Annotated in this window: 55 protein-coding genes and 1 pseudogene (2 of these 56 only partly in view); 14 read left to right on the forward strand and 42 right to left on the reverse strand. The window is 41.2% G+C overall.

Annotated elements, in window-relative coordinates:
- Window positions 1-40: the 5' portion of an NAD(P)/FAD-dependent oxidoreductase gene (locus ADP71_RS01155; RefSeq protein WP_104931299.1), read on the reverse strand. 1,283 nt of this gene lie to the left of the window's left edge; only the first 40 of its 1,323 coding nucleotides appear in the window; it begins with the start codon at window positions 38-40; the stop codon falls past the left edge of the window.
- A 368-nt stretch (window positions 41-408) separates the two neighbouring features.
- Window positions 409-1,008 (reverse strand): OmpA family protein, encoded by a 600-nt coding sequence (locus tag ADP71_RS12930; protein ID WP_019957534.1) that lies wholly within the window; start codon window positions 1,006-1,008, stop codon window positions 409-411.
- Between the two features lie 188 nt (window positions 1,009-1,196).
- Between ADP71_RS12930 and glyQ the strand changes: the two genes are divergently transcribed.
- Together glyQ and glyS are read left to right on the forward strand one after the other, a co-directional pair.
- The gene (gene glyQ, locus ADP71_RS01165; RefSeq protein WP_104931300.1) at window positions 1,197-2,102 is read left to right on the forward strand and encodes a glycine--tRNA ligase subunit alpha; all 906 of its coding nucleotides are present in this window, start codon (window positions 1,197-1,199) and stop codon (window positions 2,100-2,102) included.
- Between the two features lie 75 nt (window positions 2,103-2,177).
- Complete coding sequence (gene glyS, locus ADP71_RS01170) at window positions 2,178-4,241, forward strand: glycine--tRNA ligase subunit beta (protein WP_019957532.1); 2,064 nt, start codon at window positions 2,178-2,180, stop codon at window positions 4,239-4,241.
- Window positions 4,242-4,320: 79 nt separating this feature from the next.
- Here glyS and ADP71_RS01175 read toward each other — a convergent pair whose 3' ends face one another.
- Complete coding sequence (locus ADP71_RS01175; protein ID WP_171460824.1) at window positions 4,321-6,120, reverse strand: DUF262 domain-containing protein; 1,800 nt, start codon at window positions 6,118-6,120, stop codon at window positions 4,321-4,323.
- Window positions 6,121-6,344: 224 nt separating this feature from the next.
- On the opposite strand from ADP71_RS01175, the gene ADP71_RS01180 reads away from it, so the two are divergent.
- A complete protein-coding gene (locus tag ADP71_RS01180; protein ID WP_104931213.1) occupies window positions 6,345-7,598 on the forward strand; it encodes an IS256 family transposase in 1,254 nt (417 codons plus the stop codon).
- Between the two features lie 96 nt (window positions 7,599-7,694).
- Here the strand turns inward: ADP71_RS01180 and ADP71_RS01185 are convergent, their stop codons facing one another.
- Genes ADP71_RS01185 through ADP71_RS01195 form a run of 3 tightly spaced genes read right to left on the reverse strand, consistent with a single transcriptional unit; the run spans window position 7,695 to window position 9,407 of the window.
- Entirely contained in the window at window positions 7,695-8,567 is an 873-nt protein-coding gene (locus ADP71_RS01185) for an MBL fold metallo-hydrolase (protein WP_026353416.1), read from the reverse strand.
- Window positions 8,568-8,574: 7 nt separating this feature from the next.
- Complete coding sequence (locus ADP71_RS01190; RefSeq protein ID WP_019957529.1) at window positions 8,575-8,991, reverse strand: YeeE/YedE family protein; 417 nt, start codon at window positions 8,989-8,991, stop codon at window positions 8,575-8,577.
- The gene (locus ADP71_RS01195; RefSeq protein ID WP_019957528.1) at window positions 8,988-9,407 is read right to left on the reverse strand and encodes a YeeE/YedE family protein; all 420 of its coding nucleotides are present in this window, start codon (window positions 9,405-9,407) and stop codon (window positions 8,988-8,990) included. Before ADP71_RS01195 ends, ADP71_RS01190 begins: the two co-directional genes overlap by 4 nt.
- A gap of 92 nt (window positions 9,408-9,499) precedes the next feature.
- On the opposite strand from ADP71_RS01195, the gene ADP71_RS01200 reads away from it, so the two are divergent.
- Window positions 9,500-9,811, forward strand: coding sequence for an ArsR/SmtB family transcription factor (locus tag ADP71_RS01200; RefSeq protein WP_026353415.1), 312 nt, complete (start codon window positions 9,500-9,502; stop codon window positions 9,809-9,811).
- Between the two features lie 25 nt (window positions 9,812-9,836).
- On the opposite strand, the gene ADP71_RS01205 is transcribed toward ADP71_RS01200, so the two are convergent.
- Window positions 9,837-10,199, reverse strand: a complete 363-nt coding sequence (locus tag ADP71_RS01205) for a YidH family protein (RefSeq protein ID WP_104931301.1) — start codon at window positions 10,197-10,199, stop codon at window positions 9,837-9,839.
- 177 nt (window positions 10,200-10,376) lie between these two features.
- On the opposite strand from ADP71_RS01205, the gene ADP71_RS01210 reads away from it, so the two are divergent.
- From ADP71_RS01210 to ADP71_RS01220, 3 genes are all read left to right on the forward strand, one after another.
- Window positions 10,377-11,306 (forward strand): YihY/virulence factor BrkB family protein, encoded by a 930-nt coding sequence (locus tag ADP71_RS01210; protein ID WP_019957525.1) that lies wholly within the window; start codon window positions 10,377-10,379, stop codon window positions 11,304-11,306.
- Window positions 11,307-11,470: 164 nt separating this feature from the next.
- Complete coding sequence (locus ADP71_RS01215) at window positions 11,471-13,963, forward strand: AI-2E family transporter (protein WP_171460825.1); 2,493 nt, start codon at window positions 11,471-11,473, stop codon at window positions 13,961-13,963.
- 115 nt (window positions 13,964-14,078) lie between these two features.
- The gene (locus tag ADP71_RS01220) at window positions 14,079-14,735 is read left to right on the forward strand and encodes a hypothetical protein (protein ID WP_019957523.1); all 657 of its coding nucleotides are present in this window, start codon (window positions 14,079-14,081) and stop codon (window positions 14,733-14,735) included.
- 217 nt (window positions 14,736-14,952) lie between these two features.
- Here ADP71_RS01220 and ADP71_RS01225 read toward each other — a convergent pair whose 3' ends face one another.
- Window positions 14,953-16,206 carry an IS256 family transposase gene (locus ADP71_RS01225; protein WP_104931213.1) on the reverse strand — a complete coding sequence of 418 codons (1,254 nt, stop codon included), beginning with the start codon at window positions 16,204-16,206 and terminating at the stop codon, window positions 14,953-14,955.
- 202 nt (window positions 16,207-16,408) lie between these two features.
- On the opposite strand from ADP71_RS01225, the gene ADP71_RS01230 reads away from it, so the two are divergent.
- A complete protein-coding gene (locus ADP71_RS01230; protein WP_040755620.1) occupies window positions 16,409-17,770 on the forward strand; it encodes an MFS transporter in 1,362 nt (453 codons plus the stop codon).
- 344 nt (window positions 17,771-18,114) lie between these two features.
- Window positions 18,115-18,429: a hypothetical protein gene (locus ADP71_RS01235; protein ID WP_158667041.1), complete on the forward strand. Its 315-nt coding sequence runs from the start codon at window positions 18,115-18,117 to the stop codon at window positions 18,427-18,429.
- Between the two features lie 96 nt (window positions 18,430-18,525).
- On the opposite strand, the gene ADP71_RS01240 is transcribed toward ADP71_RS01235, so the two are convergent.
- The gene (locus ADP71_RS01240) at window positions 18,526-18,927 is read right to left on the reverse strand and encodes a hypothetical protein (RefSeq protein WP_019957520.1); all 402 of its coding nucleotides are present in this window, start codon (window positions 18,925-18,927) and stop codon (window positions 18,526-18,528) included.
- Window positions 18,928-19,034: 107 nt separating this feature from the next.
- On the opposite strand from ADP71_RS01240, the gene ADP71_RS01245 reads away from it, so the two are divergent.
- On the forward strand, window positions 19,035-19,628 hold the full coding sequence (locus tag ADP71_RS01245) for a thermonuclease family protein (protein WP_171460826.1): 594 nt from the start codon (window positions 19,035-19,037) through the stop codon (window positions 19,626-19,628).
- 450 nt (window positions 19,629-20,078) lie between these two features.
- Window positions 20,079-21,182 carry an ABC transporter substrate-binding protein gene (locus ADP71_RS01250; RefSeq protein WP_171460827.1) on the forward strand — a complete coding sequence of 368 codons (1,104 nt, stop codon included), beginning with the start codon at window positions 20,079-20,081 and terminating at the stop codon, window positions 21,180-21,182.
- A gap of 70 nt (window positions 21,183-21,252) precedes the next feature.
- On the opposite strand, the gene ADP71_RS01255 is transcribed toward ADP71_RS01250, so the two are convergent.
- The 3 genes from ADP71_RS01255 to ADP71_RS01265 all read right to left on the reverse strand — a co-directional run bounded on the left by ADP71_RS01255 (window position 21,253) and on the right by ADP71_RS01265 (window position 24,463).
- The gene (locus tag ADP71_RS01255) at window positions 21,253-23,211 is read right to left on the reverse strand and encodes an oxidoreductase (protein WP_019957517.1); all 1,959 of its coding nucleotides are present in this window, start codon (window positions 23,209-23,211) and stop codon (window positions 21,253-21,255) included.
- Between the two features lie 101 nt (window positions 23,212-23,312).
- Window positions 23,313-23,666, reverse strand: a complete 354-nt coding sequence (locus ADP71_RS01260; RefSeq protein WP_104931306.1) for a cupin domain-containing protein — start codon at window positions 23,664-23,666, stop codon at window positions 23,313-23,315.
- Between the two features lie 227 nt (window positions 23,667-23,893).
- Window positions 23,894-24,463 carry a helix-turn-helix domain-containing protein gene (locus ADP71_RS01265; RefSeq protein WP_019957515.1) on the reverse strand — a complete coding sequence of 190 codons (570 nt, stop codon included), beginning with the start codon at window positions 24,461-24,463 and terminating at the stop codon, window positions 23,894-23,896.
- A gap of 312 nt (window positions 24,464-24,775) precedes the next feature.
- On the opposite strand from ADP71_RS01265, the gene ADP71_RS01270 reads away from it, so the two are divergent.
- The gene (locus tag ADP71_RS01270; RefSeq protein ID WP_158667042.1) at window positions 24,776-25,261 is read left to right on the forward strand and encodes a DUF2798 domain-containing protein; all 486 of its coding nucleotides are present in this window, start codon (window positions 24,776-24,778) and stop codon (window positions 25,259-25,261) included.
- A gap of 64 nt (window positions 25,262-25,325) precedes the next feature.
- Here ADP71_RS01270 and ADP71_RS01275 read toward each other — a convergent pair whose 3' ends face one another.
- The 3 genes from ADP71_RS01275 to ADP71_RS01285 all read right to left on the reverse strand — a co-directional run bounded on the left by ADP71_RS01275 (window position 25,326) and on the right by ADP71_RS01285 (window position 28,166).
- On the reverse strand, window positions 25,326-25,928 hold the full coding sequence (locus ADP71_RS01275; RefSeq protein WP_019957513.1) for a hypothetical protein: 603 nt from the start codon (window positions 25,926-25,928) through the stop codon (window positions 25,326-25,328).
- Between the two features lie 110 nt (window positions 25,929-26,038).
- Complete coding sequence (locus tag ADP71_RS01280) at window positions 26,039-26,605, reverse strand: HdeD family acid-resistance protein (RefSeq protein WP_026353411.1); 567 nt, start codon at window positions 26,603-26,605, stop codon at window positions 26,039-26,041.
- Between the two features lie 274 nt (window positions 26,606-26,879).
- Window positions 26,880-28,166: a VWA domain-containing protein gene (locus ADP71_RS01285; RefSeq protein WP_171460828.1), complete on the reverse strand. Its 1,287-nt coding sequence runs from the start codon at window positions 28,164-28,166 to the stop codon at window positions 26,880-26,882.
- Window positions 28,167-28,282: 116 nt separating this feature from the next.
- Here ADP71_RS01285 and ADP71_RS01290 point away from each other — a divergent pair, with 116 nt between their 5' ends.
- Together ADP71_RS01290 and ADP71_RS01295 are read left to right on the forward strand one after the other, a co-directional pair.
- Complete coding sequence (locus tag ADP71_RS01290; protein ID WP_257793075.1) at window positions 28,283-29,491, forward strand: TerD family protein; 1,209 nt, start codon at window positions 28,283-28,285, stop codon at window positions 29,489-29,491.
- 129 nt (window positions 29,492-29,620) lie between these two features.
- Window positions 29,621-31,111, forward strand: a complete 1,491-nt coding sequence (locus ADP71_RS01295) for a KAP family P-loop NTPase fold protein (protein ID WP_171460829.1) — start codon at window positions 29,621-29,623, stop codon at window positions 31,109-31,111.
- A 57-nt stretch (window positions 31,112-31,168) separates the two neighbouring features.
- Here the strand turns inward: ADP71_RS01295 and aspS are convergent, their stop codons facing one another.
- The 27 genes and pseudogenes from aspS to ADP71_RS01430 all read right to left on the reverse strand — a co-directional run.
- Window positions 31,169-32,977: an aspartate--tRNA ligase gene (aspS, locus tag ADP71_RS01300; protein WP_171460830.1), complete on the reverse strand. Its 1,809-nt coding sequence runs from the start codon at window positions 32,975-32,977 to the stop codon at window positions 31,169-31,171.
- A gap of 26 nt (window positions 32,978-33,003) precedes the next feature.
- Window positions 33,004-33,603 (reverse strand): DUF502 domain-containing protein, encoded by a 600-nt coding sequence (locus ADP71_RS01305; protein ID WP_237343028.1) that lies wholly within the window; start codon window positions 33,601-33,603, stop codon window positions 33,004-33,006.
- 16 nt (window positions 33,604-33,619) lie between these two features.
- The gene (locus tag ADP71_RS01310) at window positions 33,620-34,873 is read right to left on the reverse strand and encodes an IS256 family transposase (RefSeq protein WP_104931213.1); all 1,254 of its coding nucleotides are present in this window, start codon (window positions 34,871-34,873) and stop codon (window positions 33,620-33,622) included.
- A 90-nt stretch (window positions 34,874-34,963) separates the two neighbouring features.
- The gene (locus tag ADP71_RS01315) at window positions 34,964-35,494 is read right to left on the reverse strand and encodes a nucleoside-diphosphate sugar epimerase/dehydratase (protein WP_237343029.1); all 531 of its coding nucleotides are present in this window, start codon (window positions 35,492-35,494) and stop codon (window positions 34,964-34,966) included.
- Between the two features lie 3 nt (window positions 35,495-35,497).
- On the reverse strand, window positions 35,498-36,676 hold the full coding sequence (locus ADP71_RS01320) for a DegT/DnrJ/EryC1/StrS family aminotransferase (protein ID WP_019958301.1): 1,179 nt from the start codon (window positions 36,674-36,676) through the stop codon (window positions 35,498-35,500).
- A gap of 5 nt (window positions 36,677-36,681) precedes the next feature.
- Window positions 36,682-37,308, reverse strand: coding sequence for an acetyltransferase (locus ADP71_RS01325; protein WP_171460832.1), 627 nt, complete (start codon window positions 37,306-37,308; stop codon window positions 36,682-36,684).
- A complete protein-coding gene (locus ADP71_RS01330; protein WP_155970465.1) occupies window positions 37,301-37,912 on the reverse strand; it encodes a sugar transferase in 612 nt (203 codons plus the stop codon). Before ADP71_RS01330 ends, ADP71_RS01325 begins: the two co-directional genes overlap by 8 nt.
- Before the next feature lie 10 nt (window positions 37,913-37,922).
- Window positions 37,923-39,056, reverse strand: a complete 1,134-nt coding sequence (locus tag ADP71_RS01335) for a glycosyltransferase family 4 protein (RefSeq protein ID WP_040755745.1) — start codon at window positions 39,054-39,056, stop codon at window positions 37,923-37,925.
- Window positions 39,053-40,201, reverse strand: coding sequence for a glycosyltransferase family 1 protein (locus ADP71_RS01340; RefSeq protein ID WP_171460833.1), 1,149 nt, complete (start codon window positions 40,199-40,201; stop codon window positions 39,053-39,055). The genes ADP71_RS01335 and ADP71_RS01340 overlap by 4 nt, the downstream gene beginning before the upstream one ends.
- 67 nt (window positions 40,202-40,268) lie before the next feature.
- Window positions 40,269-41,657: an O-antigen polysaccharide polymerase Wzy gene (gene wzy / locus ADP71_RS01345; RefSeq protein WP_019958306.1), complete on the reverse strand. Its 1,389-nt coding sequence runs from the start codon at window positions 41,655-41,657 to the stop codon at window positions 40,269-40,271.
- A 154-nt stretch (window positions 41,658-41,811) separates the two neighbouring features.
- Window positions 41,812-42,633, reverse strand: a pseudogene (locus ADP71_RS01350) (integrase core domain-containing protein).
- Between the two features lie 128 nt (window positions 42,634-42,761).
- The gene (locus tag ADP71_RS01355) at window positions 42,762-43,988 is read right to left on the reverse strand and encodes a glycosyltransferase (RefSeq protein WP_019958311.1); all 1,227 of its coding nucleotides are present in this window, start codon (window positions 43,986-43,988) and stop codon (window positions 42,762-42,764) included.
- An 8-nt stretch (window positions 43,989-43,996) separates the two neighbouring features.
- Window positions 43,997-45,259: a lipopolysaccharide biosynthesis protein gene (locus ADP71_RS01360; RefSeq protein WP_019958312.1), complete on the reverse strand. Its 1,263-nt coding sequence runs from the start codon at window positions 45,257-45,259 to the stop codon at window positions 43,997-43,999.
- The gene (locus tag ADP71_RS01365) at window positions 45,256-46,335 is read right to left on the reverse strand and encodes a DegT/DnrJ/EryC1/StrS family aminotransferase (RefSeq protein ID WP_104931315.1); all 1,080 of its coding nucleotides are present in this window, start codon (window positions 46,333-46,335) and stop codon (window positions 45,256-45,258) included. Before ADP71_RS01365 ends, ADP71_RS01360 begins: the two co-directional genes overlap by 4 nt.
- Window positions 46,336-46,354: 19 nt before the next feature.
- Entirely contained in the window at window positions 46,355-46,948 is a 594-nt protein-coding gene (locus ADP71_RS01370; protein WP_019958314.1) for an acyltransferase, read from the reverse strand.
- The gene (locus ADP71_RS01375; protein WP_019958315.1) at window positions 46,936-47,988 is read right to left on the reverse strand and encodes a glycerol-3-phosphate dehydrogenase/oxidase; all 1,053 of its coding nucleotides are present in this window, start codon (window positions 47,986-47,988) and stop codon (window positions 46,936-46,938) included. Before ADP71_RS01375 ends, ADP71_RS01370 begins: the two co-directional genes overlap by 13 nt.
- Before the next feature lie 3 nt (window positions 47,989-47,991).
- On the reverse strand, window positions 47,992-49,041 hold the full coding sequence (locus tag ADP71_RS01380) for a Gfo/Idh/MocA family protein (RefSeq protein ID WP_019958316.1): 1,050 nt from the start codon (window positions 49,039-49,041) through the stop codon (window positions 47,992-47,994).
- A gap of 14 nt (window positions 49,042-49,055) precedes the next feature.
- Window positions 49,056-50,357, reverse strand: coding sequence for a nucleotide sugar dehydrogenase (locus ADP71_RS01385; RefSeq protein ID WP_019958317.1), 1,302 nt, complete (start codon window positions 50,355-50,357; stop codon window positions 49,056-49,058).
- Window positions 50,358-50,382: 25 nt separating this feature from the next.
- On the reverse strand, window positions 50,383-51,246 hold the full coding sequence (gene rfbD, locus ADP71_RS01390; RefSeq protein ID WP_019958318.1) for a dTDP-4-dehydrorhamnose reductase: 864 nt from the start codon (window positions 51,244-51,246) through the stop codon (window positions 50,383-50,385).
- Window positions 51,234-51,788, reverse strand: a complete 555-nt coding sequence (gene rfbC, locus ADP71_RS01395; RefSeq protein WP_019958319.1) for a dTDP-4-dehydrorhamnose 3,5-epimerase — start codon at window positions 51,786-51,788, stop codon at window positions 51,234-51,236. The genes rfbD and rfbC overlap by 13 nt, the downstream gene beginning before the upstream one ends.
- Complete coding sequence (gene rfbA / locus ADP71_RS01400) at window positions 51,785-52,657, reverse strand: glucose-1-phosphate thymidylyltransferase RfbA (RefSeq protein ID WP_019958320.1); 873 nt, start codon at window positions 52,655-52,657, stop codon at window positions 51,785-51,787. The genes rfbC and rfbA overlap by 4 nt, the downstream gene beginning before the upstream one ends.
- A gap of 15 nt (window positions 52,658-52,672) precedes the next feature.
- Window positions 52,673-53,680, reverse strand: a complete 1,008-nt coding sequence (gene rfbB, locus ADP71_RS01405) for a dTDP-glucose 4,6-dehydratase (protein WP_104931316.1) — start codon at window positions 53,678-53,680, stop codon at window positions 52,673-52,675.
- On the reverse strand, window positions 53,677-54,795 hold the full coding sequence (ribD, locus tag ADP71_RS01410; RefSeq protein ID WP_104931317.1) for a bifunctional diaminohydroxyphosphoribosylaminopyrimidine deaminase/5-amino-6-(5-phosphoribosylamino)uracil reductase RibD: 1,119 nt from the start codon (window positions 54,793-54,795) through the stop codon (window positions 53,677-53,679). The genes rfbB and ribD overlap by 4 nt, the downstream gene beginning before the upstream one ends.
- A complete protein-coding gene (locus ADP71_RS01415; RefSeq protein ID WP_104931318.1) occupies window positions 54,795-55,370 on the reverse strand; it encodes a hypothetical protein in 576 nt (191 codons plus the stop codon). The genes ribD and ADP71_RS01415 overlap by 1 nt, the downstream gene beginning before the upstream one ends.
- 21 nt (window positions 55,371-55,391) lie before the next feature.
- Window positions 55,392-55,862 carry a transcriptional regulator NrdR gene (gene nrdR / locus ADP71_RS01420; protein WP_019958324.1) on the reverse strand — a complete coding sequence of 157 codons (471 nt, stop codon included), beginning with the start codon at window positions 55,860-55,862 and terminating at the stop codon, window positions 55,392-55,394.
- A 25-nt stretch (window positions 55,863-55,887) separates the two neighbouring features.
- The gene (locus ADP71_RS01425) at window positions 55,888-56,967 is read right to left on the reverse strand and encodes an endonuclease/exonuclease/phosphatase family protein (RefSeq protein WP_019958325.1); all 1,080 of its coding nucleotides are present in this window, start codon (window positions 56,965-56,967) and stop codon (window positions 55,888-55,890) included.
- A 44-nt stretch (window positions 56,968-57,011) separates the two neighbouring features.
- Window positions 57,012-57,671, reverse strand: partial view of a class II glutamine amidotransferase gene (locus ADP71_RS01430; RefSeq protein WP_104931319.1) — the 3' portion only. 207 nt of this gene lie beyond the right edge of the window; the window shows 660 of its 867 coding nt (coding positions 208-867); its start codon lies off the right edge, out of view — the gene reads right to left on this strand; its stop codon occupies window positions 57,012-57,014.

Below are 57,671 nucleotides of genomic sequence, written 5' to 3' on the forward strand. Positions count from 1 at the left end.
AATCCCCATCCACTTGCGGCAAACACTTGATTACACCCATCACACCTCATCCCAACAACTGCCCGTCAATGTCATTTTGTTGCTGACACATGCCATTGACACGCCAATTCATTTATTTCGAATAACAAACTCTGAGCAATGATGATACAAGTTTAAAATAAGCAATTGGTTGTTATTCATACACATCTAAATAAAATCAGCATAAAATATTTATTAAATGCCAAAAATCCCAATGTTCATACCAAGATTGAGCATTTTTTTGCCATGATTGTGACTTGTTTACATCGAAAACAACGCTTTATGCGCCTCTTATGTAGATTCATAAACAACAAAATATTCTATTTTTGAACATTTAAAAAAGCGTCCTGTAAACATTTACAGGACGCTTTGTATGCCATTTCAATTCATTTATTTCAAAACCACTTCCACGCGACGTGCCTCAGCATTTTCGCCTGTGCCTTCCAATACTTTTGGTTTCACCAATTCAATGTCTTGCTCAGGCACACCCAATTTCACCAATGCATCACGCACCGCCTGCGCTCGTTCCTTAGACACGCGCTCATTCACTTCCAACGAACCCGTACTGTCGTGAAAACCCGACACTTGTGCTTTTTTGCCTTGTTTCACGCCTGCAACTATGGCTTCTAAAGCCTCATCAGCACCGGTTGCCAAAGCAGTTTGACCTGACGCAAAATAAAATTTCACCGTGCCTTGTTCTACCACCACGCGCGCACCGTCACTCTCCACCGCAGCCACAGGCTCACTCGCACTCGCCATCACAGCAGGTTCAACGATGACCAAACCATTGGCTTCTGCAATTTCTTGGCTGTCGGCTGTGGCAGGCTGCTCAGCCACCACATCGCTTGCTGACGGTGCTTGATTTTCTTTGGCATCCACCGCAATGGCATAAAACAACACGATTGCCGTCACCGCACCCACCAACGTACCGAGAAACAAAAACAATTTACGTTGGGTCTTTAAATCTTCATCTTCATTATCGAACGACACCTGACACTCCTTGTTACTTCTATCAATGGGAACAAAATCAAACTGAACTTTTCAATAAAACCAAAGCATTATACTGTTTTTTATTTTCTATGCGTATGTTTTGCCATGCAATCGGCGCCGTTCACTACCCACTGTCCGCTTGATACAGTAGAATAAGCCTATTTACGACTACCTCTAAAGTCCGTTCCATGTTGACCTTTCAAGAAATCATTTTCAAATTACAATCATTCTGGGCAGCCCAAGGCTGTGTGGTTTTACAACCATTTGACTTAGAAGTCGGCGCAGGTACATCCCACCCTGCCACTTGCTTACGTGCTTTGGGCCCTGAACCTTGGTTTGCCGCTTATGTACAACCTTCACGCCGCCCTAAAGACGGTCGTTATGGCGATAATCCAAACCGTTTGCAACACTATTACCAATTTCAGGTCGCTTTGAAACCCGCTCCTGACAACATCCAAGAATTGTACTTACAATCGTTACAAGAATTGGGCTTGTCTCCTTTGGAACACGACATCCGTTTTGTCGAAGACGATTGGGAAAATCCTACTTTGGGCGCTTGGGGCTTGGGTTGGGAAATTTGGTTAAATGGTATGGAAGTGACGCAATTTACCTATTTCCAACAAGTTGGCGGCATTGATTGCTCACCTGTTTTGGGTGAAATCACTTACGGCATCGAACGCTTGGCGATGTATTTGCAAGGCGTAGAAAATGTGTACGATTTGGTGTGGGCAAAAACCTTAGATGGTCAAACCGTCACTTATGGCGATGTGTACCACCAAAACGAAGTGGAACAATCGACGTACAATTTTGAATATTCCGATGCTGAATGGTTATTGGGTCAATTCAACCAATACGAAGCACAAGCGCAACGCATATTGGCAGTGGAAGACGCATCTTTGGCTTTGCCTGCTTACGAATTGGTGTTAAAAGCAGGTCACACTTTCAACTTATTGGATGCGCGCGGCGCCATTTCTGTGACCGAACGCGCCACTTACATTGGTCGTGTGCGTGCGTTGAGCCGCGCTGTGGCACAAAAATACGTCGACAGCCGCGAAGCTTTGGGCTTCCCATTGATTAAAAACGCCGACAAATAATATTAAAGCGTCCTGTAAACCCAATCTGTTTTTACAGGACGCTTGATTTCCAAGATTGCAAAAAAGGTTAGCCAAATGAGCACCGAAACCCTATTGATTGAACTTCGTACCGAAGAATTGCCGCCAAAAGCTTTGAACAACTTAGGTCAAAGCTTTGCCCAAAACATCATCGAACAATTGCAAAAAGACCAATTCATTGGTCAAGATGCCGTTTACAAAGTCTTTGCCTCACCACGTCGTTTGGGTGTGCAAATCCAAAACGTCACCGCCATTCAAGCCGATCAACAAATCGTGAAAAAAGGTCCATCTGTTGCCAATGGCATGAAAGATGGCGAACCAACCAAAGCTTTATTGGGTTTTGCCCGTGGTGCTGGCGCGGACGTGGCGGATTTAAAAGTTGTTTTCGATGGTAAACAAGACGTTTACGCCTACGAATACACCCAAGCGGGTCAAAGCTTGGAAAGCGTGATTTCAGATGTGTTGGCACAAGCGGTAAAAAAATTGCCGATTCCTAAAGTGATGCGTTGGGGCAGCTCAACTTACACTTTTGTGCGTCCTGTACACGGCTTAATCGTGATGTTGGGTGCACAAACTTTGAACGCTTCTGTGTTGGGTTTAGAAAGCCAAAACTGGACTTTGGGTCACCGCTTTTTGTCTAACGACCCTGTGACTTTCAACCATGCTGACGAATACGAAACCAAAATTGCCGAACAAGGCAAAGTGATTGCCAATTTCGCGGCGCGTCGTGCTTTGATTAATTCACATTTGGCACAAGCGGCTGACAAATTAAACGCCACCGTTGCCGCTGATGAAGCTTTGCGTGACGAAGTCACCGCATTGGTAGAATTGCCTGTGGTTTTGGAAGCAGGTTTTGAGGCGCATTTTTTGAATGTGCCACAAGAATGCTTGATTTTGACCATGCAACAAAATCAAAAATACTTCCCATTGCTCGATGCCAATGGCAAGTTGATGAACCGTTTCTTGCTCGTGTCTAACTTGAAAGCCCAAGACCCGATTCACATCGTTCAAGGCAACGAACGTGTGTTGCGTGCGCGTTTGTCTGATGCGGAATTTTTCTACCAAACCGACCGCAAAAATACTTTGGAAAGCCGTTTACCACGTTTGGATACTGTGGTTTACCACAACAAAATTGGCAGCCAAAGCGAACGCATTGGACGTTTGGTGGGCATCGCCTCTCACATCGCAAGTTTGATTGGTGCCGATGTGACCTTAAGCGAACGTGCTGCACGCTTGGCCAAAGCCGATTTGGTCACTGAAATGGTGGGCGAATTCCCGGAATTGCAAGGCACTATGGGCAAATATTATGCCCAACACGATAACGAAAACGCCATTGTTGCCCAAGCCATCGAACAACATTACCAACCACGTTTTGCAGGCGATGCTTTGCCTGACTCAGCCGAAGCCACTGCAGTCGCTTTAGCAGACAAACTCGAAGCGATTGTCGGCATTTGGGGCATTGGCTTGATTCCAACAGGCGACAAAGACCCTTACGCTTTGCGCCGTGCGGCTTTGGGCGTGGTACGCATGTTGATGCAATACAATGTCAACTTACCGAGCTTGGTACAGGCCGCTTACGACAGCTTCCCTGCAGGCATTTTGGCTGATAAAACTGTCTCTGAAGTGGTCGACTTCATGTACGCGCGTTTGGCGGTATTGTTGCAAGGCGATTACGCCCACGACGTGGTCGCAGCAGTCTTGGCACACCGCCCTGAAAGCTTGCACGACATTGGCGCACGTTTGGAAGCGGTCAGCGCATTCAAAGCCTTGCCAGAAGCGGCAGCTTTGGCAGCAGCCAACAAACGTGTGCACAATTTGCTCAAGAAAACCGATGGTGAATTGGGTGCAGTGAATGCCGATGGTTTACAAGAAGACGCGGAAAAAGCTTTGTTTGCAGCCACTGAGAACTTGCAAGCGAGCATCAACACTGCCATTGCAGCGCAAGACTTCACCGCAGCTTTAAGCCAATTGGCGACTTTGCGTGCACCTGTGGATGCGTTCTTTGATGGCGTGATGGTGATGGCAGATGATGCCGCTTTGAAACAAAACCGCTTGAATTTGCTCAATCAATTGAATTTGCAATTGAATGCCGTAGCAGACATTGCCTTGTTAAGCGAATAATCTAAGCTTGAAACCACTTTAAACCATTTAAAAAGCGTCCTGTAAGGTTTACAGGACGCTTGTTTTTAATGCGATACCATTACTGCATAAAAATAAAATCAATCAAACGCTGCGTGGCTTTGTCAGTGGCCGCTTCAATGTCTGACTTTTCCCAAACATCTTTTGGATAATGCTGTAATGCTGCTGCAATGTGGTATTGGCTGTCTTTATAACCCGATTTTTCGGACACGGTCTTTTGTTTTTTGGTTTTAAACCATTGGTTGCCAATGGATTTGTTAATGTTTTCTTCCAACAAAATTTTATTGCCCACTTGGTTCACCAACGCTTTGAACTCTTCTTTGTCCTCAATGCCTGCATCGGTCTGAATGCTGGTGATGTTATTGCCGCTAGATGGCATGATGTGTTCAATATTCACATTGTCTGCAAAATCAAATGGCAAACCTTTTTCTTTGGCATACAAATATTCATTTAAATACACCAACGCATTTTTTTCATATGCCCAAATCGCCTCTGCAACCGCTTCAGAACGCCAATTTTTTTCATTGCCTATATGCTGATTAAAGTCTTGCTCGATTGCATTAAAATCAATTTCAGCATCGACCAATCTGATGTTTTCTTTGAATAAAAAAGCTTTGTATTTCGCGCTAGAATAAGCCGTATCATCAAGCTCTAACAACACAAACAAACGCAACAAACATTCACAAATATCGGTAATAATGGCATCGGTTAATTGCGCAACATCATAACGATATACATAACTGGCCAAAAACAACTTGGCATTTTCATTGAATTTCAACAACAATTTCACCATAGGATGCGTTTTAATGGCATCCCAAGCATCGGCGATTTTCAACAAATCCGCACACAACTGCATCGGCTGATCTAATAATGCACTATTGATTTCAGTGTAATACCGTCTCAATCCCGGTGTGCTGGCATCGACCTCATTGTTTTTAGCACGCTGAATATACATAAATTGTTGCAATACCGAATTCATATCCACCATTTTTTGATGGCTTAATTCATGCACCAAATGGTTGATTTTTTCCCACTCTGTATTAAATTGAGTTTTGTCTTCAGACTTGGAATACATTTGTGCTGAAATGATGTCTGCATCTGACAACGGCATACCTGTTGAATTCAGAGAATTGAACATCGTGATGGCTTGAGCGACTTCCCAACTGCGAATTTCAATGATTTGGCATTTACCTAAAAAATTTTTAGCAAAACCATTTAATTCAGATCCATCTTTTTTCTCCAACTCTTTGTAGAAAAATTTGAAATTTCGAAAATGGTGGGTGTATTTGTTGTCTCTTTGCTTGCGCGGCAATTTGGCCACATGTTTTTCTGCATCCATAAAATCCACAGCAGCAAGAATTTTTGCCACTTCATCTTTGTAAAGTTCATTAATAGAATGATTTTCTAAAATGACAATACCTTGCATACTGCTAGGATTTTTAATCATCGCAGGGATATCTTCTGCTTCTGCTTGATACAAGATACCCATAATTTTCTTGCGATTGTCTTTTAAACCTTCTTTCAAAGGTTCCGATTCCTCATCATTAGAGATTTTGGGAATCACCTCATTCAACCGCACCAATAATGCTTTTAGTAACAATAAAAATGTCGTGGTTCTTTGCTGTCCATCAATCAAACTAAATGTTTTAGAATCTGACACATCCACAATCACCGTACCGAAAAAATAAGGATCATCGGATTCTGATGTCCGAAATGCTTCAATGTCTTGCCATAATTTATCACACTGATCCAAACCCCAAGAATATGCTCTTTGATAGTTAGGAATCACAAACTTAGCAGATTTTTCTAACTGTAAATAAGTACTGATTAATTTCAATGTTGGTTCAATGTTCTTTGCCATACCATTTCCTTACTGACATACAATATTGTGTTTTAAATTCGTTCGGCATATATACCACTGCAAAAAGACAGGTTATGTCTATCTACACGACAATATAATGCTTTGCCTCATAAATTCCAAATAAGGAGCTATAGTCATTTCTGGTGTATGACGAACAAATGAAGAAGGCGTATCCTGTTGATTGATTTCCGACCAAAGATTTCAACCAACAAAAGGAATACGCCATGACTGATTCTAACCCAAATGCATTCGTACAACCACAGCAAACATTCAATGACCCATTGACCGATTTGCTGCGTCAGGGAGCCAGGGAGTTGATTGCCAAAGCAGTTGAAACCGAATTGCAGATTTTGCTGGAGCAACACTCACCCAAGAAACTTCCCGATGGTCGCCAAGCATTGGTCAGAAATGGTTATTTGCCGGAACGAACAGTGCAGACTGGCATTGGTGATGTACAGGTGAAAGTGCCGAAGGTACGAGATCGCAGTGGTGACGGTGTGTGTTTCAACAGTCAATTGTTGCCGCCTTATTTGAAACGTACCAAAAGCATCGAAGAATTGCTGCCATGGCTGTATTTGAAAGGCATTTCCACAGGTGACCACCAACAAGCTTTGGCGGCTGTATTGGGAGAGCAGGCCAAAGGCTTGTCAGCCAATACCATCAGTCGTTTGAAGCAACATTGGACGGACGAACATCGGCAATGGAGCCAGCGGGATTTAAAGGGCAAACGCTATGTGTATTGGTGGGCCGATGGCATTTACAGCAATGTGCGATTGGACGATAGACTGTGTTTGCTGGTCATCATTGGTGTGACTGATCAAGGACATAAAGAGTTGGTGGCGGTTGAAGATGGTTATCGGGAATCTGAAGTCAGTTGGTCAGAAGTGTTGATAGGCTTGCGTTTGAGGGGTTTGGAAACCAGTCCAAAATTGGCGGTCGGCGATGGTGCGTTGGGCTTTTGGAATGCCATGGCCAAGTCTTATCCAGACACCAAACATCAGCGCTGTTGGGTGCACAAAACGGCCAATGTGTTGGCAGCCGTACCCAAATCGGTACAAGGCAAATTGCGAGAGGCTTTGAAAGAAATTTGGATGGCCGAAACCAAAGAAAGTGCAGAACAAGCCTTCAAACAAACAGTGGCTCGCTTTGGTGACAAATACCCCAAAGCCATTAACAAACTGGTGAAGGATGAAGAAGAGTTATTGGCATTCTATGACTTTCCAAATGTGCATTGGACGCACATCCGCACCACCAACCCGATTGAATCCACGTTTGCTACCGTACGATTGCGTAGTAAGCGGGCTAAAAACTGCGGTTCCAGAGAAACCACTTTGGCGATGGTGTACAAATTATTGGAAACGGCCCAAAAGCGTTGGCGCCGGATTCAAGGATTCAACTTATTGACCTTGGTGGTCAACAACGTCATCTTCAAAGATGGCAAGCAGGAAGACGAGCAATCAACAGAGAAAGCGGCCTGAATGCCATACACCAGATTTGACAATAACTCCCAAATAAGTAAAAGCGTCCTGTAAACACTTACAGGACGCTGATTGCATACACGTTGGAAATCAATATTATTTTTTAAAATAATTCAAAGGCAATTTCAAATACGACACACCATTGCTTTCCGGCTCTGGCAATTGACCGCCGTTCATGTTGATTTGAATGGCAGGCAACATCAATTTGGGCATGCTCAAAAATGCATCGCGGCTTTGGCGCAGACTGATAAAATCGGTTTTAGTGGTGTGTTGGTTAATGTGAATATTGTGTTGCTTTTGCGTGCGAATATCGGTCTGATATACATATTCACTTCGGCTTTCAGGCAAATAATCATGGCATAAAAATACCCGTGTGGTTTCAGGCAAAGCATATAATTTTTGCACTGAATCGAACAAATCGGCAGCATTGCCTTTAGGAAAATCACAACGTGCCGTACCATAATCAGGCATGAACAAAGTATCGCCTACAAACACATTATCGCCAATCACATAACTCAAACATGCAGGAGTATGTCCTGGTGTGGGAATATTGTACGCTTGCAAAGTACCGATTTGAAAAGCCTCACCATCGGCAAACAAATGATCAAAAGGCGGCATGTCTCGGTATTTTTGCACATCCAAATGGTAAATTTGACTGAACATTTCTTGCACCAACACGATGTGTGCACTCATCGCTACTTGACCACCCAGCTGCTGTTGCAAATAATGCGCAGCACTCAAATGGTCTGCGTGCACATGGGTTTCCAACAACCATGCCACGGTCAATTTTTGTTCTTGTATATAGGCAATGATGCGGTCTGCATGAGTCGTTGTCGTGGTGGCACTGGCTGTATCATAATCCAATACACTGTCGATAATGGCACACTCACGGGTATTGGCATCACTGACCACATAACTGAAGGTATTGCTTGATTCATCAAAAAAAGCTTGGACTATGGCTTGGGACACGATGTATTCACCTTTTTGAATATTGACGATGCAACCACACACCAACGGCCATCGCAACAATAAAATAACCAGCCTCATAATGACCCAAACCAATTAAGGTCAAGCTCGGTGCTGGACACATGCCTGCAATGCCCCAACCGATACCAAACAACACACTGCCTATTAGCAATGGGCGGTCAATTTGTATGGCTTGTGGCAAATCTATCGGCTCATTGAATACGGTAGTCGGTTTGGCTTGGCGCGCTGCTTTTTGAAATGGCACAAACGCCACCGCAATTGCACCCATCATCACAAAAGCCAAGCTGGCATCCCATTGTCCAAAAACATCCAAAAAGCCCAACACTTTTTCAGGATTGGCCATACCTGAAAACGACAAACCTATGGCAAAGATGCCACCGAATACAAACGCCAAAATATTTTTCATGAAATGACTCCCACCACATGGCGCATTACTGCAACCGTAGCCATGCCTGCTAACATGAATACGGCCGTTGCCACCAACGAACGCTTGGACAAACGACTAATACCACAAATGCCATGCCCACTGGTGCAGCCTGAACCCATACGCGTGCCAAAGCCCACCAACAAACCTGCTAAAATCATCATCCAAGGATTGGCATCCACCCAGATTTCAGGCTGAGAAAACCACGCATATCCAAACGGCACAATCAACAAACCCGCTAAAAACCAAATGGCAGGTGTTTTGAAAGCCGTTTGCGGATTTAAAGTTTGGGCAATCAAGCCGCTGATGCCGGCAATGCGACCGTGGACGTACAAATAGCCCACCGCCGCCAGCCCTAACAAAGCACCACCTAAAAAGGCAGCCAAAAAATCGTGCATGCTCAACACCTCAAAAATAAAATATATTTTTATATTATATAATTTTATATAATATAACAAGCATGATGTTTCAAATACCTATGGATACCCAAATGAATCCCGACACTACTCACACCCATTTCGATTTTTCGCAAGCGGAGCTTGTCAGCCAATGTTTGAAAGTTTTGTCCAATCCTGTGCGATTGAAAATCTTGTGTGTTTTGGCCAATGCTGAATTGAATGTGCAACAAATTGAAGCCATGACCGACATCCATCAACCCACGTTATCACAACAATTGACCATTTTACGCAACCATCACATGGTCACCACGCGCCGTGATGGCAAACAAATTTTTTATCAAATCCATGATGACAAAGTGCTCACACTGATGCAAACCTTGCACCAACTGTATTGCCAAGCATAATCAGTTTACAAGCGTCCTGTAAAACTTAATGTATCCAAAACGAAACCATGAGCAACAAGCCTGTTAACAAAGTAAATAAGTTTAATACCAGCGGATATTGGGTGCGATAATGTGGCAAAAATTCTGCCTCGGTTAAAGAGCGCAAACCTGCTCGGTATTGAAACAAAGAACCGACATTTACCACCATGCCAAACACAATCACCGCCACGCCCAACCAATGGTTGTAAACAATTTTGTCATGGTATTTTATAGGGTCAATTAACTGTACCAACAAGCTGGATTTTTGAATCACAAAACCAAATGCGACCAAGGCCAAAGCACTGCGATTCCAAGCCAAAGCCGTACGCTCTAATGCAAACAAAACTCTCGGATCTTCTAAATTGGACATAGCCACCTCTTAAATAATATTAAAACGTGCATTCTATGATGTCTGTTGCTGAATAGGCCATCTCAAACCTAACGCTACTTTAACCATCAAAAATCACACAAATGGATCAAATAAAAATAAACTTGTTTGACCTTGATTTTATCTATCATTCATTTGGTTTATACAAAAAGGCCACATATGCCTCCATTCATCCAATATATTCAATCATTTGTAGTGAAAAATCCCAATCAAATCGATATTTTGACTCACAAAGGCATGTGGCAAGATTTGATTTGGCGGGTCAAAAACGTGGACTTGTCTGCATTAGGGGCTCAATTGGCCTATTTTTTCTTATTGTCATTTTTTCCGCTGATGATTTTTTTCATCGGTTTGATTCCCTATTTGAATTTAAACCCATCGCATGTGTATGAATTGATGGCGGATGTGATGCCGCCTGATATTTTTAAAATGGTACAACAAATTCTAAGCCCGATTTTGACCCATCAAAACAGCAATATTTTGTCTTTGGGTGCATTAGGTACTTTATGGTCGGCTTCTAAAGGCATGAATGCTTTGATGGCTGCGCTGAACAAAGCTTACAACCTCGAGACCGCCATGACTTTCACAGACCGTTTGTGGTCGGTGATATTTACTTTGCTGTTTTTAGCACTGCTGCTGATGGCGTTGGTATTGCCAATTTTTGGTGGGGCGATTATGACATTTGTACACCAATGGATTGACGTGCCCGATGCCATACGTGGCTTGTGGGAGACTTTGCGTTTGATTATGCCTGCGTTGATGATTTTTGTGTTGTTATTGGCAATGTATTGGATTGTGCCCAAAACCAAACCGCGCTTACATGTCTCACGTGTCTTTGTAGGCACATCGGTCGCAAGCTTAGGTTGGTTGGCGTTGACTTATGGCTTTTCCACTTACATTGCCCATTTTGGCAATTATTCAGCCACTTACGGCAGCATTGGTGGTGTGATTGTGCTGATGTTATGGCTGTATTTCACTGGCATGATTTTGATTTTTGGAGGCATCATCAACGCCACTTTTCAACGCCGCCACGATGCCAAATTGCGTTTAAAAACACCGTTAACACAAACACAATCCCCGACCATTTAAGTCGTCAGCTGCGGCATGCTTAAAACTTTACAGGACGCGTAAAAGATGATTTGCCATATTCATGTTAAACGACAGCCTGAACTTTTACCGTCCGTCATTCATCTGAATTCATACTGATGAATTCAATTTAAATCTTCATGAATCAATACATAAGGATGGTTGCCATGAATCAACCCAATCCCCATCTTCCTCCAAATAAACCCACGCCCTCTGCCGAAAACCCACACGACAATACAACACCGCAACCCTCAGATACCACCTTAGAAAACCAACATTTAATGGCGCAAATAGTCTCATTATTGCCCAATTTGCGCATCTTAATTGGATTGTGTATTGCCGCTTTGGTCATCAGTGGTTTGTATTTTGGACGCTCTTTATTGATTCCCTTAGCTTTGGCAACATTTTTAGGCTTTTTATTGCATCCCATCGTCTTAAAACTCAAACATTGGGGCTTGCCACATTTGGTTTCAGTGATGACGGTGATTACAGTCTGCTTGGCTTTGCTCATCGCTGGCACCACTTATTTGGGCATGCAATTGGTGAATTTGAGCCAACAATTGCCCACTTACCAAGACACCATTCAAGAAAAAGCCCAAAACCTGAAAACCTATACCGAAGGACCAAGCGTGTGGGACGGCGCCATCAGCACATTTTCTATCATTCAACAAACCATCAGCGGCACAGCACCTAACATCAAACACGATGATGACCAAGAACCCAAAAATTCCAATGAAGCGGCCATTACCGAAGTCAAAATTGTTTCAGATGAATCCAATCCCATCAATGCAGTGGCGGTATGGATTCAAGCGGTGGCAGAACCGATTGTCACCGCAGGCATTGCGTTGTTGTTTGTGATTTTAATTTTAATCAATCGCAGCGAATTGCGTGATCGCATTTTATTGATTTTAGGTAGAAATTTGAACGTCGCCACTGACATGCTCAATGAAGCCGCACAACGCATCGGTACTTATTTGCGCATGCAATTGTTGGTCAACGCCAGCTACGGCATTCCTATGGCCATAGGTCTGTGGTTTATTGGTGTGCCTGCTGCATTTTTGTGGGGCACGATTGCCGTTGTCATGCGTTTTATTCCGTATGTCGGTCCTGTGATTTCATCCATTTTTCCATTGGCTTTGGCTTTTGCGGTAGACCCTAGTTGGGACATGGTTTTGTGGACTATTGGTTTGATTGTGGTATTGGAATTGATCAGCAACAATGTCATCGAGCCGTGGCTGTATGGCAGCAGTACGGGTTTGTCCACCTTATCCATCATTTTAGCCGCCACATTTTGGACCGCTATTTGGGGACCTGTGGGCTTGATTTTGTCCACCCCGATGACGGCTTGTTTGTTGGTGTTGTCTCGCTCCATTCCATCTTTGCGTTTTATTGAGGTTATTATTGGCAGCGATCCTGTTTTAGAAACCTCACAACGCTTTTACCAAAGATTGTTAGCACAAAATATTGCCGAAGCGGTAGAGCTGGCCGAAAATTACATCGAAGCCGACTTACCGCACAAAGCCGATACACCACTGCTGGCACGCAAAGTCATTGGTTTTTACGATGATGTTGCCATTGAAGCTTTGCGCTTGTTTTCCTCTTCACACGATGATATCGCCACCGCGCGCCACCGCTTGCGTATGAATTTAGGCATCGCTGAATTCAACCAACATATGTACAAAGATTATCCAGTTAACGACATTGCCTCCGTATGTGATTTGAATATTGTGTGTTTGGGCGCACGCTGGTATGTCGATGTGCAAGCGGCGGCAATGGTGACCCATGCATTGCAATTGAGCGGCTTTCAAGCACAAACTCACAACAATGCTTTTTTGCAAAACCAAAATGGTTTGGAGCAAATTGATTGGGAAAATATGGATGTATTGTGTTTGTCTATTTTCAATGCCGAACCCATGGCACAAATTCGCCTGATTGCCCGCCATTTACGCGCATATGAGCATTTGCATATTATTGTCATTGCATGGAATGGCGATATTCAAACCTTGAACGTCGCCATGCAAGAGCGATTTGAATTGACCGCAATTGTGGACAGCATACACAGTTTAAACTTGCACTTACCTTTATTGCCTAGCCATCATTCCACCACCATTAACCCGACTTTATTGCCCGACAACGAAGCGGAACGTTTACAAGCTTTGGTGCAATGCGATGTCTTCAATGCCGCTTATTTGCCTATTTATCAACATATTATTAAACAAACCTTGCACAGCCTCAATGTGGATTATGCACAAATTGCTTGGGTAGACGAGCATTGGGTACACACCCCTGCCAATACTTTGTTATCAAACACACAAGACACTGGCATTGCACGCGAACAATCCATCGCCACCTATATCGTGTATGAAAATGAAGATTTGATTTTGGAAGACATTCAAAACGATCCTCGTTTTGACAAACATTCTGAATTGGCAGGTCATAAAATCCGTTTTTATGCAGGTGTGCCACTGCGCAATAAAAAAGGTTTGATTTTGGGATGTTTGTCCATTATGAACCATCAAAGTCGCAGCTTGAACGAGCAAGATTTGGAAGTTTTGCACAGTATTGCTGATTATTTGATGCAATTGCTGCGAGAACCCAATCAAATGAATGCTTTAATTGCCGAATTACAAGAAACGGCATCAATCGACTCTACCCATTAATCCAAGCGTCCTGTAAATCTTTACAGGACGCTTTTTACATTCATTTAGAATAAAGCCATTGCCAAACAATCTCTTACTGTTTTAATCTTGCAAGCATATTGAGATTAGGAGAAAAATGTTGAAAACAATACACAAAATCATCGCTATCAGTATGGTTTTAGGCACGGCTCAATGGGCACAAGCACAGGTTTTAGGCGAAGCGCGCGGGGATTTGGATGGTGATGGGCAAGCAGAAATCGTGGTGGTGACCGATACAGGACGCCCAAGCAACAATGATTTAGGCAGCATACGCAAATTGGAAGTATTCAAAATCCAAAATGGTAAACGCAGCTTGTGGCAACAAAGCCAACAAGTGATTTTGCCTTCCCAAGCAGGTGGTATGATGGGCGATCCGTTTCAAGAAATCAGCATCAAAAACGGCTCTTTGTTTGTCAACCACGCCGGTGGCAGCTCATGGAAATGGGACACACGCGACCAATATCGCTATCAAAATGGTCAATTTGAATTAATCGGCTACCAATCTTCCAGTGGGCGTATTTGTGATTCTTGGACAAAAATTGATGTCAATTTTCAAACAGGTAAAATGATTTACAAGCAAGAAGCCGATGGCAATGTCGATGCATGCGATGACAATATTGCAAAAATAAAACCCATCAACGAAACCTTTGTGAATAAAAACGTTAAATTAAACTTCAAAAATCGCCATGCCCAAGAAGTGTATGTCATTGCACCAAAATCTAAAGAAAAAATCTATTTTTCTTCAGGCAATTAGAAAACAATTTATACATGACGCCCATTGATGCATCTGCCACATTAATGGGTATTTTTATACTCAAAATATGACTATTTCATGTCAAAATCAACCAAAAATAAACGAATACATTAATTCAGCTATGCATTTAAAACATATCAATTAGATAAGTTTTTTGCTATTTCCTAGACAAAATTGCGCCTAATATGGAGTTATTGTCAAATCTGGTGTATGGCATTCAGGCCGCTTTCTCTGTTGATTGCTCGTCTTCCTGCTTGCCATCTTTGAAGATGACGTTGTTGACCACCAAGGTCAATAAGTTGAATCCTTGAATCCGGCGCCAACGCTTTTGGGCCGTTTCCAATAATTTGTACACCATCGCCAAAGTGGTTTCTCTGGAACCGCAGTTTTTAGCCCGCTTACTACGCAATCGTACGGTAGCAAACGTGGATTCAATCGGGTTGGTGGTGCGGATGTGCGTCCAATGCACATTTGGAAAGTCATAGAATGCCAATAACTCTTCTTCATCCTTCACCAGTTTGTTAATGGCTTTGGGGTATTTGTCACCAAAGCGAGCCACTGTTTGTTTGAAGGCTTGTTCTGCACTTTCTTTGGTTTCGGCCATCCAAATTTCTTTCAAAGCCTCTCGCAATTTGCCTTGTACCGATTTGGGTACGGCTGCCAACACATTGGCCGTTTTGTGCACCCAACAGCGCTGATGTTTGGTGTCTGGATAAGACTTGGCCATGGCATTCCAAAAGCCCAACGCACCATCGCCGACCGCCAATTTTGGACTGGTTTCCAAACCCCTCAAACGCAAGCCTATCAACACTTCTGACCAACTGACTTCAGATTCCCGATAACCATCTTCAACCGCCACCAACTCTTTATGTCCTTGATCAGTCACACCAATGATGACCAGCAAACACAGTCTATCGTCCAATCGCACATTGCTGTAAATGCCATCGGCCCACCAATACACATAGCGTTTGCCCTTTAAATCCCGCTGGCTCCATTGCCGATGTTCGTCCGTCCAATGTTGCTTCAAACGACTGATGGTATTGGCTGACAAGCCTTTGGCCTGCTCTCCCAATACAGCCGCCAAAGCTTGTTGGTGGTCACCTGTGGAAATGCCTTTCAAATACAGCCATGGCAGCAATTCTTCGATGCTTTTGGTACGTTTCAAATAAGGCGGCAACAATTGACTGTTGAAACACACACCGTCACCACTGCGATCTCGTACCTTCGGCACTTTCACCTGTACATCACCAATGCCAGTCTGCACTGTTCGTTCCGGCAAATAACCATTTCTGACCAATGCTTGGCGACCATCGGGAAGTTTCTTGGGTGAGTGTTGCTCCAGCAAAATCTGCAATTCGGTTTCAACTGCTTTGGCAATCAACTCCCTGGCTCCCTGACGCAGCAAATCGGTCAATGGGTCATTGAATGTTTGCTGTGGTTGTACGAATGCATTTGGGTTAGAATCAGTCATGGCGTATTCCTTTTGTTGGTTGAAATCTTTGGTCGGAAATCAATCAACAGGATACGCCTTCTTCATTTGTTCGTCATACACCAGAAATGACTATAGCTCCCTAATATGCATCTTCGCCTCGTATAACTAAGCATATTAAATATGCATTTTAAACATAATAAACGCGAGGCTTCTCAAACAACTAGTCAGAAGAGAAGACCAAATGAAGATTAACGTGCAGGAATTTTTCAATCAGCATAAGCTGTCATCCTTTCAGTGGATGATTTTCGTATTCACATTTTTAGTGGCATTTTTTGATGGCTTGGATACCGCTGCCATCGGTTACATTGCACCAAGCTTGCTCGCAGAATGGGGCATGGAGAAAAAAGAATTGGCTCCTGTGATGAGTGCTGCCTTGTTTGGCTTGGCATTCGGTGCAGTGGCATTCGGTCCTTTGGCTGACAAAGTCGGTCGCAAATTGATGTTGGTCGTATCGGTATTCATTTTTTCTGCATTCAGCATTGCCTCTGCTTTTGCTACCAACTTGACTCAATTAGAAATTTTACGCTTCATCACAGGCGTGGGCTTGGGTGCAGCGATGCCTAATGCTGTGACCATTTTGTCTGAATTTTGTCCTGAGAAAAAACGCTCATTCTTGGTGAACACCATGTATTGTGGTTTTCCTTTGGGTGCGGCAGCAGGCGGTTTTGTTTCAGCGTGGTTGATTCCTAATTTTGGTTGGCAGTCTGTATTGATTGTGGGTGGCTCGATTCCATTGATCATGAGCATCATCATGTTGTTTATGATTCCTGAATCTGTAAACTACATGGTTTTGAACAAACACCCGTTGGATAAAATCAAACGCACTTTGGCCAAAATCGACCCTTCTGCTAACCAAGCAACCGAATTCGTCTTGACTGAAAAAGCACCTGTGACAACCAATCAACAAAGTGGTATGTCAGTAGTATTGTCTAAACACTACATCGTGGGTTCGGTGATGTTGTGGGCATCTTACTTCTTGGGCTTGATGGTGTTTTATGCCATCATCAACTGGATGCCAACTTTGATTGCCGAAGCCAAAGGTGCAGGTATGGATCCTAAATTAGGTCCTGTGATTTCTGGTTTGTTTGCTTTGGGTGGTTTGGGCGCGATTGCCAATGGTTGGTTGATGGACCGCTTTAACGGTAACTTGTTGATTGCTTTGTTCAGCATTTTAACTGCTGTGTTTGTAGGCATCATTGGTGTGTCTTTGAGCTGGGGCGTATCGGCATTCATTGCTGTGGTGATTTTGGCAGGTATTTTCCAAAACACAGCCCAATCGTCTTTGCCTTCTTTGGCAGCCAACTTCTACCCAACTGCTGGTCGTACTACTGGCGTGTCTTGGATGACTGGCATTGGTCGCTTCGGTGCGATTGCAGGCTCATTCTTGATGGCTGAAATGGTAGCGCGCGAAATGACTTTGGAAAACATGTTCTACGTTTTGGCAATCCCTTCTGTCATCATGATGGTGTGCTTGTTGGTGAAAAATGCTGTGTATCCAGAGAAAAAATCTGCTAGCAATGCCAATCAAGTAGTGGGTCATTAATTGACTTAAGCAGTCACAATATACAGCGTCCTGTAAAGCTTACAGGACGCTTTTTTTATGTGAAATAGCCGTGTCATTCTCTCAATATATACATCATTGGCATATTCATTCATCTTCGCTAACTGACTATCAATAAGCAAAAAAACACCTGACATGGGTCAACAAATTTCGAGGCCATGACTCTATGTCATATGCCTGTTCACCATCATTGATTAAGACCATGCCATGAACACACCCACCACCTTTTCATCGCTGTCGCCTTCAATCTTTGCCTTTTTTCCGCGCATGCCACCCATCTTAAAAAATCAATGCCGCCTATTCCCAGCAGCTTTCAAGGCGATTGGATGAATGTTGCCAATGAAACACGCCGTTTGAAATTATGCCGTCAATTGGCAGAAAACGCTCATATGCCCATTCCCAAAATTTACGCCCTCACCTTCACAGAGCAAACGGTTGAGCATCGCTATATTGCAAACGGTCAACCGATTTTTGTGAATGAATTCAAGCTGCGTTACAGCATTTTTAACGCCAACCACACTATTGGTAAAAGCGAGCAAGAATACCAAAAATGGGGGACAGAGACCGAATTTCCTGTGCGCTTTAATCTGCCTTTTGCTTACACCATTGACAACCATGTCATACACACCTCATTTGCCTAGCAAACGTTTTTATCCTTGTCCCAAAGATTCACCTTATTAATTCCAATAAAAAAGCGGTCTGTAAAGTTTACAGGCTGCTTGATGCATACATATTAACTAATCCGCAGACATCACAATTTCCACTTGTACATTGCCACCTTTAGGTTGCAATAAAACGGTGGTTTCACCGCCTTGATAACCCAAATCCATAACCCAAGCACCATTTTTCAATGAATATGCCGCCTTCACCAAACCCTCATCGTTGTTCTCAGGCAATTCATCGCTCACAGCTTGTTGTGGAAATTGTTCACGCAATAAATCGCCACCATCCAACACGCTGCGCACATGTTGATAAACTTGGCTCAAATTTTGGCTTTCATACACACAAACCATTTTGTCTGCACCCGCACCCAAACTCACAGATTTACACGATTTCGGTGGTGCTGCCCAAGCCAAAGAACTGCCTAAAACCATACTTACTGCTGCCAAAGTCAAACTTTGCCATGTTTTTACTGTCATCGGTTTTCCTTATTTTTTTGTCATAGTACACATTGTAAACAAATCTCATATTAAGGCAAAAAAGCTTTGGCAATGCGTGTATCTATTTTACAATGACTCTCTTTTTAATGTGCAACAGCACGAATGTGGATGTGGTTTTGAAAGCTTGGTTATTAGAATATTGGCAATGGCTGGTCGTTGCAGTGTTAATGTTGTTGCTGATTGTCGTTGTAGTCTACACCTTAAAACAAATACACCGCTTATGGATGATTTGGACTGAACCGTTTAAAAAAGGCCACACTTACCGTTGTAAAATCATCCGTGTCACCGATGGCGATACTGTGGTTTGCCAAAAACGCTTTTTCAGTCGCCAACAAACCACTGTGCGCCTAGCCTATATCGATGCCCCCGAAAGCAAGCAAGTTTACGGCAGTGAATCCACACATGCTTTACAACGCATGGTCTTGAACAAAAACGTCCAAATTTTGATTACCACCGTCGATGGTTATGGTCGCCATGTCGGCGATTTGTACCGCAATGGCAAAAACATCAACGAAACCATGATTACCCAAGGCCATGCGTGGGCTTATCCGACTTATGGTAAAAACAAAGCCCACAAAGAACATTTATTGTCTTTGCAAGCCAAAGCGAAAACCAAGAAAATCGGCTTGTGGAAAAACCGCAAAGTGGAAAATCCCAGCGATTTTCGCAAACGCAAATAACCGCAAATCAACCTATATACTTCTGCTGATGTCGGCAAACGCCCACATGATTTTAATAAAGCGATGGATTGATGAAGGTGATTTTGACATCTTATCGCCTTCTGTATCTTCATACATTTAATCACATCTTAAGAAGCGTCCTGTAAAGATTTACAGGACGCTTCTTCAATAATCCATATAAAACATTCAAATATTCATTAATATTTCAAACATTTAAAAACCATTTTCAATCGAATTTACAACGGCTTAAATTTTATTAAAAGTAAAAAATAATATTGATTTTTTACTTTTAACTAATTATTCTGAATATGAATTTTAAACCATGCTCATGCAATAATTCGCCAAAAGCATGGAATAAAAATCATCTTGATAAAGGCTTTCCCCATTCACATACCACTTATGTTTTTTTACACTTTATAAAAATAAAAAACGTCTCTACAAAGGAAGTTTATGAAATTTGCATCAATCGCCTTATGCCTCAGCAGTTTGTTCGCAGTTGCGGCATGTGGTCAAAGCAATCAAACCACCAGCAATGCGGCAACAGATACTCAAGCAAGTTCTAATACCCATTCCAACCAACGCAGCTTCACCATTGCCGCCACTGGTGGCAATTATCAAGATGCCATACGAACCTTATATTTCAAGCCTTTTTCAGAGAAAATCAAACAACCTGTTTTAGACGAGGTGTTTGATGGTGGCTTTGGCATCATTCAAGCCAAAGTACAAGGCGGCAACGCCAATTGGGATGTGGTACAAATGGAAGCCCAAGACTTGATTCGAGCTTGCGACGATGGCTTGTTAGAGCCTTTGGATTGGGCAAAATTGGGCGGCAAAGAAAGCTTTATCGACAGTGCCACTTTCAGCGAATGCGGCATCGGCTCAATCATGTGGTCAACAGCGATTGTTTACGACGGTAATAAATTGCAAGACGGTCCGAAATCATGGGCAGATTTTTGGGATTTGAAACAATTTCCAGGCAAACGCTCTTTGCGCAAAACGCCTGAATACGCTTTAGAAGCTGCCTTATTGGCAGATGGCGTACAGACCGATCAAGTGTATCCATTGTTGGAAACCGAAGAAGGCATCAACCGAGCTTTCAAAAAGTTGGATGAAATCAAGTCGCAAGTATTGTGGTGGGATAGTGGCGCACAACCATTGCAATTTTTGGCTTCAGGTGAAGTGAGCATGGCAGCGGCTTTCAATGGTCGCGTCACGGGTATGAACCGTACCGAAGGCACCAATTTTAAAATTGTATGGAATGAAAGCTTGTATGGCATAGACAGCTGGACCATCTTAAAAGGCTCGCCTTATAAAGATGTGGGCATGGATTTTATCGCTTATGCAACCTCAGCAGACATTCAATCTAAACTACCTGAAACCCAAGCATATGGCATTACCAATAAAGCGGCTATCAGCAAAGTGTCTCCTCAATTGGCAGCGGATTTGCCCTCTACGCCTGCCAATATGCAAGGTGCGTTTGCTTGGAATGCCACGTATTGGGTCGATCGTTCAGAGGAGTTGACAGCTCGTTTTAATGCTTGGTTAGCCAATTAGTCATACTTTGGTTTTTATCCAATAAAAAAGCGTCCTGTAAACATTTACAGGACGCTTTAAAACATGCCAATCAAATCATGGCAGCATATTTCAAACCTTCATAAATCGCTTCTTCGGCTGTGCGTGGCGTATTGCAATCACCCAAACGGTATAATGGTATGCCCATGTCTTCCAACACCTCACCCAATTCATCTTTAGCCACATGCCCATCACACGTGATGATGCTATCAATACCTTCTAATTCAATGGCTTCAGCACTGGTATTGTGTTGCAAATAGACGGTGCCTGCATCAAAACCATACAAGCGGCTGTTGTGTAACAAACGAATGCCCAAGCGGTGTGCCGTCGCGCTCAAATCGTCACGCACATACAAAGGCAAAGTCTCGCCCAAACACAAACCATTGATAGCAACCGTGACATCAAAACCTTGTTTGACCAATGATTCTGCAATCCCGGGGGCAATCCAATCGCAACGCCAATCGGTAATCAACACCGATTTGCCTTTTAAACTTGCGCCTTGCAAATATTGCCATGCATTCAAACGCTGTACGCTGTCGTCTTGTGCCTCCAAAGCCCGCTCATACGGCACCGCTCCCGTTGCCAATAACACCTCATCAGGTTGCTGCGCTTGAATCAAAGCCGCATCTACGGGCGTATTCAAATGGATGCTGACGTCTTGATGTGACAAAGCCTGTTTCAAATTGGTAATCAAACCACCAAATTCACTGCGCCGCGACAAGTTTTGTGCCAACAACGCTTGTCCGCCCAATTGCGATGCTTGTTCATACAAACTGACTTGATGACCTCGTTGTGCCGCAATCAAAGCCGCTTTCATGCCCGCAGGTCCGCCACCAATAACCATGACTTTTTTGGTTTGCTGCGCCTGCGCCAATTGTCCATATTGTTGCTCACGCCCTGTTTGCGGATGTTGGATGCAAGAAATTGGTTGGCCTTTGTGAAAGTGACCAATACAAGCTTGATTGCAACCGATACAAGCACGAATGTCATCGAATTGGTTGTCAGCTGCTTTTTGTGGCATTTTCGGGTCACAAATCAATGCACGAGTCATACCACACATATCAGCTTGGCCTTTTTCAATGATGACATTGGCGTCTTGTGGCTGATTGATGCGACCTGCAATCAACACAGGAATATTCAAATGATCTTTGAAAATTTTGGTTTGTTCCGCCACATAGCCTGCTTTGAATGCCATCGGTGGCGCAATGTGCATCGCACCGCCTAAGCTTGCCGATGTACCCAAAGTCAAGTTCACATAATCCAAATGAGGCTCTAAAGCTTGGGTGATTTGCAAAACCTCATCTGCCGCCAAACCACTGGCATCTTGTTCATCAGCAGAAATGCGCATTCCAATGATGAAATCATCCGAAGTGGCTTCCCGAATCGCTTGCAAAATGTCCACGCTGAAACGCAAACGGTTTTCCAATGAACCGCCATATTGGTCTTCACGCAAATTCACTTGTGTGTTCATAAATTGTGCTGGCAAATAACCATGACTGGCAACAAACTCCACACCATCCATGCCCGCTTCATGCATATAACGAGCGGCCTGTACATAACCTGCTGATATTTCATCTATCATTTTTTGATTCAAAGGCTTGGGCATCACATGAAAACGCTCGTTGGGCACAGCAGAAGCAGAGTATGCTACTGCCAACAAACCTTCGCCCGCCTCCATAATTTCACGTCCCGGATGGAAAATCTGCCCCACCACCGCACAATCTTGTTCATGACACATCTGCGCCATTTTACGATAGCCTTCAACACAGCCGTCATCGGTTGCCATCAACAAATGCGTGGTATAACGCGCACTTTCGTGAACGCCCGACACTTGCAACACAATCATACCCACGCCACCATCAATACGAGCTTGATGGTAAGCGAGCAAACGCTCATTAATCGTGCCATCGGTTGGCATCGTGGTGTCGTGACCGGTTGAAAAAATACGATTTTTGATGCTCAAATGGCGAATTTTTAGCGGCTCAAACAAATGCGTTAAAGATGATGACATGTTCCAATTCTCTCTATTTTTGTAGATTTTTTATCAATTTTTACATCCAAAACCAACCTATCAAGCAAGGCCATGCTTGCTTGATGTTTCTCATCACAATTTTATTGGGCGCTGTCTTTGAAAATCACATACGTTTTACAAACAGGCTCATCCACTTCCCATACGCCATGCGTATTAGCAGAAAAATACATGCTGTCCCCTGCTTTAAACTCAATCGTCTCTCCACCAACAGGTGTAAAGCGGCCTGCACCTTTTAAGAAATAACTGTATTCAGCTTGCATGATTTCACGCTCAAAACTGCCCACCGTACATTCCCAAAAACCAATGTCTGCTTGTGGCACTTCTTCGTTCAAAGCCAAACGTGCTTGTGCAATTGGCACACCCACTGGCTTACCTAAAGGTTTTGCTTCACCAAATTGCGCATCGCCTTCTAATTTAAAATGTATCGGTTGCATTGTTTTTCCTTTGTGACTGAATCGATTAATCTGTTTTGAGACCATTGTACAACGCCATGACTTCATGCATGTTTCATACCTGTCATCGCAGATTAATCAGATAAAAGTAAAAAATCAATATATTTTTTTACTTTTATAAAAATTTATATCCGTTTTTCAATGCAACCTACCATAAAAAAAACAGCCGTCTTCATCGATAAGACAGCTGCTTTAAAATAATGTATTTATTAATAAGTGGGTGGTGTAATCACCCATAAAATTTTAGCAAGCTCTTTGCCTGTATTGCCATAGCGATGTGGCTGCGTACTTAAAAAGCTAAATGAATCGCCTTCTTTCAATTGAAAATGCCGCTCTCCTACCCAAATCTCAAACTCCCCTTGCATGACCAAACCAGCCTCTTCGCCTTCATGCGCATATTGTTTGTCTGAAAAAGTATTAGGTGGAAAGTGGGAAACCAACATTTCCAATTGTCGATTTTCAGCGAATGCCATAAATTCATCCACAATTCCATTTTCATACTCAACCCGAGTACGACAGTCCGCACGCACCACATAACCTTTGTCAGCAGCATTGACAATTTGTGCAGAGGATGCAAAAAACCACTGCACCGTCACACCCAATTGTTGGGCGATATTGATTAAGGCATTAATTGAAGGTTGCGCCAAACCACGCTCTAACTGACTGATATAGCCAATCGACAAATCACACATTTGAGCCAAATTTGCCAAAGTAATTTTTTTACTTTTTCGCAAAGACCTGATTCTAAATCCTAAAAATTGGTTTTCAGCAACGCCCATGGCTCTCTAACTATGATAACTAAATAAAATATTGGCGTTTATTGTATCTAAATGTTTTGTTGAAAACCACTTAAACACCAAAATACACACAGCATCATAAAATAATTTAGACTTGATATACAACCATCAACGCTCTTGGCTAATGAGTACCAAATCACAAATATCCAAATCATTTCAACGTTTATAAATGCCCGCATTGCTCACAGTTTTAAGACTTTCAATGATGTATAAATCAATCCTGCTCATAAAAAATCCCAACTTACCTCGCATAAAAAATACTGCGTAAAATCGATGGCTTTGTTAGGACAATCCATGCAATTAGATCCTCGTTTGCCACATACACCACGCGAAGGGGCAATTTATGGCGCTATCATTTGTTTTCTAACCAGTTTGTTCATGACGGTTCTCAACGTCTATTGGATAATGGGAGGCTTGCATCAACAAGCTTTATTGGCCATATTCAAATGGTGGCCACTGATGTTTGTCATTGCCATGGTCATTGAACCTATGTTGATTGGTCGCTTAGCAGAAAAAGCCATGCACAAACTCAGCCCTCCCACAGACAGCGGTAATGCAAAAATCATGTTTCGCTTGATTTTCACTGTGTTTGGCATGTCGTTAGCCATGACCAGCATCGGCATTATGTTAAGCAAAGGTTTACATGCAAACTTTGCAGTGACACTGTGGCATCAATGGCCACGCAATTTTTTCATCGTTTTATTGGCAGAAGCCTTGGTCATTCAACCGATTGCCCGCACAGCCATGCTCAAACTACACCAAAAAACAATAGCTGTTTAAACCATCAAAGCGGCCTGTATCTGGCAGGACGCTTTGATTGACATCATCCATCATCTGGCTTCACTCAATTGAATTTTGGCAATAAATTGTCTGTAAAATATTTAAAGTTATTTATACCTGCCTTATGGTCACTGGCAGACTTACCCAACGTCACCATATATTGATGGTCATTGGCGAAACGGGCTTTAATATGCTTGTTGTTTTCAAACAGTTCAATACCAAACTTGCCCAATGCCTCCATGACTTGTGGCGTAGGTCCTTTATAACCGACCAATACCGCTCTTAAATCTTGTAAATCTTGTTCTACTTGTTGCAAAACTTCCATATTCTGCTGTTTTAAATCATCCACCAATTGTGTGTATCGCTTGTGATGCCCATATAATCGGTGGGTTTTCAAAGCTTCAATGATGAAATAACGGATTTCTCCATCATAATATTCACTGACTGCATTCATTTTCAAATACACACCACTTTGTTGCTGCGCTGCCGTTTTGTTTTTTGCCGCCTTAGCCTTACGCAAGTTATTCTCTGTGACTTCTAATTTTTGATTTAACGCATGTATTTCTTGGTTTTTCTGTCGCAATTGCGCTTGTAAATCATCGCGCTCTGCTTCGATTGCTTGCAACATTTCCAAAGCAATATCGTCTTCACTTTCTACATCAAACATATCAACCCCCCTATCGTTAAAGCGTCCTGTAATTGTGATTACAGGACGCTTACCATTACAAAGAAGCTGGCTTGATATGTCAATTGAATTAATAAAAATTAATATTTCGACTAAGTAGGCTTAGGCACTTCGCGTTTGATATAAGAAGACAAAGCCAAATAATTAAATCCTTGAAACAACAAATCCATGGCAAAAAACAAGCCTAAAACCCAAAACGGTGCTGTCGGAGTGAACAACACCATCAAACCTGCCACGGTCGTAATCACACCTGAGAGGAAAGTCCAGCCACGGGCATGCATATTTTTTGCAAAAAACACCCCAACCATGCGTGTAATACCCGCAATGATTAAGAAAATAGCCAATAAGTTGGTCAAAGCAACCGCAGTTTGTGCTGGTGACGTCAACGCATAATAGCCTGCAATAAAATACAAAATGGCAAACAACAACCAAAAAATGCGAAACACGCCATCAAACAGTTTCACTCCCGCAATAATGTGTATCACGCCACCTACCATCATGGCCAAACCAAACCAAAAAATGACTGCAAACGTCGCAAAAGGTAAAAAAGTAAACAGCCCTGTTGCAAACAAAATAAAAACAACCCCAAGCAGCAAATACCATTTCCGATTGGCATGCAACATGGCTCGACTCTCATCATCCAGCGGTATATTGTTCATCTTTGACCTTTCTGTATTTCAAATCATCATTGGCCATTCAAAATGGCTTAGGATAGACCCATGCTTTATTTTATGAGTTCCTAAATCAAATCATTCAAAAATAAAGCAAAATCAATTATTAACCATCAAGTCATTACTTTCATCTCTTCATACTTCCATCTGTTGTATATTCAATCAAACCTATGAAAACAAGCGTCCTGTAAATGCTTACAGGACGCTTGTTGGATGGGAATAATCTGGCTGCAATACTCACTACAGCAAACGCAGCGTATGATTATCTTAAAATATTTTTTTGCTTGGCTTCTGTCAGCCACTGCGGAAACTCTTTTAACAAGCATTCATACAATTGCTCATCCGATATTTGCGTAATATGGTCTAGCGCAAAAAAATTACAATTATCGATAAAACGCCCTGACATCTCATCCAACTTTTCTAAAATGCCATAGCCATGCCCACCAATGCCAATGAATTGCCAAAAAATAGGCAGTCTTGCTGCTTCAGAAATCAAACGGGTAATTCTACGGCTCTCACCAACACCACCATCGGAAATAAAGACAATATAAGTGGGAATGCCATCGTTAAAACGAGAATAATACGCCATGACTTTCTCAATGGCTTCAGGCTCATAATTGACCGCAGGACCGACATCCCAATTGCGCCAACCCCGATTGGAACGGTTGGTATAATCACGCACATTTTTCATAGACACATCGTCTAATTGCACCGTATTGCGACCAAAAGCCCAACATTCAAAACTGCCATCATCATCAAAATTCAGTGCCAAAGGCAATACCCGATCTATCACTTTTTGCACATCGCCTTGCTGGTATTGTTTAAACATCGAACCTGAACGGTCTAACACCAAACCCACACGGGCTTTCAAATTGAGCAAATTCTTTTTTTCTAACGAAATGAGCGATTTTTTGGTTAAATCCAGCAATTGCGGTGCTTGATGGGCGACTTTATCCAACACCAATTTTTTACGCAAATCAATATTGGATGCCACTGGCGCTGGTGTCACAGGAGCAGACTCTTGTGCCACTTCGCCACCAAAATGCTCGACCAAAGCCTTCAAACCACCATTAAAACCTTGTCCAATCATACCCAAACGCCACACACCACTTTTTTGATACACCTCCACAAACATCACCGCTTTTTCAGCTGCAAATTGTTCAGGCTTAAATGTATATACCGCCACCACCTGCCCTTGATTTACCAGCTCAATTTTGCCTTGCGCAACCTGTGATATCACGGCTGTAGGATGGTCTAGCGTGGCAAAAATGACATAACGTTGTGGCGAAGCGGCTTGTATTTTAGTCAAATCGAATTTGAAAGATTCTGCCTGCCCATTTTTTTGATAACACACTTCAGCATGAGGCGATTGTGGCTGATTGAAAAAAGTCATGTAATCATCATGCAGTAATTTGGCTTGTTCATTCAAACCAAAACAAGAATAATCCATTACAAATGGTGCTTGAAATTGCATCCGAATTTCAAACTGCTGCTGCGACCCCAATAAATGGCTCAGCGGCTGTTTTTGGCCATTGCTTAATGATTGCATTGTAGCTGACTCCTCTATTCAATTGACTGGTATGGTTTTTAACTCTTTCTAGGGCAAATTAAGGTAGACTCAAAGTTTGAATACTCCAAAGCAGTGAATCCAAAACTCATCAGATTATTAAGGGAAATAGAATGCAACTTACCGCTGGCGCCAATTTGGCACTTCCAAATTCGGATGTAATGGTCAAAATCAAAACGTCTGTACCTTCTCATCTTGGTTTAGATATTACCGCTTATATTCTAGATGCATCAACATCCAAAGTGCGTGGTGATGCAGACATGATTTTTTATGGTCAAACACACACTGCCAATAAAAGTGTCGAATTACAAGAATCTGCACACAAATCACCGTTTGAAACCACATTGCATGTCAATACCAATTTATTGGACAGCAGCGTGGGCAAAATCGCCTTGTGTGCCACGCTAGATGGTCAAGCCAATATCAGCGCATTGCAAGATATCCAAATCGAGCTTTGCAGTCACAATCAAATTACAGCCACGGCTTTGGTAAACAGTGCGTCTAAAACTGAAAAAGCATTGATTTTGGCAGAAATCTACAACCACAAAGGCACATGGAAATTCCGCTTTGTCGATCAAGGTTTCAATGGTGGCTTACAACCTTTGGCCGAACATTTTGGTGTCGTGATTGCCAATGAGCCAACGCCAAGCGCACCTCCGCCGCCTGTTGAAACACCCAAACCCGCTTCTACCATCAATTTGTCCAAAATCACCTTGGATAAAAGTCGCCCTTCCATCAATTTGTCTAAAAATGACGGGCGTTTTGGTCGCATCGCCATCAATTTAAACTGGAACCGCAACCCTGAAAATGCGAAAAAACCGAGCAGATTCAATCCATTTGCCAAAACCAAAGGCATCGACCTTGATTTGGGTGCCATGATTCAGTTTAAAAATGGTCATATTGATTTGGTACAGGCTTTGGGCAAGCGTTTTGGTCAATACAATGCGCCGCCATTGATGCAATTGCAAGGCGATGACCGCACAGGCGCATCGAGCGATGGCGAATGGTTGTACATCAATGGCAATTGTTGGGATCAAATTGAGCGCATTGTGGTATACACCTTTATTTATGAAGGCGTGCCAAATTGGGCCAGCACCGATGCATTTGTCACCATACAAATCCCCCAACAAGCCCCCATTGAAGTACAACTGACCGAATCTTCGCCGCTAGGAACCTGTGCGATTGTGGCATTAACCAATACCAACAACAGCATTCAAGCCCAACGAGAAGTGAAGTATTTTAAAAACCAAGAATTCCTAGACCAACATTACCACTTTGGCTTTCAATGGAAGGCTGGCTCAAAATAACGGTTCAAAAATGAATATAAGCGTCCTGTAAATGTTTACAGGACGCTTTTTTATATTTATGGCATATAATCAAGCATCTATTTTTGAAAGTTCAAAATGTCTGAAGCTGCTGAAAATACGACCAATCAATTGAATCTACAAAAAGATGCTGATTATGAAAATATAGTCACACCTTTTGGAGATGATTTATTGGGTCGAGAAACTCTAGCCAAACATTTGACTGGCTATATTGACCGCTTAAAAATCGGTGCGGTTTTGGCAATCGATGCCCCATGGGGCGAAGGCAAAACCTATTTTGTCAGACACTGGAAAAAATATTTAGAAAAAGAAGACAATCCGCACAATGTGATTTATTTGAATGCGTTTGCGCAGGATTATTTGGATGACCCGTTCATGGTTTTGGCAGCAGAAATCAGCCATGCTTTTGAACAAGTGGATTCTAGCAATGAATTGGTTAAAACTTTCAAAAAACAGACCATTGATGCTGCCAAAGCCTTATTGCCTGAAATGCCAAAGTTATTATTCAGCCTAGGTATGTTTTTGACAGGTGCAGGCTATTTAGGCAAAAACGTCCAAGATGCCCTGACAGCAGCGCAAGATGTCATTCATGATGATGCCAAAGAAGCCATGGAAGGTATGGGCGAAGCACTGCAAGAAAAATTACAGGACGCTATCAAAGAACGCTTGGAAAATCATGAGACTGAAAAGCAGACTTTGGTTTCATTCAAGCAATCTTTGCAAAAATTGGCAGCCGATAACGACTTAAATCCCAAGCCTTTGGTTTTTATCATTGACGAACTAGACCGCTGCAATCCGCTGTTTTCAGTACGCTTGATTGAACGCATCAAACATTTTTTTGACATTCCCAATATTGTGTTTGTATTGGTGACAGACAAGACCCAATTGCAAGCAACGATTTGCCATCAATTTGGCTATAACGAAGCGGCAGGCGAAGCGTATTTGGATAAGTTTGTGGATTTTTCAATTAAATTAGAGCGTCCAAAAAATGTAGACAGAAAAGATGAGTATTTAAAAATCATTTCTACAATCCTCACAGAGCTTGGCTTTTCAGAAAATGAAATGACACATTACAAGTATTTGGCTTTAATTTTTGCAACTGTTCATAATAAATCTATCAGACAGATTACAAAGACTCTCAACCGCTTTAGTCTGTTGCACATTAACCATAACATTAGTAGAAACTACGTTCTCTTATACAAATTATTCAATCCTCGTATTGACAATCAAACACCTCTTTTTGTGCATATATTTTATGAATTTACACAATATTTTGATAATAACGTACAACATGAAAATGGTAGTTCTATCGAAGCATATATAAAAACATCTTTAGCTGATCGAGATGAGCATGGTCAATTTAGATGGTTAAATCCTATCTTAACTGTAAGCCTTAATATCAGTGAAGATATGTCAAACGAAGTATTAAGCTTCTTTGAATCACTAAGTCTGGTAACTGAAAAGTATATAGAAGCCAGTACTTTCAGGAGAGGAAATTGGGAGTATATTCCCTATAACCAATTTTGCCTTAAAACCACAAAAGATCCATTTGATATTAACAAAGATTGGGATGAATACATTAAAACTGGTTTAAATGAGTAAAAAAGCGTCCTGTAACCATTTACAGGACGCTTTTAAAACACTCAAAACCTTAAAACATTAAGCCTTAGGTTCTTCTGCTTGTTTCACTTTCAAGCGCAAGCCCAATTCTTTCAATTGTTTCTCGTCAACCAAGTTCGGTGCGTCAACCAACAAGTCTTGTGCACGTTGGGTTTTCGGGAAGGCAATCACATCACGAATCGACTCAGCGCCAGTCATCATCGCTACCAAGCGATCCAAACCAAATGCCAAACCACCATGAGGAGGTGCGCCGAATTTCAAGTTATCCAACAAGAAACCGAATTTGTTTTGTTGCTCTTCAGGAGAAATTTTCAACGCCGCAAACACTTTTTCTTGGATGTCGGCTTGGTGAATACGGATAGAACCGCCACCGATTTCCCAACCATTCAACACCATGTCGTAAGCACGTGCCAAGCAGTTTTCAGGATCAGAATCCATCAAATCTTCATGACCTGGTTTTGGTGCGGTAAACGGATGGTGAACCGCAGTCCAACGGTCGTCATCTTCGTCGTATTCAAACATTGGGAAGTCAACCACCCACAATGGACGCCATTCGTCCACGAAGTAGCCGTTGGCCAAACCGTGTTCTTTACCCACGCGGATACGCAATGCGCCAATGGCTTCGTTCACGACTTTGGCTTTGTCTGCGCCAAAGAAAATGATGTCGCCGTTTTGCGCTTCGGTGCGTGCGATGATTTCAGCCAAAGCTTCGTTAGACAAGAATTTCACGATTGGAGACTGCAAGCCGCTGTCTTCACCGTTGCTCAAGTTGGTCACATCGTTGACTTTGATGTATGCCAAGCCTTTGGCACCATAAATACCCACAAATTTGGTGTATTCGTCGATTTCTTTGCGGCTGAATTTCGCGCCATTAGGCACGCGCAAAGCCACAACACGGCCGTTTTTCATATCGGCTGCGCCACGGAAGACTTTGAATTCTTCCGTTTTCATCAAATCGGTCAATTCAGTGAATGCCAAGTTGATACGCATGTCAGGTTTGTCTGAACCGTATTTGAACATCGCTTCAGAGAACGGCATGCGTGGGAAATCGCCCAGTTCTACGTTCAAAACATCTTTGAAGACTTTTTTCGCCATGCCTTCGGTGATGTCCATGATTTCGTTTTCATTTAAGAACGAAGTTTCCAAGTCGATTTGGGTAAATTCAGGCTGACGGTCAGCACGCAAGTCTTCGTCACGGAAACATTTGGTGATTTGGTAGTAACGGTCAAAACCTGCCACCATCAACAATTGTTTGAACAATTGTGGTGATTGTGGCAAAGCGTAAAATTCGCCCGGGCTCACACGGCTAGGCACCAAATAGTCACGCGCGCCTTCTGGCGTTGAGCGAGTCAATACAGGTGTTTCAATGTCGATGAAGCCTTGGTCATCCAAATAACGACGCACACCCATGGCCACTTGGTAGCGCATGCGCATGTTTTTTTGCATCACAGGACGACGCAAGTCAATCACACGATTGGTCAAACGCACGTTTTCAGAAATGTTTTCTTCGTCGATTTGGAATGGAGGCGTTGCCGCTGCATTCAAAATTTCGATTTCTTTGCCCAAAATTTCAATACCGCCTGAAATCATACGTGCGTTTTTAGTGCCTTCAGGACGGCTGCGCACGCGGCCTGTAATGCTCAATACGTATTCGTTACGAGATTGATCAGCCAATGCAAAGGCTTCTGGGGTATCAGGGTCAATCACCACTTGTACCATGCCTTCACGGTCACGCAAGTCGATGAAAATTACACCACCGTGGTCACGACGACGGTGTACCCAACCTTTTACGGTTACAGTTTGGTCTAAATAAGCTTCGTTAATCAAACCACAATAATTGGTACGCATGTTCTTCCTTAATTAATGGCTGTCATTTATTTTGACAGCGGCTCTTCTTGCTGTTCGTTTGGTTCGCGCCCATCAGGACCGACCATACCAATAGAAATGATGTATTTTAACGCATCATCGACACTCATATCGAGTGCTTTGGTATCCGATTTTTTAACAGTGATGTAATAACCACCCGTTGGATTCGGTGTGGTGGGTACATACACATTCAAATATTCATCATCGGCATCAATTTCAGGCAGTGTATCAAGCAAAATTTGCGGCACTGAGCCTGAAACAAATGCCACTGTCCAAACCTGTCCATGAGGAAAATTCACCAACAATGGGGTTTTAAACGATTGGCGGGAATCGGATAACAAGGATTCAGACACTTTTTTGGTGCTCGAATAAATCGATTTAACCACTGGAATGCGCCCCATCATCGCATCCCACATTTCAATGATTTTGCGGCCAATGACATTGGCACCAAACACACCAGTAAAAAACAATACCAATACGGCAATGATTAAGCCAAAACCAGGCACATCATGACCGACTAAAACGCGCGGCTGCCACTCAGCAGGCAATAAAGAAACCAATCCATCTGACAAACCGATGATGTAAGAGATAACCCGAGTTATTGTCAAATCTGGTGTATGGCATTCAGGCCGCTTTCTCTGTTGATTGCTCGTCTTCCTGCTTGCCATCTTTGAAGATGACGTTGTTGACCACCAAGGTCAATAAGTTGAATCCTTGAATCCGGCGCCAACGCTTTTGGGCCGTTTCCAATAATTTGTACACCATCGCCAAAGTGGTTTCTCTGGAACCGCAGTTTTTAGCCCGCTTACTACGCAATCGTACGGTAGCAAACGTGGATTCAATCGGGTTGGTGGTGCGGATGTGCGTCCAATGCACATTTGGAAAGTCATAGAATGCCAATAACTCTTCTTCATCCTTCACCAGTTTGTTAATGGCTTTGGGGTATTTGTCACCAAAGCGAGCCACTGTTTGTTTGAAGGCTTGTTCTGCACTTTCTTTGGTTTCGGCCATCCAAATTTCTTTCAAAGCCTCTCGCAATTTGCCTTGTACCGATTTGGGTACGGCTGCCAACACATTGGCCGTTTTGTGCACCCAACAGCGCTGATGTTTGGTGTCTGGATAAGACTTGGCCATGGCATTCCAAAAGCCCAACGCACCATCGCCGACCGCCAATTTTGGACTGGTTTCCAAACCCCTCAAACGCAAGCCTATCAACACTTCTGACCAACTGACTTCAGATTCCCGATAACCATCTTCAACCGCCACCAACTCTTTATGTCCTTGATCAGTCACACCAATGATGACCAGCAAACACAGTCTATCGTCCAATCGCACATTGCTGTAAATGCCATCGGCCCACCAATACACATAGCGTTTGCCCTTTAAATCCCGCTGGCTCCATTGCCGATGTTCGTCCGTCCAATGTTGCTTCAAACGACTGATGGTATTGGCTGACAAGCCTTTGGCCTGCTCTCCCAATACAGCCGCCAAAGCTTGTTGGTGGTCACCTGTGGAAATGCCTTTCAAATACAGCCATGGCAGCAATTCTTCGATGCTTTTGGTACGTTTCAAATAAGGCGGCAACAATTGACTGTTGAAACACACACCGTCACCACTGCGATCTCGTACCTTCGGCACTTTCACCTGTACATCACCAATGCCAGTCTGCACTGTTCGTTCCGGCAAATAACCATTTCTGACCAATGCTTGGCGACCATCGGGAAGTTTCTTGGGTGAGTGTTGCTCCAGCAAAATCTGCAATTCGGTTTCAACTGCTTTGGCAATCAACTCCCTGGCTCCCTGACGCAGCAAATCGGTCAATGGGTCATTGAATGTTTGCTGTGGTTGTACGAATGCATTTGGGTTAGAATCAGTCATGGCGTATTCCTTTTGTTGGTTGAAATCTTTGGTCGGAAATCAATCAACAGGATACGCCTTCTTCATTTGTTCGTCATACACCAGAAATGACTATAGCTCCACAAAAGCCACTGCATAATAGTGCTCTACTTGGCGTATGGCTTCTAGTAATTGGGTACCAGATTGTCCTGCGCCATAAATGATAACTGGCGTATTTTTATCGAGATAACTCTCCCGAATCCATTCACGGACTATCAAACGAGAACTGATAGTACCTACCAGTAAAACAAAAAAATACAAAATAGGTACACTACGAGGAAGTGGAAAATTGCTAAAAAATCCAATAATGACCAATGCCAAGACTGAAATGCTACTGCCTACAAGGCAGATAAACATCATTTTGGTCCCGACATAGCGAATCACTGCTCGATATAATCCTAATTTAATAAAGGTGGTGATGGTTACAATCAGTGTAACACCTAAAACAATCCAATTAGGCACAGACAAGAGGGGTGCTAATTCAAACGTAAAACGTACCAAATAAGCAAACCAAAAAGCCAAACAAATCATGATAATATCATGAGCAATGAATACGGCTTTTTTAGCTGAGCGCGGTAAAGTTAAAATAGCATTGTAACGCATAAATTAATCTGCACAGGCTTGAGTGATGATAGAGTGAATGATGTCGATATAAGCATCCATTTCCTCATCGGTGATGGATGGGTGAGTCAAGAACATCAAGCTGGTTTCGCCTAATTCAATTGCATTGGGTAATCGTTTTTCAGGACGCCAAGGCGTGTTATCAAAGGCTTTTTCTAGATAAACTTCTGAGCAGCTGCCTTGCATGCAAGGATAACCAGTAGCGGCAATTTCAGATACAATTCGGTCTCGGTTCCAACCTGATTTAAGGTTTTCAGGACGAACAAATGCATAAAACTTGTATTGTGCATGTTCAATATAATCAGCCACTTCGACCAAGCGAATGCATTTGAACGCTTGCAACACTTGAGTGAGACGCGCTGCATTTTGTTGGCGTTGCTGTGTCCATAATGGCATTTGGCGCAATTGAATACGTCCAATGACTGCTTGCATTTCCATCATGCGCCAATTGGTACCAAAACTCTCATGTAACCAGCGGAAACCTGCTGGATGGGTGCGATTGTAAATGGCATCATAACTTTTACCATGGTCTTTATATGACCACATTTTGTTCCATAGACTTTCATCATTGGTTGTGACCATACCACCTTCACCGCCTGTGGTCATGATTTTGTCTTGGCAAAAAGACCAAGCACCGATATGACCAATGGATCCTACAGGATGACCTTTATATACAGCACCATGAGCTTGTGCACAATCTTCAATGACATACAAATTATGTTGTGCAGCCAAAGCCATGATGTCATCCATTTCAGCAGGCATACCTGCCAAGTGAACAACGATAATGGCTTTGGTATTGGGTGTTAAAACAGCTTCAATGCTTTGAGCAGTAATATTTTGACTGTTTAAGTCGATATCAGCAAAAATAGGATTGGCACCAGTGGTAATAATGCTTGAAACTGAAGCTAAAAATGTACGAGAGGTCACAATGACATCATCACCGTTACCAATATTCAATGCCTTCAATGCGACATCTAACGCCAACGTACCATTGCCAAGAGCAACAGCATATTTGGTGTTGATGTATTTAGCAAATTCTTGCTCAAATTGACGACATTCTTGACCAGTCCAATAATTGACTTTATTAGAGAGTAAGACATTTTTAACAGCATCAGCTTCTTCATGACTAAAACTTGGCCATGGTGATAATTTGGTATTTAACATGATTTTTAGCTTTTCAATCGGGCAGGTACGCCCATGACGATAGAGTTATTATAAACATTTTGTATGACCGCTGCACCTGCTCCAACGACACAGTCTTGTCCCACTTCAACTTGTTGTTTTGTAACAGAACCAATTCCTAGCCAACTTCTATCTCCAACGCGACTGGCTCCTGCAAGATGTACACCAGGGCTAATATGGCAGAAATCTCCAATGACACAATCGTGGTCAATACTGGCAGAGGTATTGATAATGCAGGCATTTCCAATTTGGGCATTAATATTGACAACACTATGAGCAAAAAAAACTGAACCTTGACCTAAGGTACTATATTGGCTGATATAGGCTGTTGGATGAATGATGTTTGGAATATCAAAACTCAAAGATATGGCTAACTCAAAAAATTCAGCTCGTATGCTATTGTTGCCAATACCAATAGCAATGGCGTATTCGTTTGAACTAATTTTATTTAAATCTGAAATTGTTCCAAGAATAGGCCAATGCAAGATATTATTGAGACCATCATTAAAACGATCATCTAAAAAAGCAATGGCATCAAAAGCTTTGGTCTGTTCTGCAGTATCTGCTATAACTTTTCCATGACCGCCTGCTCCTAATATCAGTAATTTAGTCATTTTTACTACCAGTGAATTTGCTAATTGTGACTTCACCTTCTGCTGAGATGCCTTCTTTAATAAATACTTTTTTTACAGTTAATAAAAGTATTTTAATATCTAGCCAAAATGATTGATTATTAATATACCAAACATCTAATTTAAATTTCTCTTCCCAGCTTATGGCGTTACGTCCATTGACTTGTGCCCAGCCCGTAATACCAGGACGTACTTCATGACGACGATATTGTTCTTGGTTATATAGTGGTAAATATTCCATTAGTAACGGTCTAGGACCGACTAAGCTCATATCACCCTTAAGTACATTCCATAATCCTGGTAATTCATCCAAACTGGTTGAACGTAACTTTTGACCAAATGGTGTTAAACGCTCTGAATCAGGTAAGGCGTTACCATTACTGTCGGTAGCATTTAACATACTTCTAAACTTATACATTTTAAAAGGTTTACCATTTAAGCCCGGTCGTATTTGAGAAAAAATAACAGGAGACCCTAAATTTCTATAAATGAGCCAATATAAGCATAAAAAAACAGGTGTTAATATAATAAGCCCTATTAAAGCTATTAGGAAATCAACGACCCTTTTGCACATTTTAGTTTCCATAATATTTTGTTTAGTTTTTCATAAAATTTATGATTATATTGTTTGTTATTTTACTATCGTAATTAGATTTTGCATAAAGATGGGCTTGTTTGCCCATATCAATAGTTACGTCTGGATTTTTAATAAAAAATTCTATTGCATTCACTAATTCTGATACTGACCATTTAGGAATAATGAAACCATGTTCCTTGTGGATAATACTTTCTCGACAGCCTGGTGCATCTGTTGTAATGACAGCTCGCCCTATTGACATTGCTTCTTGAGTACTGCGTGGCATACCTTCTCTATATGAAGGGAGTACAAATACATCAGATTGGGAAATGACATCTTGAATATTATTGACTTGGCCTAGAAATTGAATTGTATTTGCTTTTGTTAAAGTATCCAATTGATTTTCTGTAATACTTCCAGGGTTATTAACATCAATACTGCCAGCGATTTTAAAAATAATATTCGGATACTTATTTTTGATTATTTTCGCAGCATCAATAAACTCGTTAATTCCTTTTTCATTTAATAAGCGTCCAATGAATAAAAAGCTTAGTGGTGAGCCAGGAGATGAGAGTGGGTTATATGGGTATTCGCTAGTATTTAGACCAATGCCAGGGATAATTAAAGTTTTAGGTACAGAAATTTTATATGTTTGTAATAAGTCTTTTTCATCATCATGGTTTAAAAAAATAGTACCTTGGCTTAGAGGTAGGCTGATTTTATATAGCATTACCTGTATTTTTTTGATAATTGATGATTTAGTTGAGGAGCCTTGAGGTTGCTCAGTAAAAAAATAGCCGAGGCCTTCAATCATGGCAAATCGTTTAGGCACTTTTGCAAAAAATGCTGAAATAGTTCCATAAATAACAGGCTTTACAAAATAGCTAAGAATAATATCGGCATTAGTTTTTTTAATTATTTTATAAAGATGAAATGTATTAATAACATCTTGAAAGGGATTAAAGCCTGAGCGATTGATTGGATAATGTACTGGAATAGCGCCAATTTCGTTAAGTATATTCATTTGTTCAGCATTAAAGTCATTGGCCAAACAATACACTTCAAAATTGCTAGCGATTAAATCTTTTATAAGTGATAGTCTAAAGTTAGTCATAGAATAACCCGTAGTACCAAGAATAATAATTTTTTTCATTTGTATGTATATGTCGTAATTAAGTTTTGATATAGCTGATTTAATAGTTGAGATTTATCTAAATATGGCAGTGCTGCTTCTTGAATGATAGTGCGTTTCTCTTCTCGCATTTCTATAGCGAAGCCGCATATCTTATCAATTTCAGGAAAACTATTTTTATAGTATGGGAAATTTTCTGGGAAAATATCCTGATGTCCTGTATAAACAGGTACTCCTAGACTTAGGTATTCTCTTACTTTTAGTGTGCATGCTTGTTGCATGTTTTTCCTATATAGTGCAAAAGACCCAAGACCCACATCGCATTGATAGGATAAAGCACTAATTTCTTCTTTTGAAAGCAATCCATGCATAATAACTCTATTATCAGTAGAAGCTACTTTGTAGTCATGTTCAGATAGTTTTCCAACTAAGTGTAGCTTGAAATCTAAATTTGATTTTTTAATATTTGCAAGTAGTAGGTCTAATCCATGCCAAGAGTCAAAATAGCTAGCAATAAAAATTAAATTAATTTGCTGGGGATTTCTATTATCATAAAGAGTTTGATTGTTATTTACGTGATAACCATTAGGATAAAGAAAACTATTTTTATCATGGCGCTCTACTGTATTTAAGCGGTTTAACTCATGTTGTATTATTTCTTCTGTTACTCCAATAATTCCACTAGAAGATTGAAGGCTATATTTACCAATTTGTTTTTCTAGAAAACCACGTAATTTTGCTTGATTGTTATTTGGTAATAACAGTTCAGGTACTTCAAATGAGTGGTGTACTAATAATACTGGTTTTGATGAATTTTTAATAAATTGATATTGCCATATATCATGCACATAATAACGTAATAAATATATGTCGCAAGATTGCATTTTCAGCCAATTGTAATAATTTTTCCTTAATTTATACCAGTTTAATATTTTATTGATTTTAGTTGTTTGGGGCGTGTGATTAATTTCCGAGTCAAAAACACAAATATTTTGATCGGACTTAGAAATAGTATGTTGATTCGACCCCGATGGACAATACATTGCTGTTGTCCAATCAAGTTTGAGTTGATTTGCAGACTTTTGCTCCCAATTCATTTGTTTTAACATACCTGCAGAAGGAGTTAATAGCGCTGCGCTATGAAGTATTTTTAATTTTGGGTTCATATATTTCTTAGAAGATAATTAATAGCTTTTCATCGATTATTAAGGAAGAATATAACTTTTTAGCAGATTACTGTTTCTTCTGTTTTCTCTTAGAAGTGCTAATTAAAGTATAAATTATTGTGGCATAAATAATCAGCGGGATAATAGATGAGATTCCCGCCCTAGGAATAAAAATAACGGAAGGTGCAATGGTAATTAAAATTCTTTTATAAGTTTGATTGTGGTTTGAAAGTACCTCTAACTTATTAATAAAAAATCCCCAAATAAAATTATATAAACTGAAAATGACAATTACGCCCCCAGAAAATACATGAAAATCAGATAATAAGGACCAGCCTGTACCGAAACCTTGATTATATAAGCTAGGATTCAACTGATAGGATAAATATCGGCCAAAGCTAATATAGTAGCTAGGTAGTTCATGACTTATTAAGCCAATCAGAAATGATGATCCAGGAATGAAACTTTGTAGAACTGGGATAGCAGAATAACTTTCAAGTTTTGTTGAGGCATCAAAAATCATTAAACTTGTACCTTGAGAATAGAAAAAATCACTGATTTGGATCAGAAAGCTTTCTTCTTCAGATAGGTGGCGCATACTAAACATAGGTATGATATACGTAACGAAACCAGCAATTAAAATCATAAAAGGTATGATAAATAATAGATTAGGTTTTTTTTTGCCGTAGTCATTCATAACCCAAATTAAAAATAGTAGATAAATTACTAATGCACCGCGGACTCCAATAAAGGCTTGAGTTAAGCAACTTAATCCAAATAGAGTAAGATAAAGTAATTTGATTCTTCGTGTACTATGTACGAGTGTAATGCCTAAAAATACATAAGTAAAAGTTATGAGTAGTGAGCTCCAGCTTGCTTGGATTGCTTCGCTTTGGCTAGCATATAATGCGATATACCCCAGTTTAGATACTAGTTCTAGATTATTTTTTATTTGAAGTAGCGTTAGTAAAAATATTACTGATAGGCAGACAATAATTATATACTTAGAAGGTTTATTTTCTTCGGTGATATGTGATGGATTAATGCTATTCGATTTAGATGTGTAGGCTAAATATGACCCTAGCTCCATTGATATCATTGAAATAAAAATGGTCATCATCAGTTGAGTAATTTCAAAATCATTGAGTCTATATGTGATAAAAAAATCTAAAAAGAATGTATCACTTTGAGGATTAAGTAATGTCGCAATAAATCTGCCACCAATAAATAGTAAAAATGATATAAAGAAAATAGAATATAAATTACTTAAGGGTACTGAGTTAGTAAATCTTAAGATGTAAATTAATACAACAATACTGGTAAAAAAAATTGACCAAGTATAATTGCTTAAGTATAGCTCATCTTTAGATATGTAAATTGATAAAAATAGAATTAACAAAAAGAATAAAATGCTAATTGCAATAGCTTTTTTAGGTTTTATTTTTAACGAGCTCATGATTTTTATACACTACTGATTTAGAAAATGTTGAAAATATAATGACCAAGGTAATTCTCCTATTTTAAATAGATAGAATCAGTAGAATTAAAAAGTCATCAATGATGGTAATCTACGGTAACTCTCCCATTTTTAATGGAGAGGATTAGTAGAATCAAACATTCATCAATGGCGGCTTGCCGCCGTTGGCTTGATGAGGCCTTTCGTGGTTGTAAAACCACAGCCAACGAGTGGCATGTCTTCAACATCGTTCAAGTTATTAAACAGGTATTGCTTTACAATCCATACCGCATGGTACGATTGTAACGTTCAATATAGGCGTTTTGTTGTGGTTTGCCAGGTTGAATGTATTCAATCCTAATACCTTTTTGTGCTGCTCAAGCTTGGAACTCATGGCTGGTAAATTCAGGCCCATCGTCACATCTGATGGCATTGGGTGCCAAAAGATACTCCAAGATTTGGTTCACAGTGCGAATGACTTGACTCATTGGCCATGATAAACCCAACTCCATTGTTAAACCTTCACGCTTGTAATCATCAATGACATTCAATAAACGATAGCTTTGGCAATCAATGCATTATCATTTCCACTTCGATGCTGATAACGATAACACATTTCGTTGATTTGGATGGTGGTACAGGTAAAACGTATGCTGACAGCTTTGTGTTCGATTGCATCAGATGCCATCTTCTTTACGGGAAGGCGGCTTCACCATTTTTTTACTATGGCCTCCTGAATAATTTCAGTTTTGAGTCGCTCTTCGGCATACATCTTTTTTAAGTGAGCGTTCTCTGCTTCCAATTTCTTCATTCTGGCCATCAATGAAGCGCCCATACCTGAATATTTGGATCATCATTTGTAAAAGGTGACTGAGCTGATACTGTGCTCTCGGCGCACTTCAGGTACTGGCATTCCTGACTCAGCTTATTTCAAAATAGCAATGATTTGGCCATCGGTAAATCGTGATTGTTTCATGTAAAATCTCCTACGTATAGATTACGAGAAAATTCTATTTACTGCTTCATTTATTTAAAAGGGTATTACCATTACCTTATGCAATCAGCAATGAGTACATTGCTATTTTATTTATCTTAATATAACAGTTATAAATTTAAATATTGAATTAAATTTAAAATATTTTTATCTTTATTAAAATTCTCTTCCCAATATATATAAGGTGTAAATTTTTGATTCTTCATATTTAGAATATGATTTTTAACTTGATCAGAAGTTACATCTTTAGATACGAGTATCCCAGTATTAAATTCTGAATGGATAATTTCACTCACTCCCCCGACATTGGTTGCTATTACTGGAATATTAAATGAAATTGCTTCCATAATACTTACAGGAATACCTTCTGTTTCACTTAAATTTATAAATAAATCTATATGATTGTTTTTGTAAAATTCAATAATATCGTTATGGTTTGTTTGACCATGTAGATTGATATTGAGCATATCGGGGTTGTAATTGTCAGTTTCTATTAATGACTTTAATTTAGGCATATCGGTACCACCACCAAAATGATGCCAAGTAATTTTTAGTGACTTAGAAACCAGTCTAATTGACTGATAAATTAGATCAACTCTTTTTAAAGGGATAATGCTGGAGCAGCTGACAATAACATAGGAATCAGATTCTTTTTGATTGGATGAGCTGCCATGAAATTCAGTACCTAAATAATTCGTGCTAATTTTATGGTTTAAATTCCAATTTGGATATGTGGAATTGAGATATTCAGCCCCTTGCTTTGATATAGTAATAATATGATGGCTAGATTCAAAAAGACTGAATCTAATAGGAAGATAACCATGTTGCCTATCTAAATACAAATCTCCACCATGTAATCTAATCCAGCTTTTATGTAATTTTGTCTGATCAATCCATGGTAAGGCATAACCACTTCCCATACCCCAAAATAAATACGCATCAAATTGAGTATTAGAATCTTGGTTTTTAAGAAAATGATTTACTTTAGAAGAAAAATATCGTCCAGTTAGAATAGCAAAAATAAGGTGTTTAAAGTGAGCTAATTTCTTGAGATGGGGATATTCTTGCTTAAGGATTTTTATGGTTTTCCATAAAGAGGATGTATTAAAGAGTCCTTTAAGTACAATTTCAAACTTATTATTGAAGCCTGCTTCTATAATATGAAAATTAGCTGGCATTTCTAGAACAGGATACGTTTTACTATTAAAAAATCTAATGATATAAACATTTTCATAAATTTCAGATAAATGCTTTACTTCTGGCTGAATGAAACTACTATCTCCATAATTAAGAGGATAGTTGTTAGTGAATAATAGTAATGATTTGATTTTTCTCATAATGTTATTTATTTTTTTGTTAGCTTAAGAGCCATATATGTAAATATACATAGTAGAAATGACATGGATATAGAAACTAGGGTTAAAGTTTTTATTATATTGTCATTAAAGAGGAAAATGATACTCAGAGGAACCAGCATGTAGAATATAGAAAAAATTAATAGGACTCTTTCTTGTTTTAAGACTACATAAATAGAGGAAATAGGAGAGGTAATAAAGTTAAAAAATAACCATGGTGTTAATACGCTGCATATTTGACCAGCTAACTGCCAAGAAGAGCCGAAGAAAGTTGTAAATAACCATTCTGATAGTAGGAATAATAATACAAAAGGCACAATCCCAATTAAAAAAGATTTTTTTATGCAGCTTAATAAAAATCGATGAAGATCATCTTGTTTTAGCTGAGTAAAATGCTGGTAATAGACTTGAGATAGTGCACCATTAATTAAGGAGATAGGACCTTGTAGGATGCGCCAAGCTAAAGCAAACTGACCTAAAACACTCACAGTAAAAAAGATAGACAGCAGGATATTAATGCCATTTAATCTAAGCGCATCAATCAGGGCTGTAGGAGCATTGTATAGTGGTAAATTTTTAAAGTGAGATAATAATTTCCTATTAAGCATAGGATACTTTTTTTGAATCTTCTGAGGAGTTAACTTCCTGATACTATAAATTAAAGCGATAGCTTGTCCTATTAGATTTCCTAATATAAGACCTGATACACCAAAATTAAGTCCTAACCCTAACGTGATTTGACTGCCATTAGTTGAAATACTTTGTAACATGCGCTGATTGGCAATTGTTGAGTATTGTTTGTGTCGATTAAACCAAAATGTAATAGATTGAGTAATACCTAATATGAGTATATTAATACCAATGAGAGGTAGCCAAATTGCAAGATCTGCATTGCCTAGTAAATGGCTAATTTCATTTTTGAAAGAGCTAAAAAAAACTAAGCATATTATTGAAAATATGAAAATAATTTTAATAGTTAAAGCCATTAAATGCCAAGCAGTTTGATGCTTTTTAGGAAGTATTATTCCATAGTCATATCTTAAGCCTGCAATTGGAATAAGAGATAGAACTATCGATGTGTATAATATAAATATGCCAAATTCATTTGGAGTATAAATTCTGGTTAACAGGGGCATACACAAAATAGGTAAAATTTGTGCAAAAGCCCCACTTTTTAATAAAGTTAAAATATTGGTTGTTAACTCATTTTTTTTTGTGAGAGGCCAGTATTTTTTAAAATATTTATTGCTCACGATGCAGAGAAAACCTTAGCAATATGTTCTTGGTCATGAATAGATAAATAAGGATGCATAGGTAAGCTCATAACCTCTTCTGCCACTTTATCGCCCACAGGTAATACTGCATCGCTGGCTACTGCGGGTTGTTTGTTCAATGGAATAGGGTAATGTACGGCTGTTGGGATACCTGCCTCTTTCAATTTTGCTTGCATGACATCACGATTTTTCACACGAACAGTAAATTGAGCATAAGCACTGATATTGTGCTCTTCAATGAATGGCACAGCGGTAAAGCCAACTTCTGCAAATAGCTTTTGATAGTTTGCAGCGACTTCTTGGCGCAAGCGCATTTCATCGTCCAAAATTGCTAATTTAGGCAATAAAATAGCGGCCTGTAAGGTATCTAAACGACTGTTCACGCCCACGCGAATGTGGTGATAACGGCGATCTTGGCCATGGCGGGCTACTTGGCGAATGATTTTTGCCAATTCTTCATCATTGGTAAAAATTGCACCACCGTCACCATAGCAACCTAAAGGTTTACTTGGGAAAAAGCTGGTGCAGCTAATAGTAGTTAAATTGCCAGATTTGCGACCTTTATAAGATGCACCGAAGCTTTGTGCCCCATCTTCAATCACGGGAATATTGTATTTGGCAGCGATGGCATTGATGGCATCAAAATCCGCACACTGACCGTACAAAGACACAGGAATGATGGCTTTGGTCTTGTCGGTAATGGCCGCTTCCAAAAGCTCGACATTTAAATTATAAGTATTTTCATACACATCAACATAAACTGGTTTGGCACCTAGCAAAGCCACTGTTTCAGCAGTTGCAATGTAAGTGAAACCTGGGGTGATGACTTCATCGCCCACGCTGACACCTAAGGCCATCAATGCAATTTGCAAAGCATCGGTACCATTGGCACAGGTGATACAATATTGGGCACCGGTGTAAGCAGCTAATTTTTCTTCTAATTCGACCACTTCTGGACCTAAAATGTATTTGCCATGGCTTAATACTTTTTGAATGTTGGCATCAATTTCAGATTTGATACGTTGTTGTTGTGCGACTAAATCAATGAATTCCATTTAAAGCGTCCTGTAATTTTTATTGTGCAACCGTCTTGGTTAAAAATTTGCCATTCAATTGGTATTGATCACCAGAATGAATGCAGATACTGGTGGCTTCACCTTCTAATGGTAAATCTAATTGTTCACCATATTCGCTCATCCAACCAATTTGGCGAGCGGGTACGCCTACCATTAAAGCATAGTCTGGTACATCTTTATTCACCACAGCACCTGCACCGATAAAAGCGTAGCGACCAATCGTGCTACCGCAAACAATAGTACAGTTGGCACCAAGCGTTGCGCCTTTTTTGACTAAGGTATCGCGATATTCGCTTTTGCGTTCAATTAAAGAGCGTGGATTGTAGACATTGGTAAAAACCATACTTGGACCACAGAAAACCCCTTCTTCCAATGTTACATTGTCATACACAGAAACATTGTTTTGGACTTTGCAGTTGTCACCAATGATGACTTGATTGCCCACAAAAACATTTTGACCAAATGAACAACCTTTGCCGATGACAGCACCGCTACAAATATGCACAAAGTGCCAAATGCGGCTGCCTGCGCCAATTTGTGCGCCTGCATCCACAATAGCGCTTGGGTGTACGGTGTAATTTAATTCAGACATTTTAATAATTCCTCACAGGCCATTTCGCCTTGTATTTGTGCAGTAGTCCATTTGCCGCCATATACATGTAATACATTGCCAACCGTTTCAAAAGCCCATTCTCTTGTACTGTTACTTGGATTAATCGCATCTTTGAGTAATGGTCTCACACCAGCAAACGTCTTGCAGACATCTTGTGTCGTCAATTGCTGCTGGTGATAATAATTGTAAGACTCAAGCAAATATGCGATTTCCTTATCTGAGGCAGGCTCTGATTCAGGTTGATTTTGACGTATTTCCGTTGTGCCTATCATGGTTTGACCGTGGTAAGGCAAGACAAAGAAAATCCGCTTTTCATTCGGAATCGGCAGCATCAAAGCTTGGTTCAAAGGCTTATCCACCAGAATGTGGCTGCCCCTGACCCAATCCATTTCAATGGCCAATTTTGCTGCTTGTTGCTGACGCAAATGCATGACCCAAGGACCTGTGGCATTGACAATGGCATCAAAATTTGGCAATTGTGACAAGTCTTTTACAGGGCGCTTAGTGTGAATCATCCCACCCAAATTTTGAATTTGTTCAATGACCCACAAGCCCAATTGGTAATCATCCATTTGAGCATCATAAAAAGAATAAGCACCCAAAAGGTTTTGCGAGCTCAAATTTGGATTGCGTAACAGTGTTTCAGACGCACTTAACCAGCGACTTTTGGGAAAGCCGCTGCCTATGGCAAGGACATCATACAATTTGGTGGCCGTACCAATTTGCCAACGTGGACGGCCAATGCCTTGGTAGATGGGAAACAGCAATTCCAATTGGTGACACAAATGCGGCGCTTGTTCTAACCAAAACTGTCTGGCTTGCAAAGCTTTGTGTACCAATTTGAATTGGCCAGTTTCCAAATAGCGCAATCCTCCATGCAGTAATTTAGAGGAGGATTGGCTTGTGTGTGCCATAGGCGCATCTTTGTCAAACAACTCAACCTGATAACCACGTTTGAGTAATGACCAAGCAGTACAGGAACCAATGATTCCTGCACCAACCACAGCGATTTTTTTCATGAATCAATAAATCAGTGGCAAAGACACGGTTTTGTTGTCGCGTGCTGCTAAATAAATAGCAATCAACAATTCTAATGATTTTAAACCTTCACGGCCGTCTGTCATTGGCTCAGCTTCACCACGCAATACATCGATTACATTTTTGTAATAGAGTGGGTGGCCAAAACCATACACAGAAGTGGTTTCGTAATTGGCTTCTTTGACTTGGGCATCATAGTCTTTTTCGTCTGCGAAATCCCAAGTTTGAATGTCATTGACAGCCACGCCACCAACACGCACAGTACCCTTATCACCTAAAATAGTGATAGAGCCTTCGTAGTTTTTAGGATAAGTACACATAGTGACTGCCATAGAGCCTAAGGCACCATGACGCCAGCGAATGTTCACGACACCAGTATCTTCAGTTTCAATGTCACGATGAGTTGAAACCATGGCTTGCACATCTTGTACTGGGCCAATTAACCATTCCATCAAGTCTACATAATGGCTAGCTTGATTCATGAATGCGCCACCATCAAACTCCCAAGTACCACGCCAAGCACCTTGATCGTAATAGTCTTGTGGGCGAGTCCAAAAAACATTCAAATGAACCATATTGATGTTGCCAAAACGTTTTTCTTCAACGGCACGCTTTAACAATTGCATGGTGGCATTCAAACGGTTTTGTTTGACTACAAATAAGCGTTTACCTGCTTTATCTGCGGCCTGAACCATACGTTCGCCATCATGTAAACGTGTTGCCATTGGTTTTTCAGTTAAGACATTAAAACCAGCTTCAAAGCAATCAACTGCTTGTTGAGGATGTTGACCAGAAGGTGTCGTCAAGATAATCAAATCTGCATCTGTTTCAGCCAACAAATCTTTCAATTTGCGATAAGCTTTCGCTTGTGTACGCTCAACGGCACTGGCCAATGCAGCTGCATCTGTATCGCATACTGCGACCAATTCTAAAGAATCCTGATGCGCTTCAATGGAGCCAAAGTGGTTGTTGGCAATGCGACCGCAACCAACCAACGCCACTTTAATTTTTCTGTTTTGGATAATATCGTACATAATTTGAGTGACTCTTAAGCTTTAACAACTTTGTTAGATTGTGCAGAGAATTTACCGCGAGTATCTATAATTAATTGTGCATGGGTTTCTAATAACTCATAGTCGAATTTATCATGCTCAGTAGTTAAAATAACGCAATCATAAGAGGCAATATTTTCAGCAGTTAATTCGATACTGTCTAATTCAAAATTGTGTTCGCGCATTTTTGGGAAGCTAGGAACATGAGGGTCGCTGTAATCGACTTTGACGCCTAAATCGCGTAATTTTTCCATGACAAAAACCGATGGGCTTTCACGCATGTCATCTACGTTTTTCTTGTAGGCAATACCTAATACCAAAACACGACTACCTTTTAATGATTTTTCGCGATCATTCAAAGCCAAGGCTGTTTTATTAACAACATAATCTGGCATGCTAGAGTTGATTTCACCTGCTAACTCAATAAAGCGCGTGTTAACACCAAACTCACGGGCTTTCCAAGTTAAGTAAAATGGATCGATAGGAATGCAGTGACCACCAATACCAGGGCCAGGATAATAGGCTACGAAGCCGAATGGTTTGGTTTTGGCAGCATCAATCACTTCGTAAATGTCTACACCCATTTTATCGGCCACAATCTTCATTTCATTGGCCAAACCAATATTCACTGCACGATGGATGTTTTCTAACAATTTGGTCATTTCAGCGGCTTTGGTCGAGCTCACTGGTACCACTTGGTCGATGGCTGCACTATACAAAGCAATACCCACTTGTAAGCAAGCATCAGTATGACCACCGACTACTTTAGGAATGGTGCGGGTTTCAAAATTAGGATTGCCCGGATCTTCGCGCTCTGGTGAATATACCAAGAAGAAGTTTTCACCCACTTTTAAGCCGCTTGCTTCTACGCGTGGCAATAATTCTTCTTCAGTTGTACCAGGGTAAGTCGTACTTTCCAAAGACAGTAATTGACCTGCACGCAAGTAAGGTTTCACAGCATCGGTCGTATCAATCACATAGCTAATATCAGGTTCACGGTATTGGTTCAGCGGTGTTGGTACACACAGAATGATAGAGTCACATTCAGCAATACGAGAAAAATCGGTAGTGGCCTCAAATAAAGTTTGAGCGTCCTGAATTTTTTTAGAATCAATGTGTTCGATGTAGCTTTTGCCTGAATTTAAGGCAGTCACTTTAGATGCGTCGATGTCAAAGCCAACTACCTTGAAGCCTACTTGAGTATAGCGCAACATTAAAGGTAAGCCGACATAACCTAAACCAACAATACCGATAACAGCTTCTTTGTTTTGGTAGCGTTGAATTGCTTGTTCAAACATATTGAATATTTCCCTAAATTGAATGTTAATTTACTTCATTAATAATAGTTTGGATGATGGAATGAATTTGTTGTTGTAACTGTCTACGTGCTTCTTGCTCAGTTACTGACTGTATTGAGGCTAGGGCGGAATAATTTGGGCGTACCCAATCTCGCGATGTGGCTTCTGTCAGTTGTACTTGGTAAGGAGAGCTAGGCATCGTGTACTGAGACAGTTCTTCTGCAATCATTTGAGCCAGTTGTAATCTTGTAATCACCACATTACCACTGTAATGAATGATTTTTTGAGACAATGGCGATTGAATTTGCTGGAGAATAAACTTGGCTAATTCATATGCATTGGTTGGTGTACCAGTCGTATTTTCGGTAATTTGTACGGTCTGTTCACTTAACAGTTTGTTAATGACAGTAGGAATAAAATTGTTACTGTATTGGCTAAAAACCCAAGAAGTACGAATAATCGTCACATTGTCGCACAGAGAGAGTGCCAGCGTTTCACCTGCTAATTTAGATTGACCATAAGTATTGCTTGGATTAGGTGCATCTAAATGGGTATAGGGCTGGTTGGCCTTGCCATCAAATACATAATCTGTGGATAAATGTATTAAGCGACAACCAATTTTTTGAGCAGCTTGCGCTAAGTTGGCAACACCGACAGCGTTGACTTTAAATGCTAAAGCGGATTCATTCTCTGCTTGATTGACATTGGTATAAGCCGCTGTATTGACAATCACATGAGGTTGAAAGCCTTCTACCATAGCGTTGACTGTAGCTAGATTGGTAATGTCTAAGGTTTTGGAATCGGTAAAAATGACTTCTAAGTTATCCGGTGTGCAATCACGCAAACACTGACCTAATTGTCCTCTTGCTCCTGTAATCAAGACACGCATGTTACAAATTCCTTTAATGACATTCCTAATAAGTCTTTTTCTGACATCACTGGCGCTTGATTGAAGAGTGGCCAATCTATGTCTAAGTCATTATCATCCCATAAAATACTCAATTGGTCATTAGGAGCATAATAATTAGTGCAATGGTACAATATTGTGGTATTTTCTGCCAAGCTTAAAAAGCCATGGGCAAAGCCTGGTGGAATCCATAGTTGTTGGCTTTTTTCTGAATCTAAAACAACGGCTTGCCATTGTTTGAAATGAGCAGACTGAGGGCGAATATCTACAAAAACATCATAAATTTTACCTTGCAAGACTTGAATGAGTTTGCCTTGAGGATGGTTTATTTGAGTATGTAAACCACGTAAAACATTTTGTTTTGATTGAGAAATATTGCTTTGCACAAATACAGGTTCTGGCATATTGAATAAACTTGCATATTGTTGTTGATGTTGTGATTCGCTGAACCAACCACGTTCATCTTGATAACGAGGGATATCTATTAAATGCACACAGCCAAAAAAGGTTTGGGTAATTTTCATGGTAATTGCTCTAAAAACTGTTGTACATATACATCATATGCCGATTGTGACTGATTAGAGTTGTGCTGCAAGATGGTTTGTTTACTGCACCAACCTTGACGCAAGGCAAGCTCTTCTAAACAGGCAATTTTGAGACCTTGCATTTTTTCAATGGTATGAATACACGAGCCTGCATCGAGTAAACTTTCCGCAGTACCTGCATCTAGCCATGCAAAACCTCGACCCAATGGTGTGTGTTGTAAACGCTGTTGCTGACGGTATTGTTCTAATACATCCATAATTTCCAATTCGCCCCGTTGAGAAGGGTGGGTATTGGCGGCAAATTGACTCACTTGTGCATCAAACAAATACAAACCAGTAATAGCAGAATTGGAAATCCATTCGCTAGGCTTTTCATACAACCCAATAATGTTATCGTTTTCATCAAAACAAGCCACGCCAAAGCGTTGAGGATTGTTGACTTGTTGGGTGAAAATGGTAGCGCCATTGAGATTACTGATGGCGTGGTGAAGCTTTTGTCCAAAGCTTTCACCAAAGAAAATATTGTCACCCAAAATCAAACAAACATCATCGCCTTGTAACCATTCTTGTGTGATTAAAAATGCTTCTGGAATGCCTTTGGCTTCTTCCTGTACAAAATAGGTGATGTGTAACCCTAAGCGGCTGCCATCACCAAACATGCGTTGGAATAAATGTTGGTCTTCAGGATTGCTAATTAAAGCAATATCTTGAATGCCACCCAACATCAATACTGATAATGGGTAGTAAATCATTGGTTTATCATAAACGGGTAGCAAGTGTTTGTTCACTGCAAGCGTCATCGGATTCAAGCGGCTGCCTTTGCCGCCTGCGAGCACAATACCTTTCATGCGCAGACTCCCAACTTATGGATGGATGTTTAAAGGGGTATGTAAAGCTTGATGAACCGTCGCAGCCAAGCCCTGTTGCAATGAAGTTTGGGTATGCCAATTTAATTGCTGTTGAATTTTGCTCGCATCCAAAGCATAACAACGATCGTGCCCTAAGCGGTCGTTGACAAATTCAATTGGTGTTTGGTTTACAGGACGCTGTAATTGGGTCTGCACTTCGATGTATAAAGCTTCAAGCAAGTGTAAATTGGATATAGGGCGGCCTGCCGCAACCACATAGCTTTGATTGGGTTTGGCTTGTGTTAGCATCAACCATAAAGCGTGTGCATGGTCTTCAACATATAACCAATCCCGTTTTTGTAAGCCATCGCCATAAACAGGAATGGTTTGCCCATTTTTAATCCGTTCTATGGCCAATGGAATCAATTTTTCAGGAAATTGGTCTGGACCGTAATTGTTGGTGCAATAACTTATCAAAGTGGGCAAGCCAAAAGTACGTTGGTATGCTTGCACATAATGGTCAGCTGCTGCTTTGCTTGCAGAATAAGGGCTGCTAGGCTTGTATGGGCTGGTTTCTGTGGCAAGATAACCATTGTCATCTGCATCACCAAAGACTTCATCTGTCGACACTTGTAAATATCGAAAAGCGGCCTGTAAATTTGGCGCTAAGCGTTGCCAATATTTTAAGGTCGCTTGTAATAAGGATAAAGTGCCTTGAGTATTGTTGTGTAAAAATACTTGGGGGGCATCAATGGAGCGATCGACATGGCTTTCAGCAGCCAAATGCATGACCGCCCATGGTTGGTGTTGTTGTAAAATTTCGCTGATGGCAGCCGTATCGCATACATCGGTTTGATAAAAGTGTATTTGCGCCAAGGGCAAGACATCGCTTAAGCGACCTAAGTGACCAGCATAACTGAGTTTGTCGATGATTATGATGTCATCTTGGCTGTGTTGCGTTAAAAAGCGCACCAAGTGTGCGCCAATGAAGCCTGCCCCGCCTGTCACCACAATGCTGCTCATATCAAAATTTCTCCTTGCTCACCGACGTGTTGGCTATGGCGTAAATGCCATTTGATATCTTCTCCAATTGGGGTAACCGTATGGGTTTTCCAGACTGAATGCTGCTGTAAAACATCGGCTTGGACATTGAAATCAAACAATCCTTTGGCATTCTGTCCTAAGATTTTAGGTGCTTGGTATAAAATCAATTCATCTACTAAGTTTTGCTGCAAAAAAGCACTGCTTAGAGTCATACCCGCTTCTACCCAAACTTCATTGATTCCTTTTTCTGCCAATTGTTCTAAGACTTCAAATAAATTTTCACCTTGCCAACATAAGCTAGTGACGCCTAAATCTTCATATGCTTGAGTATTGTTTTCAGGACGGGTAAATAAAATGGTGGGAGCAACTTCGGTATTGAAAATCTGCGCATGGCTAGGGCTTTTGAGTTGTCTGTCCAATACGACACGCACAGGCGGTTTAATCATGATTTGATTGCGTACCGTCAATTGTGGATTGTCCAAAATCACCGTACCACTGCCTGTGATGATGGCATTGCTTTGTGCGCGCAAGTGTTGTACATCTTCTCGTGCTTTGGAGCCTGTAATCCACTGGCTCTGGCCATTTGCTAAAGCGGTTTTTCCATCTAAACTGGCTGCCAATTTGAGTGTGACAAACGGGCGTTTGCGCTGAATGCGTGATAAAAAACCACGATTAAGCGCGGCAGCTTCGATGGCCAATAATCCCGCTTGGGCTTGAATGCCAGCATCCTGTAAACGTTGTAAGCCTTGACCTGCTACTTGTGGGTTTGGGTCGACCATTGCGCACACCACTCGTGCGACGCCTGCTTGTATTAAAGCATTGGCGCAAGGTGGCGTTTTGCCGGTGTGGCTACACGGTTCTAAAGTCACATAAGCTGTGGCACCTTGAGCCAAATGCGCAGCTTGTCGCAACGCATGGACTTCTGCATGCGGGCCGCCTGCAATGACATGAAAACCTTCACCGACAATATGCTGGCCTTGGGTAATCACGCAACCAACTTTAGGGTTGGGGCTGGTGGTATTGCCCACGCTGGCCGCCAAATACAGCGCACGCTGCATCATGGCGGTGTCAAAATCAGAAAAACTCATAGACATTATTGAACGCTGATATTTTGAATCATGCCAGCCAAAGCTTCAGGATTTTGTGTGGTACTGATGGCACAAACAGAGTAAATATTTTGCTGATGTACCGCTTGGCAAGCCTGATTAACGGCATTGTCACCAACGGTTTCACTGAATTGGTATGCCAATTTATTGTTTTGAACCGAGCCTACCACCACTTGTTGCAGTTTGGCATCGGCTTTAACGGAGTCGCTCAATTTGGCCAAATACGTATTGGCATCTGCTTTGGCTGCGCCTAAATCTGCTGCATAAATCAAAACATCATTGCTGGTGTCGTTTTGTAATAACAATAATTGCTCAGTAGGAATGTCGCTGATTAACTGATTTGCTTGGGCCAATTGGTCGGTAAATTGACCTGTGGTTTCAAGGCTTAATTTGCCATTGGCCGAGGTCAATTTTTGGACAGCTGCGGTTGCAGTTGGCGCGGTGGCAGATGCAGTTGGTGTTGCTGCTGGGATGTCACCGACAGAAGATTGTGTCTGTTGATTACAAGCTGCCAACATAACCAAACTCAAAGCGCTGATGCCTAAGGCGTGAAGGTATTTCATTGTTTTCCTTTTAATGAATGCTCAATCATTGTGATGGGGTTTCGGCTGTGTCAGTCTGGCAATGGTTTGCGTAAATTCTGACACATCGTTAAAGCTGCGATAAACCGAAGCGAAACGTACGAACGCTACTTCATCCATTTGGCTCAATTGGTTCATGACCAATTCGCCCACTTGTTGGCTGGTGATATCACGCTCGCCATATTGTTGGATGGTTTGCTTAATGGCCAAAATGGCTTCTTCGATTTGGTCTTGGTTGATGGGTCTTTTATGCAAAGCACGGGTCATGCTTGTGCGCAATTTGGTTTCATCAAAAACAACACGTTCGCCTCGTGCTTTGATGACTTGTGGCATGCGAATTTCTGCGGTTTCGTATGTGTTGAAACGGCGATCACATGCATTGCAACGACGACGACGGCGAACGCTGTGGTTGTCATTGACCAAACGAGAATCGATCACTTGCGTTTCCAAATGATGGCAATAAGGGCAGCGCATTTAAAAGCGTCCTGTAAGCAAGGGTTCAATCATATTTGGTTTTCGTCACTTCTTGAATGGGTTGGGCTTCGGCAATGGTTTCATTGGCATCAGCATGGTCTTGTTCATCAGCGGTTAATTCAGGTTGTAACAGCTCTGCTTTGGGATGATACTGAAATTTAGCATAAACTGGAAAGTGGTCGGAACCCACATTGCTTAAAAGCTGTAAATTTTTAATGAAAAAATCATTGCTCACGAACATGTGGTCTAGTGGCCAGCGCAAAAACCAATATTGGGCATGAAAGGTGTTGTAAAGCCCTCGTCCTACCCGTGGATCTAAGAGACCGCTTATTTTTTGAAACAAGCGGGTGGTGTGCGACCACGCCACATCGTTTAAATCGCCAAACACAATCACAGTTTCATCGGTTTGATCGATTTCTTTGCCCGCTAACAATAATTCGGCATCACGTGGCGTAGACACATCACTTTCGCCCGGAGCAGGCGGCTCGGGATGCAAACAATAAATCTTCATGCTTTCGCCCGAGCGCAAAACCACTTTAGAAACAATAGAAGGAATGTCTTCTTTGACCCAATAGCGTATCTCGGTATCAGACAATTCTAAGTGGCTATACAAATGCATGCCGTATAAATTATCCAAAGGCACTTTGACGGTATAAGGATAGTCTTTTTCCAAAACTTGTAATTGTTGCTCCCACCATAAATCGCTTTCTAGCGTTAACAATAAATCGGGCTGATATTGTTGTACCAGTGCAATGACTTTGTCTGCTTGGTGGTTGGGTGTTAAGACATTCACATTTAAAATGGAAATCGTGCGCTCATCATCAGGACTCAAATCCGACAAAACTTGTTTAGGATGCCAAGGGCTATAAGCGCTGATTTTGTAAATTTGGTAAAGCAAACACAAGACATTAGCGGCCTGTAAAATGTGAATGATGATGCTTTGTTGTTGGAAAAACCAACTGATCAATAAGATGAAGCAACTTAAAAAGGCAATTTGCAAACGTGGAAAGTCAAACATGCGCACAGTCCAATGGCTGTTGCGAGATAAAGGCAAAACAGTCGCAATAATAGGTACGAGCAGCAATAATCCGAGCAGCCAATTCATGACATTCCTTTAATATTGAAGCAGTCATCCATCATAGATATGATTTAGGGTTTGTTGCTAGAAGATGAGCAACCTGCAGCGCCAACACTGCGAGCAATTTTAAGTCCTTCTTCGATATTTAAGTATTGTTTCGGTTCGGGTGCATCGCTGTAAATGACTTTGCCTTCTCGAAAACAAACCAATTCATTGACTGCCAATTGTTGCCATTTTTCATTGGTGGTTAATGGCAAAGTGGCAATCACTGCCACGCGATCGTTGGGCGTGGTGACGGCTGAGAAATCAATATTGATGTCATCATCTAACAATACCGCTTCACCAAATGGCGCTTGGCGCACAATGTAATGCAACAAAGTGGTGGCGTGCGCAAACATCATGTCGCCATTGGACATTAAAAAATTAAACAAGCCATAGTTGCGGATGTCTTTGACTAAAACATTGATATGGGCAGTCAGAGTTTGCTCGTCAGGTTTGGTATCAAAGGTTTGGCGCAATTGTTCCAAAATATGGCAAAAGGCTTTCTCAGAGTCGGTATTGCCTACAGGACGGTAATATTGTCCTACGGCAGGATGAAAATCTCGCAAATTGCCATTGTGGGCAAAAACCCAATATTCGCCCCACAATTCACGCATGAATGGATGGGTATTGGCCAAAGCGGTTTCGCCTTGTGTGGCTTTGCGAATGTGGGCGATGACGTTTTCAGATTT

It is taken from the genome of Vitreoscilla sp. C1, assembly GCF_002951955.2.
GTDB classification, from domain to species: Bacteria; Pseudomonadota; Gammaproteobacteria; order Burkholderiales; family Neisseriaceae; genus Vitreoscilla; species Vitreoscilla stercoraria.

Bases quoted from the DNA above. Each gene is read 5' to 3' on its own strand.
- rfbD (WP_019958318.1), bottom strand. From the start codon at position 51,246: ATGCGTGTCTTGATTACAGGAGCAAGAGGACAATTAGGTCAGTGTTTG.
- ADP71_RS01195 (WP_019957528.1), bottom strand. From the start codon at position 9,407: ATGCACGATTTTTTGGCTGCCTTTTTAGGTGGTGCTTTGTTAGGGCTG.
- ADP71_RS01220 (WP_019957523.1), top strand. From the start codon at position 14,079: ATGTTGAAAACAATACACAAAATCATCGCTATCAGTATGGTTTTAGGC.
- ADP71_RS01175 (WP_171460824.1), bottom strand. From the start codon at position 6,120: ATGGCAAAGAACATTGAACCAACATTGAAATTAATCAGTACTTATTTA.
- ADP71_RS01235 (WP_158667041.1), top strand. From the start codon at position 18,115: ATGAATGTTGCCAATGAAACACGCCGTTTGAAATTATGCCGTCAATTG.
- ADP71_RS01380 (WP_019958316.1), bottom strand. From the start codon at position 49,041: ATGTACGATATTATCCAAAACAGAAAAATTAAAGTGGCGTTGGTTGGT.
- ADP71_RS01240 (WP_019957520.1), bottom strand. From the start codon at position 18,927: ATGACAGTAAAAACATGGCAAAGTTTGACTTTGGCAGCAGTAAGTATG.
- ADP71_RS01225 (WP_104931213.1), bottom strand. From the start codon at position 16,206: ATGACTGATTCTAACCCAAATGCATTCGTACAACCACAGCAAACATTC.
- ADP71_RS01355 (WP_019958311.1), bottom strand. From the start codon at position 43,988: ATGAGAAAAATCAAATCATTACTATTATTCACTAACAACTATCCTCTT.
- nrdR (WP_019958324.1), bottom strand. From the start codon at position 55,862: ATGCGCTGCCCTTATTGCCATCATTTGGAAACGCAAGTGATCGATTCT.
- ADP71_RS01285 (WP_171460828.1), bottom strand. From the start codon at position 28,166: ATGCAATCATTAAGCAATGGCCAAAAACAGCCGCTGAGCCATTTATTG.
- aspS (WP_171460830.1), bottom strand. From the start codon at position 32,977: ATGCGTACCAATTATTGTGGTTTGATTAACGAAGCTTATTTAGACCAA.
- ADP71_RS01425 (WP_019958325.1), bottom strand. From the start codon at position 56,967: ATGAATTGGCTGCTCGGATTATTGCTGCTCGTACCTATTATTGCGACT.
- ADP71_RS01385 (WP_019958317.1), bottom strand. From the start codon at position 50,357: ATGTTTGAACAAGCAATTCAACGCTACCAAAACAAAGAAGCTGTTATC.
- ADP71_RS01205 (WP_104931301.1), bottom strand. From the start codon at position 10,199: ATGTCCAATTTAGAAGATCCGAGAGTTTTGTTTGCATTAGAGCGTACG.
- ADP71_RS01325 (WP_171460832.1), bottom strand. From the start codon at position 37,308: ATGACTAAATTACTGATATTAGGAGCAGGCGGTCATGGAAAAGTTATA.
- ADP71_RS01215 (WP_171460825.1), top strand. From the start codon at position 11,471: ATGAATCAACCCAATCCCCATCTTCCTCCAAATAAACCCACGCCCTCT.
- rfbC (WP_019958319.1), bottom strand. From the start codon at position 51,788: ATGAAAATTACCCAAACCTTTTTTGGCTGTGTGCATTTAATAGATATC.
- glyQ (WP_104931300.1), top strand. From the start codon at position 1,197: ATGTTGACCTTTCAAGAAATCATTTTCAAATTACAATCATTCTGGGCA.
- ADP71_RS01180 (WP_104931213.1), top strand. From the start codon at position 6,345: ATGACTGATTCTAACCCAAATGCATTCGTACAACCACAGCAAACATTC.
- ADP71_RS01315 (WP_237343029.1), bottom strand. From the start codon at position 35,494: ATGCGTTACAATGCTATTTTAACTTTACCGCGCTCAGCTAAAAAAGCC.
- ADP71_RS01415 (WP_104931318.1), bottom strand. From the start codon at position 55,370: ATGAAATACCTTCACGCCTTAGGCATCAGCGCTTTGAGTTTGGTTATG.
- ADP71_RS01330 (WP_155970465.1), bottom strand. From the start codon at position 37,912: ATGGAAACTAAAATGTGCAAAAGGGTCGTTGATTTCCTAATAGCTTTA.
- ribD (WP_104931317.1), bottom strand. From the start codon at position 54,795: ATGTCTATGAGTTTTTCTGATTTTGACACCGCCATGATGCAGCGTGCG.
- ADP71_RS01365 (WP_104931315.1), bottom strand. From the start codon at position 46,335: ATGGAATTCATTGATTTAGTCGCACAACAACAACGTATCAAATCTGAA.
- rfbA (WP_019958320.1), bottom strand. From the start codon at position 52,657: ATGAAAGGTATTGTGCTCGCAGGCGGCAAAGGCAGCCGCTTGAATCCG.
- ADP71_RS01210 (WP_019957525.1), top strand. From the start codon at position 10,377: ATGCCTCCATTCATCCAATATATTCAATCATTTGTAGTGAAAAATCCC.
- ADP71_RS01200 (WP_026353415.1), top strand. From the start codon at position 9,500: ATGAATCCCGACACTACTCACACCCATTTCGATTTTTCGCAAGCGGAG.
- ADP71_RS01320 (WP_019958301.1), bottom strand. From the start codon at position 36,676: ATGTTAAATACCAAATTATCACCATGGCCAAGTTTTAGTCATGAAGAA.
- ADP71_RS01255 (WP_019957517.1), bottom strand. From the start codon at position 23,211: ATGTCATCATCTTTAACGCATTTGTTTGAGCCGCTAAAAATTCGCCAT.
- ADP71_RS01280 (WP_026353411.1), bottom strand. From the start codon at position 26,605: ATGAACAATATACCGCTGGATGATGAGAGTCGAGCCATGTTGCATGCC.
- rfbB (WP_104931316.1), bottom strand. From the start codon at position 53,680: ATGAGCAGCATTGTGGTGACAGGCGGGGCAGGCTTCATTGGCGCACAC.
- ADP71_RS01190 (WP_019957529.1), bottom strand. From the start codon at position 8,991: ATGAAAAATATTTTGGCGTTTGTATTCGGTGGCATCTTTGCCATAGGT.
- wzy (WP_019958306.1), bottom strand. From the start codon at position 41,657: ATGAGCTCGTTAAAAATAAAACCTAAAAAAGCTATTGCAATTAGCATT.
- ADP71_RS01370 (WP_019958314.1), bottom strand. From the start codon at position 46,948: ATGTCTGAATTAAATTACACCGTACACCCAAGCGCTATTGTGGATGCA.
- ADP71_RS01245 (WP_171460826.1), top strand. From the start codon at position 19,035: ATGTGCAACAGCACGAATGTGGATGTGGTTTTGAAAGCTTGGTTATTA.
- ADP71_RS01230 (WP_040755620.1), top strand. From the start codon at position 16,409: ATGAAGATTAACGTGCAGGAATTTTTCAATCAGCATAAGCTGTCATCC.
- ADP71_RS01260 (WP_104931306.1), bottom strand. From the start codon at position 23,666: ATGCAACCGATACATTTTAAATTAGAAGGCGATGCGCAATTTGGTGAA.
- ADP71_RS01340 (WP_171460833.1), bottom strand. From the start codon at position 40,201: ATGAACCCAAAATTAAAAATACTTCATAGCGCAGCGCTATTAACTCCT.
- ADP71_RS01335 (WP_040755745.1), bottom strand. From the start codon at position 39,056: ATGAAAAAAATTATTATTCTTGGTACTACGGGTTATTCTATGACTAAC.
- ADP71_RS01310 (WP_104931213.1), bottom strand. From the start codon at position 34,873: ATGACTGATTCTAACCCAAATGCATTCGTACAACCACAGCAAACATTC.
- ADP71_RS01270 (WP_158667042.1), top strand. From the start codon at position 24,776: ATGCAATTAGATCCTCGTTTGCCACATACACCACGCGAAGGGGCAATT.
- ADP71_RS01275 (WP_019957513.1), bottom strand. From the start codon at position 25,928: ATGTTTGATGTAGAAAGTGAAGACGATATTGCTTTGGAAATGTTGCAA.
- glyS (WP_019957532.1), top strand. From the start codon at position 2,178: ATGAGCACCGAAACCCTATTGATTGAACTTCGTACCGAAGAATTGCCG.
- ADP71_RS01250 (WP_171460827.1), top strand. From the start codon at position 20,079: ATGAAATTTGCATCAATCGCCTTATGCCTCAGCAGTTTGTTCGCAGTT.
- ADP71_RS01375 (WP_019958315.1), bottom strand. From the start codon at position 47,988: ATGAAAAAAATCGCTGTGGTTGGTGCAGGAATCATTGGTTCCTGTACT.
- ADP71_RS01265 (WP_019957515.1), bottom strand. From the start codon at position 24,463: ATGGGCGTTGCTGAAAACCAATTTTTAGGATTTAGAATCAGGTCTTTG.